At 43.6% G+C, this 46672-nt stretch carries 38 protein-coding genes; 25 read left to right on the top strand and 13 right to left on the bottom strand.

All coding sequences use genetic code 11. The features are described from left to right. Window positions 1-210: hypothetical protein (locus FE392_RS14665; protein ID WP_319930962.1), on the top strand; the 210-nt coding region annotated here is incomplete at its 5' end. A 229-nt stretch (window positions 211-439) separates the two neighbouring features. Here the strand turns inward: FE392_RS14665 and FE392_RS14660 are convergent. The 3 genes from FE392_RS14660 to uvrA all read right to left on the bottom strand — a co-directional run bounded on the left by FE392_RS14660 (window position 440) and on the right by uvrA (window position 4517). Further along, on the bottom strand, window positions 440-1006 hold the full coding sequence (locus FE392_RS14660; RefSeq protein ID WP_319930961.1) for a disulfide bond formation protein B: 567 nt from the start codon (window positions 1004-1006) through the stop codon (window positions 440-442). 12 nt (window positions 1007-1018) lie between these two features. Next, window positions 1019-1171 (bottom strand): DUF5993 family protein, encoded by a 153-nt coding sequence (locus FE392_RS14655; RefSeq protein WP_420855333.1) that lies wholly within the window; start codon window positions 1169-1171, stop codon window positions 1019-1021. A gap of 514 nt (window positions 1172-1685) precedes the next feature. Further along, complete coding sequence (gene uvrA / locus FE392_RS14650; protein WP_319930960.1) at window positions 1686-4517, bottom strand: excinuclease ABC subunit UvrA; 2832 nt, start codon at window positions 4515-4517, stop codon at window positions 1686-1688. Between the two features lie 292 nt (window positions 4518-4809). On the opposite strand from uvrA, the gene FE392_RS14645 reads away from it, so the two are divergent. Next, window positions 4810-5337, top strand: coding sequence for a single-stranded DNA-binding protein (locus FE392_RS14645; RefSeq protein WP_319930959.1), 528 nt, complete (start codon window positions 4810-4812; stop codon window positions 5335-5337). A gap of 341 nt (window positions 5338-5678) precedes the next feature. Here FE392_RS14645 and FE392_RS14640 read toward each other — a convergent pair whose 3' ends face one another. From FE392_RS14640 to FE392_RS14625, 4 genes are all read right to left on the bottom strand, one after another. After that, window positions 5679-6647, bottom strand: a complete 969-nt coding sequence (locus FE392_RS14640) for a hypothetical protein (protein ID WP_319930958.1) — start codon at window positions 6645-6647, stop codon at window positions 5679-5681. Window positions 6648-7027: 380 nt separating this feature from the next. Further along, complete coding sequence (gene glk / locus FE392_RS14635) at window positions 7028-7996, bottom strand: glucokinase (protein WP_319930957.1); 969 nt, start codon at window positions 7994-7996, stop codon at window positions 7028-7030. A gap of 232 nt (window positions 7997-8228) precedes the next feature. Continuing rightward, on the bottom strand, window positions 8229-9506 hold the full coding sequence (locus FE392_RS14630) for a YbiU family protein (RefSeq protein WP_439153493.1): 1278 nt from the start codon (window positions 9504-9506) through the stop codon (window positions 8229-8231). A gap of 130 nt (window positions 9507-9636) precedes the next feature. Beyond that, on the bottom strand, window positions 9637-11205 hold the full coding sequence (locus FE392_RS14625; RefSeq protein ID WP_319930956.1) for an AbgT family transporter: 1569 nt from the start codon (window positions 11203-11205) through the stop codon (window positions 9637-9639). A gap of 626 nt (window positions 11206-11831) precedes the next feature. Between FE392_RS14625 and FE392_RS14620 the strand changes: the two genes are divergently transcribed. Further along, complete coding sequence (locus tag FE392_RS14620; protein ID WP_319930955.1) at window positions 11832-13178, top strand: NCS2 family permease; 1347 nt, start codon at window positions 11832-11834, stop codon at window positions 13176-13178. Window positions 13179-13233: 55 nt separating this feature from the next. On the opposite strand, the gene FE392_RS14615 is transcribed toward FE392_RS14620, so the two are convergent. Beyond that, window positions 13234-15678 carry a penicillin acylase family protein gene (locus tag FE392_RS14615; protein ID WP_319930954.1) on the bottom strand — a complete coding sequence of 815 codons (2445 nt, stop codon included), beginning with the start codon at window positions 15676-15678 and terminating at the stop codon, window positions 13234-13236. Window positions 15679-16163: 485 nt separating this feature from the next. Here FE392_RS14615 and FE392_RS14610 point away from each other — a divergent pair, with 485 nt between their 5' ends. Next, a complete protein-coding gene (locus FE392_RS14610; protein WP_319930953.1) occupies window positions 16164-17813 on the top strand; it encodes a Na+/H+ antiporter in 1650 nt (549 codons plus the stop codon). Window positions 17814-17816: 3 nt separating this feature from the next. Then, window positions 17817-18719 (top strand): carboxylate/amino acid/amine transporter, encoded by a 903-nt coding sequence (locus FE392_RS14605; RefSeq protein WP_319930952.1) that lies wholly within the window; start codon window positions 17817-17819, stop codon window positions 18717-18719. On the opposite strand, the gene metR is transcribed toward FE392_RS14605, so the two are convergent. Further along, on the bottom strand, window positions 18601-19560 hold the full coding sequence (metR, locus tag FE392_RS14600) for an HTH-type transcriptional regulator MetR (protein WP_319930951.1): 960 nt from the start codon (window positions 19558-19560) through the stop codon (window positions 18601-18603). The genes FE392_RS14605 and metR overlap by 119 nt on opposite strands. 108 nt (window positions 19561-19668) lie before the next feature. Between metR and metE the strand changes: the two genes are divergently transcribed. Continuing rightward, on the top strand, window positions 19669-21948 hold the full coding sequence (gene metE, locus FE392_RS14595) for a 5-methyltetrahydropteroyltriglutamate--homocysteine S-methyltransferase (protein ID WP_319930950.1): 2280 nt from the start codon (window positions 19669-19671) through the stop codon (window positions 21946-21948). Between the two features lie 76 nt (window positions 21949-22024). Here metE and FE392_RS14590 read toward each other — a convergent pair whose 3' ends face one another. Next, complete coding sequence (locus FE392_RS14590; protein WP_319930949.1) at window positions 22025-22417, bottom strand: YidB family protein; 393 nt, start codon at window positions 22415-22417, stop codon at window positions 22025-22027. A 710-nt stretch (window positions 22418-23127) separates the two neighbouring features. Here FE392_RS14590 and FE392_RS14585 point away from each other — a divergent pair. From FE392_RS14585 to hemB, 12 genes are all read left to right on the top strand, one after another. Beyond that, the gene (locus FE392_RS14585) at window positions 23128-24504 is read left to right on the top strand and encodes a GntP family permease (RefSeq protein ID WP_319930965.1); all 1377 of its coding nucleotides are present in this window, start codon (window positions 23128-23130) and stop codon (window positions 24502-24504) included. A 269-nt stretch (window positions 24505-24773) separates the two neighbouring features. Continuing rightward, window positions 24774-25529, top strand: a complete 756-nt coding sequence (gene udp / locus FE392_RS14580; RefSeq protein ID WP_319930948.1) for a uridine phosphorylase — start codon at window positions 24774-24776, stop codon at window positions 25527-25529. A gap of 358 nt (window positions 25530-25887) precedes the next feature. Beyond that, window positions 25888-26670: a tyrosine-protein phosphatase gene (locus FE392_RS14575; protein WP_319930947.1), complete on the top strand. Its 783-nt coding sequence runs from the start codon at window positions 25888-25890 to the stop codon at window positions 26668-26670. A 75-nt stretch (window positions 26671-26745) separates the two neighbouring features. Next, on the top strand, window positions 26746-27276 hold the full coding sequence (locus FE392_RS14570; RefSeq protein WP_319930946.1) for a DedA family protein: 531 nt from the start codon (window positions 26746-26748) through the stop codon (window positions 27274-27276). A 160-nt stretch (window positions 27277-27436) separates the two neighbouring features. Then, window positions 27437-28747: a DNA recombination protein RmuC gene (gene rmuC / locus FE392_RS14565; protein WP_319930964.1), complete on the top strand. Its 1311-nt coding sequence runs from the start codon at window positions 27437-27439 to the stop codon at window positions 28745-28747. A gap of 74 nt (window positions 28748-28821) precedes the next feature. Continuing rightward, window positions 28822-29577, top strand: a complete 756-nt coding sequence (gene ubiE, locus FE392_RS14560) for a bifunctional demethylmenaquinone methyltransferase/2-methoxy-6-polyprenyl-1,4-benzoquinol methylase UbiE (RefSeq protein ID WP_319930945.1) — start codon at window positions 28822-28824, stop codon at window positions 29575-29577. Window position 29578: 1 nt separating this feature from the next. Continuing rightward, window positions 29579-30292, top strand: coding sequence for a ubiquinone biosynthesis accessory factor UbiJ (locus FE392_RS14555; protein WP_319930944.1), 714 nt, complete (start codon window positions 29579-29581; stop codon window positions 30290-30292). Continuing rightward, window positions 30279-31913: a ubiquinone biosynthesis regulatory protein kinase UbiB gene (gene ubiB, locus FE392_RS14550; protein ID WP_319930943.1), complete on the top strand. Its 1635-nt coding sequence runs from the start codon at window positions 30279-30281 to the stop codon at window positions 31911-31913. The genes FE392_RS14555 and ubiB overlap by 14 nt, the downstream gene beginning before the upstream one ends. Before the next feature lie 199 nt (window positions 31914-32112). Beyond that, window positions 32113-32382 (top strand): Sec-independent protein translocase subunit TatA, encoded by a 270-nt coding sequence (tatA, locus tag FE392_RS14545; RefSeq protein WP_319930942.1) that lies wholly within the window; start codon window positions 32113-32115, stop codon window positions 32380-32382. 3 nt (window positions 32383-32385) lie between these two features. Beyond that, complete coding sequence (gene tatB, locus FE392_RS14540) at window positions 32386-32928, top strand: Sec-independent protein translocase protein TatB (protein ID WP_319930941.1); 543 nt, start codon at window positions 32386-32388, stop codon at window positions 32926-32928. Between the two features lie 3 nt (window positions 32929-32931). After that, window positions 32932-33720, top strand: coding sequence for a Sec-independent protein translocase subunit TatC (gene tatC, locus FE392_RS14535; RefSeq protein WP_319930940.1), 789 nt, complete (start codon window positions 32932-32934; stop codon window positions 33718-33720). 116 nt (window positions 33721-33836) lie between these two features. Next, window positions 33837-34853: a porphobilinogen synthase gene (gene hemB, locus FE392_RS14530; RefSeq protein WP_319930939.1), complete on the top strand. Its 1017-nt coding sequence runs from the start codon at window positions 33837-33839 to the stop codon at window positions 34851-34853. A 44-nt stretch (window positions 34854-34897) separates the two neighbouring features. On the opposite strand, the gene rfaH is transcribed toward hemB, so the two are convergent. Then, the gene (rfaH, locus tag FE392_RS14525; RefSeq protein WP_319930938.1) at window positions 34898-35386 is read right to left on the bottom strand and encodes a transcription/translation regulatory transformer protein RfaH; all 489 of its coding nucleotides are present in this window, start codon (window positions 35384-35386) and stop codon (window positions 34898-34900) included. A gap of 227 nt (window positions 35387-35613) precedes the next feature. Between rfaH and pepE the strand changes: the two genes are divergently transcribed. From pepE to fre, 3 genes are all read left to right on the top strand, one after another. Beyond that, entirely contained in the window at window positions 35614-36339 is a 726-nt protein-coding gene (gene pepE / locus FE392_RS14520; protein WP_319930937.1) for a dipeptidase PepE, read from the top strand. Window positions 36340-36464: 125 nt separating this feature from the next. Beyond that, window positions 36465-37937 carry a 4-hydroxy-3-polyprenylbenzoate decarboxylase gene (gene ubiD, locus FE392_RS14515; RefSeq protein WP_319930963.1) on the top strand — a complete coding sequence of 491 codons (1473 nt, stop codon included), beginning with the start codon at window positions 36465-36467 and terminating at the stop codon, window positions 37935-37937. Window positions 37938-37947: 10 nt separating this feature from the next. Then, a complete protein-coding gene (fre, locus tag FE392_RS14510; protein ID WP_319930936.1) occupies window positions 37948-38649 on the top strand; it encodes an NAD(P)H-flavin reductase in 702 nt (233 codons plus the stop codon). Window positions 38650-38801: 152 nt separating this feature from the next. Here fre and fadA read toward each other — a convergent pair whose 3' ends face one another. Together fadA and fadB are read right to left on the bottom strand one after the other, a co-directional pair. Continuing rightward, window positions 38802-39965, bottom strand: a complete 1164-nt coding sequence (gene fadA / locus FE392_RS14505; protein WP_319930935.1) for an acetyl-CoA C-acyltransferase FadA — start codon at window positions 39963-39965, stop codon at window positions 38802-38804. An 11-nt stretch (window positions 39966-39976) separates the two neighbouring features. Continuing rightward, window positions 39977-42163 carry a fatty acid oxidation complex subunit alpha FadB gene (gene fadB, locus FE392_RS14500; protein WP_319930934.1) on the bottom strand — a complete coding sequence of 729 codons (2187 nt, stop codon included), beginning with the start codon at window positions 42161-42163 and terminating at the stop codon, window positions 39977-39979. Between the two features lie 271 nt (window positions 42164-42434). On the opposite strand from fadB, the gene pepQ reads away from it, so the two are divergent. The 4 genes from pepQ to hemG are packed head-to-tail and all read left to right on the top strand — an operon-like array spanning window position 42435 to window position 46420. Further along, the gene (pepQ, locus tag FE392_RS14495; RefSeq protein WP_319930933.1) at window positions 42435-43769 is read left to right on the top strand and encodes a Xaa-Pro dipeptidase; all 1335 of its coding nucleotides are present in this window, start codon (window positions 42435-42437) and stop codon (window positions 43767-43769) included. Next, a complete protein-coding gene (locus tag FE392_RS14490; protein WP_319930932.1) occupies window positions 43769-44380 on the top strand; it encodes an IMPACT family protein in 612 nt (203 codons plus the stop codon). The genes pepQ and FE392_RS14490 overlap by 1 nt, the downstream gene beginning before the upstream one ends. 37 nt (window positions 44381-44417) lie before the next feature. Then, a complete protein-coding gene (gene trkH / locus FE392_RS14485) occupies window positions 44418-45869 on the top strand; it encodes a Trk system potassium transporter TrkH (protein WP_319930931.1) in 1452 nt (483 codons plus the stop codon). A 26-nt stretch (window positions 45870-45895) separates the two neighbouring features. Further along, window positions 45896-46420, top strand: a complete 525-nt coding sequence (hemG, locus tag FE392_RS14480) for a menaquinone-dependent protoporphyrinogen IX dehydrogenase (RefSeq protein ID WP_319930930.1) — start codon at window positions 45896-45898, stop codon at window positions 46418-46420. Window positions 46421-46672: the final 252 nt, after the last annotated feature.

The following is a 46672-nucleotide window of genomic DNA, read 5'->3' as shown; positions in this document are numbered from 1 at the left end:
TTGAAAGACGAAGCGTATATAAAATATAGCCAATATTATGTGTTAAAAATAATCATATTTAAAACGATCAGATTTAAAATATATTCTGAAGAATGTGATTATTTGACAGTACCTGAAATCAATATTCCTGAGGTACAGAGGGAATTCGAATTTATACAAAATGAATTAATGAAAAGTAAATTGATGCAAGATGGATTTATGTACTGTTAGAGCGACCAGGCCGGAGAATTATGTTTCTTTTTGATTCGAAGAGAGCTGTTGCTCTGAAGAGTGTCTATGCAAAAGGATGTTGAATTGATACATGCATGGTTGTTAATTGTTATGCCGATTTCTATGGAGATTGATTAAAAGTGGAAGGCTGCTGAATATTCAGCCTTCCTGTCTTTATTCTGATTTCTATGACACCGTCTTCTTTTTATTTTTAAAAGAAGAACAAGCGTTATTTATTCAATAGTTGATAAAACGTTGGGTTGTCATCACATTGGCCGCTACCACATTCCAGAACGGTAGAAACCAGATTGGCTGCAATCAGAAGAGCGAACAGGCCCATGGCAATTTTGCCTAATGCGGGTGGAGTGTATTTCGCTGAGTCAGTATTGCCAGCTTTCAACGGCATAATAATCGCGATGGCGATAACAGTCAGAATAGACAGAATTGCAGCCCAAGTATAAAAATGCAATCCGAAGAAGGTTGAACCATATCCTGTATCTCCCGGCAGGATATGAAGAGAAACCTGACGCATGGCAACAAAGCCGGTCACGATGCAGCCCAGAATGGAAAGGCTGTAATGGGCATTTTTTACACCAAAATAAATATTAAACAAAAAGCCGAAGCCAATCATAATTATTCCTGCACGTTGTAATAAGCACAATGGGCAGGGAAGTTCAAAACGTGCTAATTGGTAATAAAATGCGACGATTAAGATAACACTAATACCAAACAAACCCAGAATATTTAAGGTGGTAGCGAGGTTAGTATTGCGTTGTGCTGACAGTGTATTATTCATTATGGCCTCCGATTAAAAAGAAAGGTTTAAGGCATCAGTGGCATGATATTTAAACCAAAATATCGTGATAATGAACAAAGCAAACCAAAGTGTGTATGTCAGCTTTTTCTTGCCCATAATAACTGTGGCAATGATAACCAAAGCAATTAGGAATGGTAAAAACATATACATATTTAATCTCCGTTATAAACTTAAAGAATATGTTATGTCATTATGGCATTAATGACTGAAAAATGTGATCAGTAATTAATCTTAGTCCAACAATACTATAGTCGAACAATACTATGCTGGTTCAAGATGATTGATTCAGGCTGGGTTAGTTAACTTGAATTGATTACAAAAAAGGCTTTTTGTATGCGTGAAAATGAATGTTGAACAGTGTTTGGTTAACAAATGGTGAAAGCCATCCTGAATAGTTTCCCACAGTTACCTTGCATTGTAAGGGAAACTGTGGGGAGGATATACCCATTGTCTTTCAAGTTGCCTCTTTGTTGGCTGCGTCCATTCACTCCGGTTACCGTTTTTATAAACATACGGTTAATCATGCTCCCGGAACTTACTGAAAAGTCAGCCTTTGGCCGGAAAAAGCCTTTTCTTGACGAATTTGCCATTCCCTTGCTGCCGCGACGCATCTTGAAATCCATAGGGTATAGTAGGTTATTTTAATAACAAAAGTAAATTAATTGCGTTCAAGTATTGGCTTCAAGAAACGGGCTGTGTGCGATTTATCGCATTGAGCGACCTCTTCTGGCGTTCCTGATACCAATATTTCGCCACCACCGCTGCCGCCTTCAGGGCCGAGATCGACAATCCAGTCAGACGTTTTAATCACATCCAAATTATGCTCAATCACCACAATGGTATTACCCTGATCCCGAAGTTGATGCAAAACTGACAGTAGCTGTTGTATATCTGCGAAATGCAGGCCGGTTGTGGGTTCATCAAGAATATACAGAGTCTGGCCTGTACCTCGCTTAGATAATTCTCGTGCCAGTTTTACCCTCTGGGCTTCACCGCCGGAAAGTGTCGTTGCGGATTGCCCAAGACGGATGTAGGAAAGACCAACATCGATCAGTGTTTGTAATTTACGGGCAAGGGCAGGTACGGCATCGAAAAACTCACGGGCTTCTTCGATGGTCATATTCAGCACTTCATTAATATTCTTGCCCTTGTATTTAATTTCCAATGTTTCACGGTTATAACGCTTACCTTTACATTGATCGCAAGGGACATACACATCAGGCAGGAAGTGCATTTCAACTTTGATTACCCCATCGCCCTGACATGCTTCACAGCGCCCGCCTTTGACGTTAAAACTGAAACGCCCCGGAGTGTAACCGCGGGCACGTGATTCAGGCACGCCTGAAAAGAGTTCCCTTACAGGTGTAAACACACCAGTATAAGTGGCAGGGTTCGAACGGGGAGTTCGGCCTATAGGGCTTTGGTCAATATCAATGACTTTGTCAAAGTGCTCCAGCCCTTGAATATCGATATAGGGAGCAGGATTAATATTTGTTGCGCCATTTAACTGACGTTGTGCGATAGGGAATAATGTATCGTTGATCAACGTGGATTTACCTGAGCCGGAAACCCCGGTGATACAAGTAAACAAACCGACAGGTAGCTTTAATGTTACCTTTTTCAGGTTGTTTCCTTTTGCCCCAATCAGTTTCAACATTTTTTCTGGATTGGCTGGTATCCGTTGTTCAGGGATTGCAATTTTGCATTCACCACTCAAAAATTTCCCTGTGAGAGATTTTTCGCTATTCATGATATCGGCGATATCCCCTTCGGCAACAATCTCACCGCCATGTACACCCGCTCCAGGCCCGATATCAATAATGTGGTCAGCAGCACGAATGGCATCTTCATCATGTTCGACCACGATAACGGTATTACCCAAATTGCGCAGATGCAGCAATGTTTCCAGTAAACGTTCATTATCGCGTTGATGAAGGCCAATTGAAGGCTCATCAAGCACATACATTACACCGACAAGACCGGCGCCAATCTGGCTGGCCAGACGGATACGCTGGGCTTCACCACCTGAAAGGGTTTCTGCTGAGCGGGAAAGGGTCAGGTAATTCAAGCCGACATTAACCAGAAATTTCAGGCGATCACCAATCTCTTTCAGGACTTTTTCGGCAATTTTAGCGCGTTGCCCGCTTAGTTTCATATTTTGGAAAAACGCCATAGCATGACCGATACTGAAATCGGAAATTTGCGGCAAGGTCGTATCTTCGATAAACACGTAACGCGCTTCTTTGCGCAAACGGGTTCCTTCACAAGAAATACAGGAGCGATTGCTGATATATTTTGACAATTCTTCCCGTACCGCGGCGGATTCCGTCTCTTTATAGCGGCGTTCCATATTGTTCAGGACGCCTTCAAACGGGTGATTTTTTACCTTTATATCGCCACGATCATTGGTGTATTTGAATTCAATGGATTCTTTGCCTGAGCCGTACAAGACGGCTTTTTTGATGGCTGGGCTTAGCTCATTGAATGGGGTTTCTATATCAAACTTGTAGTGTTCGGCCAGAGATCTCAACATCTGGAAGTAATAGAAATTACGGCGATCCCAGCCACGAATTGCCCCACCGGCAAGGGAAATGTCACCATTCTGGACAACACGTTCCGGATCGAAAAATTGCTGAACGCCCAAACCATCGCAAGTTGGGCAGGCACCAGCGGGATTGTTGAAAGAAAATAGGCGTGGTTCCAGCTCACTCATGCTATAACCACAAATTGAACAGGCAAAATTGGCGGAGAAAACCAACTCTTCCGCCTGAGTATTGTCCATATTGGCAATAACGGCAGTACCGCCAGAAAGCTCTAATGCGGTTTCAAATGATTCAGCCAACCGCTGGGCAATATCGTCGCGCACTTTGAAGCGATCGACAATGACTTCAATAGTATGTTTTTTCTGGAGTTCGAGTTTGGGTGGGTCGGAAAGATCGCACACTTCACCATCAATTCGTGCCCTAATGTAACCTTGTGCAGCAAGGTTATCCAGCAGCTTGGTATGTTCGCCTTTGCGCTCTTTGACCACCGGAGCCAGCAGCATTAATCTGTGGCCTTCTGGCAGTGCCAATACATTATCCACCATCTGGCTGACGGTTTGCGCAGCCAGCGGGATATCGTGTTCAGGGCAACGTGGCTCTCCCACGCGGGCAAATAACAGGCGGAGATAATCGTGGATCTCAGTAATTGTGCCGACGGTAGAGCGCGGGTTATGGGAAGTGGATTTTTGCTCAATGGAAATGGCGGGGGACAGACCTTCAATATGGTCAACATCCGGTTTTTCCATCAATGACAAAAACTGGCGGGCATACGCAGAGAGTGATTCGACATAGCGACGTTGCCCCTCTGCATAAAGTGTATCAAACGCCAGAGATGACTTACCGGAACCGGACAACCCGGTAATGACAATCAGCTTGTCACGGGGAATTACTAAATTGATATTCTTGAGATTATGGGTGCGGGCGCCCCGAACTTCGATGTTATCCATATACCACTTCCCAGATTATTGATAGAGCAAAACTCGTAAACGCGTTATTATTGCACAAACATTGCTGAATGGATATACAGTATTTAATCAGGCATTATGCTGTCATCATCACAATGGTAGATAGTAGTAGAAGAGAAGAGCAGCATAAAGTGCGATAGAAAGTACGATGCACTTCGCAAAGTATAATATAACGGGTCTATGTATAAACTTAGTCCTCGCATGGTAAACTACTTCGCTTATAATTAGAGAAGTTCATTTTTTAGCAAAATTCATTTCATCAGGAGTATTCCCAATGGCCAGCAGAGGCGTAAACAAAGTTATTTTAGTGGGTAATTTGGGGCAGGACCCGGAAGTTCGCTATATGCCGAACGGTGGGGCAGTTGCCAACATTACTCTGGCAACGTCTGAGAGCTGGCGTGATAAGCAAACCGGTGAGATGAGAGAGAAAACCGAGTGGCATCGTGTTGTATTGTTCGGCAAATTGGCTGAAGTTGCGGGTGAATACCTGCGTAAAGGCTCTCAGGTTTATATCGAAGGTGCTTTGCAGACTCGTAAGTGGCAAGATCAGAGCGGCCAAGACCGTTACACCACTGAAATCGTGGTCAATGTTGGCGGCACCATGCAGATGCTGGGTGGTCGTGGCGGTGCAGCAGGGCAAGATGCACCAGCACAAGGCGGCTGGGGCCAACCACAGCAGCCACAAGCATCCCAGCAATTCAGTGGCGGCAGTGCTACTGCTGCACCATCTCGTCCGGCACAGTCTCCTGCGCCACAGAGCAATGAACCTCCAATGGATTTCGATGACGATATTCCGTTTTAAGGTTTGTTTTGATAATTGAATTAAGAATTTATTTTAAGGCCCCGCTTTTTGCGGGGCTTCTTGTTTATATAGGGTTATTTTATAGGGTTATTTTTTATGTGAAGCAGAGTAGCCATATGCGGAGATAAACAAGAGTCACATCCTGTGACAATATGTTTTTTGCATTTTAAAATATACTGTTACAGTTTTCTGTTAACGAAAGGCAAAATGTCTAATGTTAAGAATAAACCAAAACAGCATTGTTGATGGGCGTTAATGTATTGAAGAGTCACGCTACTATAACGGAAATATATTAAAACTATATTTTAATCTTTTTTTATAGGATTAAAAATCCCTAATTATTATACTGTGGTTTTGTTGGTTTGATCTAACAAATTGTTTATTATATTTGAGGAAGGGTCTATATTGAGTATTGCTGTGGCGTTTTTGGAACTTCTGTAACCGATCCCCATTTTTTTTAAATCAATGTATGGTATAATAAGTCTGTCTGAATTTTCTGGAGAAATTAGGGCAATTAATGGATATTTTTTTTTATATTCAACTGTTTTTTTGCCATCATATTTCAAATGTATTGGATGTGTTTCCGGCATATCTATCTCACCAAATAATTGTTCTCTATTTTCTAAATGTCCCTTTAGCCAATTGTGAAATAATCCCCCATTTTTCATTCTTTCTGCTGTATTTACCTTATGTTTTTGGTTTCTATAAGCCTGGCAGCTGCCTATTGCCAAAGTAGCAACGCCTCCGACACTATATGATATAGTTCCCTTAGCATGACCTAGATACTTATTCCACCAGGTGTCAGAAAACTGTTCTTCAATGTACATAATGGTACCAGCTGAGACTATAGAGCCTATTAATCCTCCCACCCATTTAAGTAATGGATAAAATTGCCCGTTACATATGCCATCTGTCTTTTTTTGTGTTACATGATCATAATTTGCAGTGACTCTTCCCCATAAACCATCTAGGTCCTCAGCCCTTTCTGCATTCAACGTGGCTATACAAGAGAGTGCATCAAGTAAATTAGGATGCTGCATTTGTCGAGCTACGAAGTCATGAAACTCATGGCGGCTTATCGTTACAAATGGAATAACACTTTTTTTAGCAACGATATTTTGGTTGGGTATTACAGAATTAAGACTAAACTCCTTGTTTAAATCAATTTTTATAGCGGGATTAGCTACATCAACTGTATTTTTTTTATCCAATGCATTATTTGCATTATTTGCATTATTTGCATTATTTGATTTTTTCACTCTATAGGAACGTTGATTTCCTCTTTTAGGAGTTGTTTTATTCAATTTCATAATATCACCTCGTAATATTCATATGTTAAAAATAACTATGTAAACATTATACAAGGAAATAGATAAATATATTTAAATATACTTATAACGAAATGAATATAAGCAGCTTATTAAATGGATTAAGTATTTAAATCAATGAAGTAATGGGGTTGTTTGTTTATGATATATATCTCCCATGCTAAACATAACTTAAATTTTAACTATTATCTTAATAAGAACAATAGCATGAGCAGATATAGAGATTATACCCGTCGTCTTTCAAGTTGCAGCTTTGTTGGCAGCACTCACTCACCCCAATCACATAGTTAGCTATGTGATTGGGGATTCGCTCCCTTGCCGCCGCGCGCAACTTGAAATTCATAGGGTATAGACGGATCTATTTACCCAATCGCTTTACCCAACAATTGGCGGATATAAGTTCCAGCGCCCAATAGCCCTGTTTTATCATATGTAATTAAATAAACTGGAATATCCTGCAAATAAGATGTGAATCGGCCTTTGTTTTCAAAACCCTGCCGGAATTCTGATTTTTGGAAAAAATCGAGGAAACGAGGAACAATCCCTCCTGCAATATAGACACCGCCAAATGCGCCAATATTCAGTGCCAAATTCCCACCAAAACGCCCTAATGCTTTACAAAAAAGCGCTAATGCTTGTTCGCAAACCGGACAGCTCCCACTTAAGGCTCTATCTGAAATATCACTGGGAGTAATTTCTTCTATTGGCTGACCGTTTAGCTTCATCAAGGAACGATAAATATTGACTAATCCGGGGCCAGAAAGAACACGTTCGGCAGAAACATGGCCGTACTCTGCCCGTAAAACGCTTAGCATATGCTCTTCTTCCGCACTGTCTGGTGCAAAATCTACATGACCACCTTCTCCGGGCAGGCTCAGCCACTGATTACCTGTGTGAATAAGATGCGCGACACCTAAGCCGGTTCCCGCACCATAAACAGCAATTGGTTTCTTGGCCTGAGGTTGTTTCCCGCCAATCTGAATAACATCCTTTTCATCCAAGACCGGAATGGCAAGGGAAACCGCGGTAAAGTCGTTAATGACTTCAAAGCGTTCCCATCCTAAGGATGCTCGCATTTGGCTGATGGAAAAACGCCAACTGTGGTTGGTCATGCTGACAACGTCATCCGTTACAGGGCAGGCAATGGCGATGCTGCCATATTTAACTTCATAACCTTTCTGTTGCAGGTAATGGCGGATAACAATTTCAAGTGATGCATAATGTGCGCAGGGATAGAATTCGACAGCACTCAGTTGCCCAGTATCTACATCACATAATGCCAGACGTGCATTTGTACCACCGATATCACCTACAAGGGCATATGTTGTCATAGTTTATCTCCTTAACTTTACAGAAATTCTATACCCGTCATCTTTCAAGCTGCATCTTGATTGGCTGCAATTCAAGTTCCATCGGGTATATATCCTGATGATCCGGTCAAAAATCGAATTGGGGGGATTTTACACAAGGTTTGGCTTAAAGACCGCATAAAAATGTATCAACACTCTGGTGAGGCATGTTTTGGGAAAAATGCTCTGGCGAAAAATATCGTGAACCCGATTGCTATTCCAAACCCAGACCACGCCGCCCTATGGAATTGAGGTCTGCGACAGTAAAACGGTTATTCCAGTTTTTCTCATAATCTTCACGGGGAAAATCCGCCGGAGATGTGCCACTTTTAAGCGATATTGCTACTTTGTGTGCATAAACTAAATTTCGGTCACACAGAGGAGCCGCAGGAATATACATCACATTTCCCCAGCCTTGCTGGTTTTCTACAGGAGCAACAGAGTGAATGAGATCACAGTGCCACCAGACAGAATCTCCGGCTTGTAGTGATGGAATGCTGCATAATCCGTGAACAAGGTGAGGGTGCCATTTTTCGGGCGCGGGCAGTGCTTGGCCTGGCTCTACACCGCAAAGCTCATCGTCAGGTACATCGTCTAACAAAGGGCGCAGCAGTAAATAAGCCATTGCTTCTGGAACAGGAACAACATGCAAAAGCCCCTGATTGAGCTGCATATCTGAAAGCGCTGTCCAACCTTGAAAGGTACGGAAAATCGAGCACCGGGTGACGTTATCCAGCTCATATTCGTTCATTTCAGGGCGATAGGCCGCATCCCAAGGATCGTATTGTGCAAATCGATTATGAAAGATATTCCTGAACACTTTTTGATAAGTAGGATGGAGCCAACGTTCCAGTGCGCCAGAATCTGCATGGGCTCCCAGCCCTTTGGATGTCGTCCCTGGTGGTCTGTGGCGAATGCGATCGGGATAAATCATACTGACATCAGGTTCAAACCACTGTATCCCCTCCGATTCAAATTTCCACAGGTGATTAAGGAATGTTTGTACATGGGCAATTTCTTGGCTTTGCCGGGCCAGCATTTGTGCCTGAGACCAATAAATGGGATAAATTTCCGGGCGGGATGCTTCAAGGTTGCTGAAATAGCGATCTCCCTCGCCATGATAAATGGCATCAAAATTATTTGCCTCAAGGTAATCAAGCAGGGAACTATCCCATGCCAGTGCGGTATCCCGAGGAAAATTTTGTCTGACAATCAAACATCCACGGCGTTTAATTTTTTGGTGTATTTCTGCTGGCACTCGGTTGTTTATTAGGTCATGTAACGAGATTTCAGGCCAGGCGCTGCCGGTGTTTTTTTCATCTTGCCGGGCATCAGAAAGTTCGTATTCTATTTTGTCACAGACCTGCCTGAATAGGCTTTCGACATCACCAATTTGCTGGCGCATGGCTTTTTTCATCAGGCGAATTTTTTGGCGATAATCATCGGGAAAAGCAGAGGATGTAAAAGAGGCTGGGATAAAAGATGTCTTCATGGCAGATCCTATTTTTCAGGTTGCCCGGCAGTTATATAGCTATAGTCGCCCATAAACTGCAAGTTGCAGCCGATAAGGCTGCAACTTGGAAGGCATAAGCTTAAAAACATTGTTTTAGCTTGTAGGGCAGTTAATTCGCCGGACTGTAATAAATAGGTGAACCAGGCCCGACAGGTAAGCCTAGAATAAATACCCAAATGTAGAAAAACAGTGACCAACCCACCATAAATATCAGGGAATAAGGCAACATCATGGAAACGAGTGTTCCGATCCCTGCATCTTTTTTATATTTCACGACAATAGCCACGATGAGGCCGAAATAACTCATCATTGGCGTAATGAGGTTGGTAACTGAATCCCCGATACGATAGGCCGCCTGAATAGTTTCCGGGGCATAGCCTGCCAGCATTAGCATAGGGACAAAAATGGGGGCGGTAACAGCCCATTGCGCAGAGGCTGAACCAATCATCAGGTTGATGAATGCGCAAATAATAATAAAGAAGATAAATAGCAGGCCACCATTTAAGTTGATGGTATTGAGGAAATTGGCCCCTTTTACCGCGATAATCTGACCGATATTTGTCCAACCAAAGAAAGCGACAAATTGGGAGGCAAAGAAAATAATAACCAGATACAGACCTAGCGTACTCATGGCTTGTGCCATTGCGTCCACCACATCTTTGCTGGTTTTCATTGTCTTGGCGACAAACCCATATACCATGCCGGGAATGGCAAAAAAGAGGAAAATAAAGACAACAACGGATTTCAGGAAGGGAGAATTACTGACTAGCCCTGTTTCCTGATTTCTTAAAATACCGTTTTCGGGCACAACACTTAATGATACAAGCGCAGTTAATACAAGTAATGTCAGTGATGCGGCCACGAGCCCTTTTTTCTCCAGAGCCGTGACTTCTGCTGAATGTATGAGTGCATTTTCATTTTCATCCAATTCGCTTTTATAGGGGCCAAGCTGGGGCTCAACAATTTTTTCAGTCACATAATAGCCAAGGATAGAAATCAGGAAGGTACTGGCAAACATGAAATACCAGTTAGATTCAGCGCCAACGATATAGTTAGGATCAATAATCCGGGCCGCTTGTTGCGTGATACCTGCAAGCAGTGGATCGATCGTACCCAATAGCAAGTTGGCGGAATATCCCCCTGAAACTCCAGCAAATGCGGCTGCCAGCCCGGCCAGTGGATGACGGCCAAGGGAATGGAAAATAATTGCGGCTAATGGAATTAACACTACATAGCCCAGTTCTGCTGCCATATTGGACATAATACCGGCAAATACAATGGCTAATGTAGTGAGTTTGCGCGGGGCCTTCATTACGACTAAACGCATCAGGGCGGAAAGCAGGCCAGCACGTTCTGCAATGCCGACACCCAGAAAAGCAACCAGCACCGTACCCAGTGGGGCAAAGCTTGTAAAGTTAGTGACCAGATTGGATAAAATCCTGCGTATGCCATCTGCATCCAGCAAACTTACGATATGAATCAAGCCATCCGCCGCCCGGCCTTTTGCATTTTCTGGGCGAGGATCAATGACTGAAATATTAAAATATTGCCCGATTGCTGAGGCCGCCAATAAAATAGCAATAAGGATGACAAAAAGAATAACTGGATGGGGTAAAGCATTTCCTAACCATTCCACCGTTCGTAAAAAGCGACTACGATTTTGTTTTTTAGTTAACATGTATATTTCCTTGTTAGACATAAAAATTGAAGCCAATGATGTCCTTACTTTTGGTTAAAGTGATTTTTAAAATACGATCCTGAGTTATGCTGTTTATTGATAGATTGTTATTGTCCCAATAACAATCTATATGATGGTCTTATGGTTTATTTAAGAGTTAAAGACTGAAAATAGTGATTTTGCAGTATAATAATTTGATTTTTTGCCTATTTTGATACTTTTCTCGCCTTTTTTTTATTAAACCTGAATGCATAACTACTTAAATTTAATTGTTATTATTTTTTATTATTCTCTTTTCTTTATGTATTCACGTATTGTGCGGGAAGGGCATAAATAACGATGTTTGATTGCGATTAAATAAATCTAATTTCTCATAAGAAAACGCATCATAAAATTTGCGATTATCGCTTGATTCTTATCCCAGATTCACCGGATAATCACCCACTTCAAAATTTTCTCGCCATTCCGTCTAAAAAGCCAAACGATTGCGCACGTGGATGACTGAACCAATAAGTACAGCATCAACTTTTTGTTAACTTGCTACGTAATCGTTTTCGTCAGGAAGAGTGGTGGAAAATCGTGGTAGATTTCAAAGCGGAACACTCAACAAAAAGCAGGGGAAAAACATGTCTGGCATGCAGGCTCCAACTCAAGGCAAACTCGATAAGTATTTTAAGATTACTGAGCGCGGATCGACGGTACGCCAGGAAATTCTCGCTGGGTTAACCACATTTCTGGCGATGGTTTATTCCGTTATTGTGGTGCCGGGTATGCTTGGGCAGGCCGGATTTCCTCATACTGCGGTGTTTATTTCTGTCTGTCTGGTCACGGGGCTCGGTTCGTTACTGATGGGATTGTGGGTGAACTTGCCGATGGCCATTGGTTGCGCTCTTTCATTGTGTACATTTACCGCCTTCAGTCTGGTATTGGGGCAACAAGTCAGTATTCCTGTCGCACTTGGCGCGGTTTTCCTGATGGGATGTATATTTACATTGATTTCAGTGACAGGCGTGCGGGCATGGATTTTACGCAATATTCCCATGGATATAGCACACGGGGCCGGTATTGGTATTGGGTTGTTTCTATTGTTGATTGCCGCCAATGGTGTCGGGCTGGTAATTAAAAATCCACACGAAGGTTTGCCCGTTGCGTTTGGTTCGTTGACTTCCTTCCCTGTTATTATGACGTTATTGGGGCTGGCGGGGATCATTGGGCTTGAACGCAGAAAAGTACCCGGCGGCATTGTGCTGGTCATTATCGCGATTTCAGTTATTGGTTTGATTTTTGATCCGGCTGTGAAGTATCAAGGATTTTTCAAAGTACCGACTGTGGGAGAAGACGGTTTATCCCTGATGTTCAGCATGGATATTATGGGCGCTTTGCAGCCAGCCGTGTTACCGAGCCTGCTGGCATTGGTCATGACGGCAATATTTGATGCAACGGGAACCATTCAGGCAGTGGCAAGTCAGGCCAATTTATTGGATAAAAGAGGGCAAATTATCAATGGTGGCAAGGCGCTGACTGCGGATTCCGCCTGTAGCATTTTCGCAGGGGCTATCGGTTCCTCTCCGGCAGGTGTTTACATTGAATCTGCCGCCGGAACGGCAGTCGGGGGGAAAACCGGTTTAACGGCTTCTGTGGTGGGTATTTTGTTCCTGCTGATTTTATTCCTGTCCCCGCTTTCCTATTTAGTGCCTGCCTATGCAACGGCACCAGCCTTGATGTATGTGGGGCTATTGATGTTGAGCAATGTGCGCAAGCTGAACTTTAATGATTTTGTCAGTGCGATGGCTGGCTTATTGTGCGCAGTGTTTATTGTGCTGACATGCAATATTGTTACCGGAATTATGCTGGGCTTCAGCGCATTGGTTGCGGGCCGTATTTTTTCTGGTGAATGGCGTAAATTGAATCTCGGTACGGTTATTCTTGCCATCATATTAGTTGTATTTTATGCGGGAAATTGGGCTATCTGATTAAAAGGGGTTTTTAATAAACCCCTTTGTCGTTTTTATGAATAAATACCAGATACTAATCTGTCAGAATCAAAGATTGATAGTTTGGATCTGCGGCAATCTCAGATTCCTTGAATGGCAAATGTAGCCATTTCTTTGCACTATACATCCAAGTGGAATCGCTATAATGCGGCGAAGCAGGATCGTCTGACAATGAAGTTAACAATGAGGTATAAGCCTCGACATCATTATTCGGGAAACTAATCAGTTGCGTATAACTATTGCCATAGTCGTGTTTACTTCTCACATTAGTGCTTGTCAGATCGATAGATTCTACACAAGCAATCGTGAAATAGCCGACATTGCTGCAACCACCATATAACGGAACATGCTTATCACCACGTACCAAAGAAACATAATCTCCCCGTTGTGCATCCAAAGGTAATCCTTGGTGTGCTAAACCCAGTACAGTGGCGCCGAGTGCTTGTCGGAGTGTTTCTTTATCAGCATGTAATTTGCGTGGGGTATTTAAGGGATCATTTTTGTCAAAGGGAATGGCGAACAAAACAGATTCCGGCAAAACTTGTAGCCGATTCCAAATACCATCCCAAATATGGGCTCCCCGTGCGGAGAGATTACCACTATTATCCCAATCTCTTAATATACGGCAGGCTTCGGTAACATCAACACGCTGAGGCGAAGGGAAGATTGTTCCATTTAGTGGATCACGCTGTACATTAACCTGCGGTGAATAGCAGGCTTGCTCCAAAAATTCTGATTTAAACAACTCAGCAGTCAGAGCACGGCTGTTCAAGACCATGTCCTGAATGATTTCATTATTGATAGATTTCCCCGGATACTGATCGTGGCCTTGCAAACGTTCTTGTATCATGATGTGACCCAGACGAGTACGCATACTGATAGGTTTACTGCCATCAGAACCAAATGCTAAAGGATAATCCACCAAGGGGGATTGAGGGTTAGAGAGCCAGTAGCTGTCATTCATATTGGCAACATAATCGGTGCGCAGCAAATTGGGCATTCGGGATGGGCCTACCGCGCCAGCCTGAACGGAATCGGGGTCATTTTGCCAATCACACTCACTGCGTGAACCGTCAAAAAACGGGATGTCCGGCGTTAATTTGGCAGCCAGGACTTGGCGGGATTGCGTGGTACAATTTTTTGTTTGCTCAAGGGAAATGTTAGGAACAGGCCCCATATCTGCATACCAAGCTTTATTGCTGCCACGACCAACTGCGATAGTATTCACCCAAGGCATGGCCGACTCTTGTTTTTGAATAGCGATAAATTCTTCAAGAGAACGGGCTTGATCAAACCGTAGCCAGCTTCTAAACAAGCGAAAATTTTCTTGGTTGATATCGCGGACTGCAAATGCTTTTTTCGTATCCCACTGTAATGGCGAAAGATTTACCAAAGGGCCATATTCCGATTTATACAACGTACGGGTTACGGGAACCAAAGAACCAGAGTCTTGCTTAACTTGGACAGTAATCGTATTGGCTTCCATTTTGACTTTCTTGCCATCCCGGAGGTAACTCAATGGATCATCGGGCGCCAAACTCAGTTCGTAAAAACCCATGCGGGATGCTGTCGAAACGGTGTGGCTCCAGGCGATATTGTCGTTAAAACCAATTTGAATGATGGGAATACCTAAGAACGAGACACCACTGACATTGATTTCACCGGGAATGGTAAATTGCGCTTGGTAGAACCGGTCTGGGCCGAACCAATACCAATGAGGGTTGCCAACCAACAAAGGAGAATCTGAATGGGTGGTTTGTGTACCAAATCCATAGGCATTACTGCCGACCCCTCTGTCTTCCAGATTGTTTAAGTGGAATGAAGCGATTGACGCAGATGATCCTGAAACATTCGTTGTTGATAAGACGCCGGGGGGTTGGGCGTGAGCAATATTGGGGAGCATTAAATTATATCCCTTCGTGAATACGGCAGCATACATGCGTCGGTAAACATCCAGCTCATCAATCGGCTGAACCCACTCCTGATTGCGGCAGGCTTGGTGAGCTTCAGCATGAAGCGGCAATTCTCGAAGGTATTTGTTATAGCCTGTGGTAAAACCTGAAACGAGCTGTTTGATTTCTTTCGGTTGAGCTTGGATCATGCGATTTAGCATATCTTCAGAAAGAATATGCCGATGATAAAAATCAGAATCCAGATTCTGCGCTTTCCCTGTTATTCCGTCATAAGCCAGAATGGCTTGCCCGCCAAAGTGCAGAGAGCGTTCGCCACGGTAAGTCAGGAAAGAATCCGCCATGGTACAAAGGTTGTCTTGTACCTGGACATAACCATAGCCATAACCCAATCCAAACCAATTTTCAGCTTTGATATGTGGAATGCCGAAACCAGTACGGCGTATTTCTGCATAGGTGTTGGTTTTATTGATGGGAGCAGTGCTAAAACAAGCCGCTAATAGTGTCGAGCTGACAATTAGGATAAATATTTTGAGATAAGATGTTATTTTTATTCTTCCAAATATCATGCTTTATTTTCCTCTATAATTATACGCGTTCAGTCAATAAGTGCTCTTTGGGGCCATAATGCTTTCAGTTATATTTGATTTTAATGCCTCACTTTTTTGACGGCATTGCCCTATCTTCTTGGTTAGTGAAGTGTTTCGCTCTATTTTTTATGCGAAATGGTAGAATGAAAAATAATCACCCTTATGTGATTTTTATTAATCAATTGAAAGAAAAAGAATTTTTCTTGAATGGAATTGATGGGTAGGGCATTTAGCAAAGCATCTCTTAATAGGCGGATGCATTGCAAAATGTGCTAATTTTTCAACATTTCCCTGCTGATAAGTATAAAATAGATAAATGGGTTGCTGTTCCTTGATTCTCAATGTGATTGTTTTTTGATTTTCTGTAATAACTGTAATAATTGTGGTTATTAGCGCTGTTATTAAAGCTAAAAAAGAGTCACAATCTTTTCACCGACGGATTTTTGGCAATTTGTAAGGGTAACATGGAAATATTCTTTACTATCTTGATCTTGATTTTGGTGGTGTCAGTTTCTGGTGTTCTTACTAAGGTGATCCCGTTCCGTGTCCCCTTGCCGATAGTGCAAATAGCAATGGGAGCGTTGCTGGCCTGGCCTCATTTTGGTTTACACGTTACTTTCGATCCTGAATTATTCCTCGTTTTACTTATCCCTCCTTTGTTGTTTGTTGATGGTTGGAAAACACCGACCAGAGAATTTTTTCAGCATGGGCGTGAAATTTTCATTCTCGTTTTAGTCTTAGTATTGGTGACGGTTGTCGGTATTGGTTATTTTATATACTGGCTGTTGCCGAGTATTCCACTCATTGCGGCTTTTGCACTGGCGGCAGTGTTATCTCCAACCGATGCGGTTGCATTGTCATCAATTGTTGGAAAAGGACGCATCCCTAAAAATATGATGAGCGTACTGGAAGGTGAAGCGTTGATGAACGATGCTTCTGGTCTGGTGGCGCTGAAATTTGCCGTGGCAATTGCCATGGGAACGATGGTCTTTACTGTCACGGGTGCAACCGTTGAATTTTTCAAAGTTGCAATTGGTGGTTTGTTATCGGGTATTGCCGTTACTTGGTTGTACAGTAAATCATTGCGACTGATGAGCCGTTGGAGCGGGGACGATCCGGCGACTCAGATTGTGTTCATGATGCTATTGCCATTCGCTTCTTACATGATTGCAGAACATATCGGGGTGTCCGGTATTTTGGCCGCGGTGGCTGCGGGCATGACCATCAGTAAAGCGGGGGTTATCCGTAACGCACCGTTGGATATGCGCCTGCGTGCCGATAACGTCTGGGGAATGCTGGCTTTCGTTTTCAATGGCCTGGTATTCATTATGCTGGGGCTGCAATTGCCGGATATCTGGAAAACGTCAGTGACGCAGGCTGAATTGGATCCGGAAGTTGAAACTTGGATGCTGTTCGCGGCTGTCGGTATTATTTACGGGGCGTTGGTACTGCTGCGGTTCCTCTGGTTGTGGCTGATGAAAAATATCAGCAAAGTGTTCATGAAGAAAAGGCCACTGGAATTTACGTCCTATACAACCCGTGAATTATGTCTGGCTTCGTTTGCTGGTGTTCGCGGAGCAATTACACTGGCGGGTGCGCTTTCTGTACCACTATTCTTGCCGGGTGGTGAAGTATTCCCGGCGCGTTATCAGTTGATTTTTATCTCAGCAGGCGTAATTTTACTCTCTCTGTTTGTTGGTGTTATTGCCCTTCCGCTGTTGCTGCGCGGCATGAAAGTCGGTGATAAGTTGGGCGATCAGAATGAGATCAGAATGGCAAAATCAGCAATGGCAGAAGTTGCGATTGTCAGTATGAATAAGATGGAAGAGCGCTTATCCGCCAGCACAGAAGAAAAGCTGGATGCTGAGGTCATTAGCGAAATCGCTTCCCGTGTTACCGGATATTTGCGGCGCCGTACTGCGGGCTCAGATGAAATTGAACATAACCTGATGGTTGAGGATTTGGAGCGCCGTTTCCGTTTGACGGCATTAAGGGCGGAGCGAGGGGAGTTGTATCACTTGCGTGCGACCCGTAAAATCAGCAATGAAACGTTGCAAACTTTGTTGCACGAGCTTGATTTGCTTGAAGCACTTTTGGCGGGTAAAAATCAATAAATTATGTGGCTGTTAACTATCACAACTTTTTTGTGGGCCGCTTCTTTCAGCCTGATCGGTGTTTACCTTGCCGGTCAGGTTGATAGCTGGTTCTCTGTTCTTGTCAGGGTTGCTCTGGCTGCTTTGGTATTTTTGCCGTTCCTGCGCTGGCGCGGTTTATCATTGAAGGTCATCCTGCTGTATATGGCTGTCGGTGCCTGCCAGCTTGGTGTGATGTATTTGTTTGTATTTCACGCTTACCACTATCTGACTGTGGCCGAATTTTTGCTGTTTACCATTATGACGCCGCTCTATGTCACTTTGATTTATGATTTGATGGGGCGTCAGCGTTTGCGTTGGGGCTACGCGCTTAGCTCTTTTCTGGCGGTGGCAGGGGCTGCAATTATTCGTTACGACCGGTTGAGTGAATCTTTTTGGATTGGCTTGATATTGGTGCAATTGGCAAATATTTTCTTTGCAATAGGCCAAGTCGGTTACAAGCGTTTAATGGAAATCCACCCAATCCCGCAACGTATAGCGTTCTCATGGTTTTATCTGGGGGCCTGCATTATCGCCCTTATCGGTTGGTTACTGTTTGGTGATCCGCAAAAAATGCCGACAACTCAAATACAGTGGGGAGTCCTGATTTGGTTAGGCGTAGGGGCTTCAGGCATTGGTTATTTTATGTGGAACTATGGCGCAACCCAAGTGGATACCGGAACACTGGCAATTATGAATAATATGCTGGTTCCGGCGGGGTTGTTGGTCAATTTTGCGATTTGGCAACAGCATCCTGCCTGGCTGAGCTTTAGCATTGGAAGCAGCCTGATTGTTGCATCACTTTGGGTGCACCACCGTTGGATATTGACGAAACCCGCTTCACAAACGGCAAGCTATCCACAGCGTGCTGGCGGGCAGAACAAATAAACGCATCGATGGCAGGTTGGCGCTGTTCTCCTTCTCGGCAAGCGGCGTACAATCTGCTCCACAACCCCTCTCCTAACGTTTGAGTTACCACCAATCCTTGCCTTTCGAATGTTTCAACTGCCCAATGCGGTAACGCTGCGATCCCCAGTCGGGCAGCCACCATTTGAATCAACAGCAGAGTATTATCGACAGTTTTCAATGTCGGGCTCACATTCGCAGGCTGGAGAAAACGCCGCCAAATATCAAAACGTTGCTTTTGCACGGGGTAAATCAGCAATGTTTCAGCAGCCAGATCTTGTGGGCGAATATCACGCTGATTTGCCAATGGGTGATCCGGCGCAATGACCAGCTTCACTTCGTAATCAAACAAGGGCGTATAGTGAAGATTGCTGTCTGAAATAATGTCTGATGTCAGCACAATATCCAGTTCCCGCTGTTGTAGCTCTGGTTGAGGATCAAACGTCACGCCAGATTTAAAATCCACGTTAACCTGAGGCCACCTATCACGGAAATTTTTAAGGGCAGGGGTTAACCATTGGATACAGCTATGGCATTCGATGGCAATACGTAAATTCGTCTCTTCAGGCTCATTGCATTCACGCAGCGAGGCGGTAATCAGAGGTAATACTTGATTCGCCAGCTTTAATAATATTTCACCTTGAGAAGTTAACCGCAGGGGCTGACTTTTACGAATAAATAATTTAAATCCCAGTCTATGTTCCAACTCACTGAATTGGTGGGAAAGGGCTGATTGCGTCTGATGCAGGTAATTTGCTGCCGCTGCCAATGAACCGCAATGGTTCAATGCTTGTAGTGTTTTTAAATGTTTTATTTCGATCATGAAAAACCTTCAAGATGATTATGAATAATTTGCGCTTGTGGTTTATACACTACATGCAGATTATAGAAGTGTAAACATCTAGACGGCTAAAATTTCACGGGTGACGACATGACTGTTTTGAATCATACATTGGGTTTTCCACGTATTGGCTTGAAAAGAGAGCTAAAAAAGGCGCAAGAAAATTATTGGGCAGGCAAAATTTCTCAACAGGAATTGCTGGAAACAGGCCGTGAATTACGTGCCCGCCACTGGCAACAGCAAAAAGAAGCGGGCGTTGATTTAGTCCCCGTTGGTGATTTTGCATGGTATGACCAAGTACTGACCACAAGTTTGCTATTGGGCAACGTTCCACCACGCCATCAAAATGAAAATGGCAATATCGATCTGGATACCTTATTTCGCATTGCCCGTGGCAGAGCGCCAACCGGCACACCCGCCGCTGCTTCGGAAATGACCAAATGGTTCAACACAAATTATCACTATATTGTGCCTGAATTTCAGGAAGGGCAGGTGTTTAAACTGAGTTGGACTCAGTTGCTGGATGAAGTGGATGAAGCGTTGGCATTGGGGCACAAAATAAAGCCAGTACTTTTGGGGCCAGTGACATATTTATGGCTTGGTAAAGTGAAAGGCAAGATTTTTGATCGCTTGTCATTATTGGCAGACATTCTTCCGGTTTATCAGCAAATACTGGCTGAATTGGCAAAGCGGGGCATTGAATGGGTACAGATAGATGAACCCGCCTTGGTGCTGGAATTGCCAAAAGAGTGGCTTGCGGCTTTCTCAACAGCTTATCAGGCACTTGAAGGGCAGGCGAAATTATTGCTGACAACCTATTTCGATAGCATCGGCCATAATATTGAAACAATCAAATCATTGCCGGTACAGGGCTTGCATGTTGATTTGGTCGCAGGGCAGGACTCTCTCGATAGCTTGAATAAATCACTGCCAGAAAATTGGCTGCTCTCATTGGGGGTCATTAATGGCCGTAACGTCTGGCGGGCGGATTTAAGTGAGAAATACCAACTTATCGCGCCACTGGCAAATAAGAGAAAAATATGGGTCGGAACTTCCTGTTCACTACTGCATAGCCCGATTGATCTGAATGATGAAAGTGGGCTGGATGAAGAAGTGAAAAGCTGGTTTGCTTTCGCTTTGCAGAAGTGCTCAGAACTTTCTCTGCTATCACAAGCATTGAATGCGGAAGAAGGCAGCAAACAGGCAGAACTTGATGCTTATAGTACTCCAATTCGTGCCCGCCGTAGCTCCAGCAGGGTTAATAACTCGGCAGTGGCAGAACGAATTGCCGCCATTAAGCCAGAAGACAGTGAGCGTAATCAGAAATATCCTGAACGAGCCAAACTTCAGCGCCAACGTTATAACTTGCCATTGTGGCCGACAACAACGATTGGCTCATTCCCGCAAACAACCGAAATCCGTGGCTTACGCCTCGATTTCAAAAAAGGGCGTGTAGACAGTACGCATTACCGCACCAATATCAGTGAGCATATTAAGCAGGCTATTCAGGAACAAGAACATTTAGGGCTGGATGTCCTGGTGCATGGTGAAGCTGAACGCAATGACATGGTGGAATATTTTGGTGAGCATTTTGATGGCTATGTTTTCACTCAAAATGGCTGGGTGCAAAGCTACGGCTCCCGTTGCGTGAAACCGCCTGTCATTATTGGTGATATCAGCCGCCCAGAAGCGATCACTGTTAATTGGGCAACATATGCACAATCTCTGACGGAAAAACCAGTAAAAGGAATGTTGACGGGGCCTGTAACCATTCTTTGTTGGTCATTCCCAAGGGAAGATGTCAGCCGCGAAACCATTGCGAAACAAATTGCACTGGCCTTGCGTGATGAAGTTGACGATTTGCAAAAAGCAGGCATTGGCATCATTCAAATTGATGAACCTGCGTTGCGTGAAGGGTTGCCACTGCGCAGAGAAGAATGGCAGGCATATCTGGATTGGGCTGTGGACGCATTCAAACTCAGCGCGGCAATAGCGGATGACGATACACAAATTCACACCCATATGTGTTATTGCGAGTTCAATGACATCATGCCGTCCATTGCCGCACTGGATGCAGATGTGATCACCATTGAAACATCTCGCTCGGATATGGAATTACTGGATTCATTTGAAAACTTTTCATATCCGAATGAGATTGGGCCGGGAGTATATGATATCCACTCACCAAACGTGCCGAGTGTTGAATGGATTGAAGCGTTACTGCTCAAAGCGGCAGATCGCATTCCTGTTGAACGTTTGTGGGTAAACCCGGATTGTGGTCTGAAAACACGTGGCTGGGTTGAAACCAGACAATCACTGGCGAACATGGTTGAAGCAGCAAAACGCCTGCGTTCATCAGTGAATAACTAACGCAAAATCTGATAAGAAAGAGTGCCCGTCACAACCATAAAATGTGGCGGGCAACCTATATTTTTCACGAACTTTATTATTTACCCAGCAGCTTATTTTTCAGCAAATCCATACCAACGGATTTTAAATCCAGGTTTTCTGGAACTTCACCATTTGGCGTGACTTTATCAACTAAATTAGGCAAATGCTGGGAAATTAAGGATGAGACTTCATTGGGGTCAATGCCGATTTTTTCTGCTAGCTGTTGGACAGTAGAAGAGCCGAAAATAGAAGAGATCTGATCTGCATGAATTGGTAAATTTTCACCAGAACCAATCCACGAATGGATCGTTCCATCTAGACCTTGTTGGGAAAACTTTTCTACTAATCCACTTATTCCTCCCTGACCTTCAACCCAATCCATCAGGTGCTGGAGCTGCTGATTTTTTCCTCCGCTCAGCAAATTGGTGATTTGATCAAAAAAGCCCATCGTAACGTCCCCCTCTTGTTGAGGTTTTATCGGCCTGACCAGATAAAACACTTATTTAGGTATATTTACAGGAATAAAGTAGTAGAGATGCTATGGAATAAATATGAATGACAGATTTAATTATTACAGTAGCACAATATTTTAAATGTGCCTTATTTTGGATAATGAGTGGATTTTTAGGTTAAGTAATTTTTCTTATGTCATCACACTAATGTGTGAAATGCTTTTCTCGCCATTGAGATTGAAAATTTATTTAATTCAAATAATTAAGTTTATTTATTCCCATGATATATAAATCCCGAATGTGATATTCATCGTTTTTTTGTGAAGTTATCTATGTGAAGATCAAAAAGGTAACAAATAGTCAGATCTTTCCTAAACATATTCATTCTCTTGAACTTATTATTCCCTTCTCTCATTCATCTGATTACGATTTTATCGTTTTGCACGATTGCAAATCTGAATGACGTTGTATGTGGGTGATAATTGCGATTATTAGAGCAATAATTCTTTTTTAAACAATACATTGAACGCTCAGTTTAAAAATAAAGAGTAAATTCTTATTTGCAAAAATAGTTTCAAGAAGTTATGAAAGGAAACTTCGGCGAAAATTGTCATCATTAATGGTTTGCTTTTTAACCATCAGTTAATCATTCAACGATGCTGTTCGTGCATTTATCGCTTAATACAGATTGAAATAGGGTTTTATGATGGAGTCTTACATTCCAATAATTGGATTGGGCGTGGCGGTATTTACGCTGATTTTTCTGGTCTTACGTACTCGTGTTCATGTACTGGTTGCCATGCTAATTGCTGCGATAATTGCTGGAACCTCTGGAGGATTAACACTGAGCAACACCGTTGAGGTTATCTCCAAGGGGTTTGGTTCGACATTGGGCAGTATTGGCATCGTGATTGGACTGGGGAGCATGATGGGGCGAATACTGGAGGTTTCCGGTGCAACTGAAAAAATCGCCTATAGCTTGATAAAGTGGTTGGGTAAAAGGCGTGAAGAATGGGCTTTGGCGATTACCGGTTATATTGTCAGTATTCCCATATTTGTGAATTCCGCTTTTGTGATCCTCTATCCTTTGGTAAAGGCATTGGCAAAGAAAGGCAAGCGTAGTGTATTGACGCTGGGAGTATCGCTGGCAGGAGGATTGGTAGTGACTCACCATATTGTTCCTCCAACTCCGGGGCCGCTGGGCGTTGCCGGAATATTCGGAGTCAATATAGGTTCAATGATGCTGGTGGGAATGGTATTGGCTATTCCATGTGTTATCGGTATGACCCTTTATGCAAAATGGTTGGAAGCTAAATATCCTGAATATCAACTCATTGATGCGGAAGAAAACTTACAGCAAATTCATCAGCGTTATATGGAAGAAAAAGCCAACAAGCCATTGCCGAACCTGTTTATTTCTTTTCTGCCGATTGTTGTGCCGATTGCGCTTATCTTCACCAATGTTATCAATGGAATGTTGCTGAAAACCGAAGAGTTTGCAGGACAGGAAAATAATTTCTATTTTCAGAGCTTTAATTTCCTTGGTTCACCAATTATTGCTTTAGCAATCAGCGTATTGCTGGCGGTGTATACCTTAATGCCGAAAGTAAGCAAGCAGGAAGTGACTGAACATTTGGAAGAGGGGTTAAAAACCGTCGGTATTATCCTGCTGGTGTCAGGAGCCGGAGGAGCGTTGGGGGCAGTGTTAAACGAAAGTGGGACAGGAATGATTCTGGCCCAGTATATTGCGGGCCTACCGATAACATCGGTGTTAATCCCTTTTATCATCGCGACATTAATACGGATTATCCAAGGATCCGGTACAGTGGCGATGATTACCGCAGCTTCTATTTCCGCGCCCATTATTAAACAAATACCGGATATTAATATGCTGTTAGCGGCTCAGGCTGCGGTGATGGGAACTTTGTTTTTCAGCTACTTCAATGATTGTTTTTTCTGGGTAGTTAACCGAATGATGGGAATTAAAAATGTAAAGCAACAGATTATCGTTTGGTCAATTCCGACGACAATTGCGTGGGGCATAGGGCTTTGTGGCATATTGCTGCTCAACTTTATTATGTAAGTTACCCTTAACCGCATAAATGATGAAAAAGCGCTCTGGAAAGGGGCGCTTTTTCGATTTTGGTCTTTGTGACAGCTATTGGCATATTTTTTTTGTTTTAATTTTATACTTATCGCATTGCCCTTACATATATTTGTGATTTGAATCACAATTATATGTAAGTGTTTCTTTATTGGATTGATTAAGAGTGATTTTGATCACTTAAAAGTGTCAGAGTATTCACTAAATTTAAGTATATATTTTGAATCATGTCCGTTGAGGAGTCCGATATGTCTGATGTATTTCATTTAGGTATCACAAAAAGTGACCTGCAAGGAGCAACTTTAGCGATTGTGCCTGGTGATCCTAACCGTGTTGCAAAAATTGCGCGATTGATGGATAACCCTGTGCATCTGGCTTCCCACCGTGAATTTACAACATGGCGTGCCGAGATTGACGGGAAAGCGGTCATCGTTTGTTCCACAGGTATTGGTGGCCCCTCAACGTCGATTGCCGTAGAAGAACTGGCACAACTGGGAATTCGTACTTTCCTGCGAATTGGTACAACGGGAGCAATCCAACCACACATTAATGTGGGAGATGTACTGGTTACCACTGCTGCAGTTCGCTTGGATGGTGCCAGTCTGCACTTTGCCCCAATGGAATTCCCGGCAGTTGCTGATTTTGAATGTACAAACGCGCTATACGAAGCGGCGAAAGCATCCGGTTCAACCACGCATGTGGGCGTGACGGCGTCTTCTGATACTTTCTACCCAGGGCAAGAACGTTACGATACTTATTCCGGGCGTGTTGTCCGTCGTTTCCAGGGTTCTATGAAAGAGTGGCAGGAAATGGGCGTGTTGAACTTCGAAATGGAATCAGCGACATTGCTGACTATGTGTTCAAGCCAAGGACTGCGCAGTGGTATGGTGGCCGGCGTTATCGTGAACCGTACCCAACAAGAAATTCCGGATGCTGAATTGCTGAAAAAAACTGAAAGTAATGTATTGGGCATTGTTGTTGAGGCTGCCCGCCGCCTGCTGTAATGCTTTTTATACACAATGGATTTCAAGCTGCATCGCAGGCAACAAAGAGGCAGTTTGAAAGATTATATACAAGGGTCAGAAATATCTGGCCCTGCTGTTGGTTTATGATATCTCCTCTTCCTTTCATTCTAAAATCTGATAATGTCATAACGTTATGTGCTAATACTTATTTGTAATAACAACTTTTTATATAATAGTAAGTCGCAATGGCAACGAATTAGCACACACAACTATCAACTGAGTTTGATAATATCTATTTGTTTTCATTAACTAATATACTGATAAATCAAATTTTATTGCCAATAAAATCAGCAAGTTGAAAGGCAAACGTATATTTTAATCGCAACAAGAGTGACTAATGACCACAACACTTCTATCTCATCCTTCACTACTTCCTTTGAATGGAGGTATTAATTTCCGTGACTTAGGCAATAAGAAATTAAGCAACGGAGCCAAAATTAAGTCAGGGTTACTGTTTCGTTCCGGAGCGTTGGACAAGCTGACACAAGATGATCAATCGTTCTTGGCGGAACAAAATCTTTTCCAGATCATCGATTATCGTGATAGTTGTGAAATCATGGATAAGCCCGATCAGATCTGGCTCGGAGCGCATTATCATCATGCGCCGGCGAATCCACTTTCCAAGGAAGTCAGTGCTAATTTGGATCAATTAGACAAGGAAATCTTGGAACAATTTGATGCCAAAGTGTTTATGGCACGCCTGTATGAATTATTGCCAATCAAGAATGATGCGTATAAAACATTAGCCAGCTTGTTGTTGCAGCCAGAGAAAGGCGGAATTGTACAACATTGTGCGGTGGGTAAAGACAGGACGGGAGTTGGCTCAGCACTGGTTTTGCTGGCATTGGGCGCTGATTTGGACATGGTGATGGAAGACTATTTACTGACCAATGTCACGTTGGCACCATATCGAGATTACTTGCTGAATGAATATGCCAAAACTATGAGTGATAGTGTGGTTGAAAAATTTGCTTATGTTTATTCAGTCCGGGAAGAATTCCTGTTGACCGCCTTGAACAGCATTAACCAGCATTATGGCTGTGTGGATATTTGGCTGGAAAAAGATATCGGGCTTGATATTGCGGCGCGTGAAAAACTACAGGCATATTTTCTTGAATAAGAATATTCAGTTAGCTTTGATTCATCTCTCTGGTGCTAATTTATAGCAAACACCGACAATACAGGAAATACTAATTTGAGCCTGCATGAAATCAACGAACTGGTGACCAATTTCGTAAAAAACCATGAAGTCTGGGCGATCCCTATTATTTTCTTACTGGCTTTTGGTGAATCACTGGCTTTTATCTCCCTATTATTGCCTGCGACAATTATTTTATTGGGATTGGGGGCATTGATTGGTGAAAGTGGGCTGAATTTCTGGCCAATATGGATAGCTGCCGCCGCAGGCGCTTTCTTTGGTGATTGGTTATCTTACTGGTTTGGTTTTCACTACAAAGAAAATGTCGGCAAGATGTGGCCTCTTTCCCGTCATCCCCAAACTTTGGTTCGCGGCCATCAGTTTTTCGAACGTTGGGGGATCTGGGGAGTTTTCATTGGGCGCTTTTTTGGCCCGCTGAGAGCTGCCGTGCCGCTGGTGGCGGGCATTTGTGCCATGCCAAAACGTCATTTTCAGCTCGCCAATGCTACCTCAGCGCTAATCTGGGCATTCGGCATTCTAGCACCCGGGGCGTTTGGCCTGCGTTGGTTGGCAGAATGGATCGGGTAATTGCGAGCGGCTTTGCAAACTGAAATAAACACATTAAATACTCTGGACATCTATACAGCATCTATTTAACTTACATTAAGTCTGATGAATCAAAAAAGTTAACGAGGGTGTGTTGGTGGATATCCAGTGGTTATATATGCTGATTGGCAGTTTAAGTGGAATGCTGGGCGGGGGGATCTTCGTCTGGCTTTTTATTCATCAGAGGGTGCAACAAAAAGAGCAGGAATTGCGGGAGTTGCACAGTCAGCTGGCTGTCAGCCATGAAAAATTGGAACAAACGCACTATTGGCGCAATGAATGTGAGCAATTAAACCAAGAATTGCTGGCCCAGCGTGAGATCAATGGCATACAGGAAGTCGAACTGCGGGAGCTGAGTACCCGGCTTGAAGAAAGTCGATTGGCAGCAGAGGAAAAACAGCGTTTATTGGTTAACAGCGAGCAGCGCCTGAATACACAATTTGAAAATCTTGCCAACCGTATTTTCGAGCAAAACCTACGTCGTACCGACGAATATAGCCGCCAGAGTCTCAACCATCTCCTGATGCCATTTCGTGAACAATTGGAAGGGTTCCGTCGTCAAGTGCAAGATAGCTTTGGGCAGGAAGCTCGTGAGCGTCATACCCTCACCCATGAAATTCGTAATCTGCAACAACTTAATGCGCAAATGGCAAAAGAGGCACTCAATCTGACAAAAGCCCTGAAAGGCGATAATAAAATGCAGGGAAATTGGGGGGAGATGGTATTGGCCCGTGTGTTGGAGGCATCAGGCTTGCGGGAAGGGCATGAATTCCAGACACAGGTGAATATTAAAACGGAAAACAATGAGCGTTTCCAGCCCGATGTAGTTGTGCATTTGCCACAAGGAAAAGATGTCATTATTGATGCCAAAATGTCATTGGTTGCTTATGAACGTTATTTCAACAGTAATGATGAACATCAACAAATGCAGGCATTGCAGGAGCACATCAATTCGATTAAAGGACATATTCGAGGGCTGAGCCGGAAAGATTATCAGCAATTGCCCGGCCTGAGGTCGTTGGATTACGTATTAATGTTTATTCCTGTAGAGCCGGCTTATCTGGTGGCACTCAGCCAAGCGCCGGAATTGCTGGATGAAGCTCTGAAACACAATATTATGCTTGTGAGCCCTTCAACGTTGCTGGTGGCTGTGCGCACTATCAATAATCTCTGGCGTTATGAATATCAAAGTCAAAATGCAAGTCTGATTGCAGAGAAAGCTGCCAGAATGTATGACAAAATGCGATTGTTTGTAGATGATATGCAAGGGTTGGGGCAAAGCCTCAATAAAGCACAGGCGAGTTATCATTTTGCAATGAAAAAATTGGTTGAAGGGCGAGGCAACCTGATTAGTCAGGCTGAGGATTTCCGCGATTTGGGAGTAGATGTAAAGCGCCCCATTGATTCGCAATTAGTTGATAAATCTTTCCAATCATTGCAGGTTAATAAGTGAAGTCTGGATAGGGTTTTACTATAAAGACTGGTACACTTGTTATTAAATTTTTGAATAAAAAGCGGACAAGTAACATGGCAGATCAATCAAAAGAAACCACTGATTTTGGTTTCCGCACCGTATCCAAAGAGTCAAAAAAAGACATGGTGGCAGAAGTATTCCACTCTGTCGCTGCAAAATATGACCTGATGAATGATCTGATGTCATTCGGCATTCATCGTATCTGGAAACGTTTTACTATTGAGGCAAGTGGTGTCCGTCGTGGTCACAAAGTGCTTGATCTGGCTGGTGGAACGGGTGACTTGACCGCAAAATTTTCCCGTATTGTCGGTGAGAACGGCCAAGTTGTTCTGGCTGACATTAACGATTCCATGCTGAAAGTCGGACGCGAAAAATTACGTGATATTGGCATCGTGGGCAATGTCAGCTATGTTCAGGCCAATGCAGAAGAATTACCTTTTCCTGATAACTATTTTGACTGCATTACCATTTCTTTTGGCCTGCGTAATGTCACGGATAAAGAAAAAGCCTTGCGTTCTATGTGCCGGGTACTTAAACCGGGTGGGCGCTTGTTGGTGTTGGAATTCTCTAAACCGGTATTGGCACCATTGAGCAAAGTTTATGACGCTTATTCGTTCCATATACTTCCTCGCATTGGTCAGGCCGTTGTCAAAGATGCGGACAGTTACCGTTATTTGACCGAATCCATTCGTATGCATCCAGATCAAGAAACGTTAAAAAGCATGATGGAAGCAGCAGGCTTTGATCAGGTTTCTTACAGCAATATGACTGGGGGAATTGTTGCATTGCATAAAGGATTCAAATTCTGAAATGGAAACGTCTTTATCCAACCAGCCTTTATCCAGCCATCCTTTATCTAATCATGGTGTGGAGCCAGCGGTATCAGATTCAGTGACATTAAATCACAAGGTATTGTTTCCGATTTTGGCGGCTTTTCTGGAAACGACCCTGAATCATTTGCTGTATCGTGAACCCGTATTAAAATCGGCCCGCTTAAGATTGGCGGGCAAAACACTCTCCATCGAATTAAAAGAAATTAAAACGCCGCTCGTGTTGTTTTTCAGTGAGAAACAAGTAGACGTCTTAAGTCAATATTCAGAGCCAGCAAATTGCTCAATGAAAACCACACTGCCCGCACTGCTTAAGTTACGGGATCGTCAATGTCTTTCAACCTTGATCAATAGTGGTGAAATCGTCATTGAAGGGGATATGCAGGTCATTCAGCAATGGTCAGCCTTGCTGGATATGTCGGAATGGGACCCTGCTTATTATCTTTCTCCTTATGTCGGTGATATTGCTGCAGAAAGCATCAGTCGGGTGATAAAGAAAGGCATTAAGTTTGCCAGCAATACCATCGCAAAGAAGAAAAATGACTTCTTTGAGTCATTGACTGAAGAATGGAAAATGGCTCCTGGGGCGTTGGAAGGGGCGCATTTCAGTGAAGAAGTTGATGCCATTGCCAATGATGTCAATCAAATAGAAAAACGTCTGGCAGCACTGGAGGGGAAATATGACTCCCAGTGAAATAAAGCGGCTTTATTTTATCATCCGAGTTTTTCTTTCTTATGGGCTGGATGAACTGATTCCGAACATCCGTTTAACATGGCCATTGCGTTTTGGGCGCTATTTTCTGTTCTGGATGCCCAACCGTCATAAGGATAAACCTCTTGGTGAACGCTTGCGTCTGGCGTTGCAAGAACTTGGCCCAGTTTGGATCAAGTTTGGCCAAATGCTTTCCACACGTCGAGATCTGTTCCCGCCTGCGATAGCTGATCAACTCTCCATGTTGCAAGACCGGGTTGTGTCCTTTGATGGTGAAGTGGCCCGGAAATCAATTGAAACGGCATTGGAAGGGCCACTGGAAACGTGGTTTGAGGATTTTGATATACAGCCTCTGGCTTCAGCATCTATTGCTCAGGTACATACAGCCCGCTTGAAGGAAAATGGCAAAGAAGTTGTTCTGAAAGTCATTCGTCCAGATATCTTGCCCGTTATCAAGGCTGATGTACGGTTAATGTATCGCCTGGCAAATTTGGTGCCTTTGCTGCCGGATGGTCGCCGCCTTCGCCCGCGCGAAGTTGTGCATGAGTATGAGAAAACTTTGCTTGATGAGCTGAATTTATTGCGGGAAACCGCAAATGCCATCCAATTGCGCCGAAATTTTGAAAGCAGCCCGATGCTTTATGTACCGGAAGTTTATCCCAGTTATTGTCGGGAAAATGTATTGGTCATGGAGCGCATTTATGGTATTCCTGTGTCTGATATTTCAGCTTTGGAAGCACAGAATACCAATATGAAACTGTTGGCTGAGCGTGGTGTTCAGGTATTCTTCACCCAAGTTTTCCGTGATAGTTTTTTCCATGCAGATATGCACCCCGGCAATATTTTCGTCAGTTATGAAAAACCGGAAGACCCCACCTATATCGGCATTGATTACGGTATTGTTGGTTCTTTGAATAAAGACGACAAACGGTATTTGGCTGAAAATTTCATAGCGTTTTTCAATCGTGATTACCGTCGGGTCGCTGAATTACATGTTGATTCTGGCTGGGTGCCTGCTGATACCAACGTGGAAGATTTCGAATTTGCTATTCGTACGGTTTGTGAACCTATTTTCGAAAAACCGCTGGCAGAGATTTCATTTGGGCATGTTTTGCTGAATCTTTTTAATACCGCCCGTCGTTTTAATATGACGGTTCAACCTCAATTAGTTCTGCTGCAAAAAACGTTATTGTATGTGGAAGGGTTGGGTCGTCAGCTTTATCCGCAACTTGATTTGTGGAAAACAGCAAAACCGTTTTTGGAAGATTGGTTGCATGATCAGGTTGGATTACCCGCCATTGTACGTGCTTTCAAAGAAAAAGCGCCTTATTGGGCTGAGAAATTGCCGGAGCTTCCTGAACTGGTATATGGCACACTTCAACAGCACCGACGGTTGCAAGCCAGCATTGACCAAATATCACAACAATTCAAAGATCAGCAGATTCGGCAACGTAAGTCCCTCTATTTACTCGGGATTGGAGCAACGTTGTTTATCTGTGGCAGCTTGTTTTTTATCATAGGGCAAAATCCTCTGTCATATGGCTTAATGGGCGGTGGAGTTGTATCGTGGATATTGGGTTGGCGTAATTTATGTAAACGCTGATGGAAAGTGAATGGAAGTGCTTGAACGTAATTGCAGTTGATATTAACCACATTTAAATGTGGTTAACGAACCGTTGTTACAAATAAGTGGAAGTCCGTTCTATTGTGGTGTTGGGAATGATTGCATTATTTTCGAACATTCAGTTAGTGGCTTATAATGGAATCATGAGTGATATTTTGACGAATAGAGGTAGGTCAGTATGGGTGGTATAAGTATTTGGCAATTACTCATTATTGCTGTCATTGTTGTATTGCTGTTTGGTACAAATAAACTGCGTACCTTGGGTTCAGATTTAGGCGCATCAATCAAAGGCTTCAAAAAGGCAATGAACGATGATGAAAAAGTGGAAAAATCAGATCTGGCGGAAAAAAATAGCCACGATGCTGATTTTGAAACCCAAAATATTGCCGAAAAACCCACAGTTGAGCAGTCTGAAAAGCCAGAGAGCAAAAACAAAGAGCAGGTATAAACCGTGTTTGACATTGGTTTTAGTGAACTGTTGTTGGTAATGGTTATTGGCTTAGTTGTTCTCGGGCCGGAACGTTTGCCTATTGCGGTAAAAACGGTAGCTGGATGGATACGGGTGTTACGCTCGATGGCCGCTAATGTCCAAAATGAACTTGCTCAGGAATTGAAGTTGCAAGAGCTGCAGGACAGCCTAAAAAAAATGGAAGAAAAGGCGGATATACAATCATTGTCTCCAGAGTTGAAAGCATCGATGGAAGAGCTGAGAGAAGCGGCTGAGTCGTTGAAAAACACATATCAGCTGAAACCTGATGAAATGGAAGAACTGGAAGAAGATGAAGCTCATTTTCAGTCGGTTGTTTCCCAGCCGTCAGTAACACATCTGCATTCAGAACAGGGTGTGTCTGAAAAATCAGCTTCAAATCAAGTATCCTCCAATCGGTCAACTTCAGGTGAATCAACTCAAAACCAATCTGCTCAAGTACAGGCAGCCCCGAAGCAAGGGCAGAAAAAACCGCAATCTCCTGAACAAGCAAATGGCGAACACTAAAACATGTCTGTGGATAACACCCAACCTCTAATCAGTCATCTGATTGAGCTGCGTAAGCGGATCTTAAATAGCTTAATTACTGTATTGGTGGTTTTTTTGGCATTGGTCTATTTTTCCAATGACATTTACCGACTTATTGCTGCACCTTTGATGGAACAATTGCCAAAAGGTGCAAATATGATTGCAACAGACGTCGCCTCTCCCTTCTTTACACCGATAAAACTGACCATCATGGTGTCTATCTTTGCATCAGTACCCATGATTCTCTATCAGGTGTGGGCATTTATTGCACCAGCGCTGTATAAGCATGAGCGCCGCTTGATTATGCCTTTGCTGTTTTCCAGCAGCATATTGTTTTATCTGGGGATGGCATTTGCGTATTTTGTGGTTTTTCCCATCGCATTTGGCTTCTTTGTCAATACTGTGCCTGAAGGCGTTGTAATTTCGACTGATATCAGCAATTACCTGAGCTTTGTCATGGCGCTATTTATGGCTTTTGGTGTTTCATTCGAAGTACCTATCGCCATTATTTTGTTGTGCTGGAGTGGGGCGGTCAGCCCAGAATCCCTGAAAAGAAAACGCCCGTATATTTTAGTCGGGGCATTTGTGGTCGGAATGCTGCTAACGCCGCCTGATGTATTTTCACAAACTTTGCTGGCTATTCCCATGTATCTGTTATTTGAGTTGGGGATTTTGCTGGCTCAGGTCTATGTTGGAAAATCAGGTAAACGTAAATCGAGCGATCAGGGCGGTGAATCAAATCGTGATACTGATGACAGTTTTGATAAATGATCTGTTCTAAATTGTTCAAGCTAATTATAACAAGTTGATATTATTGGTTTAACCAAAACAAAATGATGGCTATTTAACCCAGTGCTTGTCACTGGGTTTTACATAAGGAGAGCAGTATGAGCTATGTATTTCCGGGGACAGTTCCCGGCCGTCGTATGCGCCGTGTGCGCCGCCATGATTTTTCCCGCCGTTTATTTATGGAAAATCAACTGACTGTTAATGATCTTATCTATCCAGTATTTGTGATGGAAGGTACGAATCAGCGTCAGGAAGTCCCTTCAATGCCGGGAGTGTATCGTCTGACAATCGATCTTTTGCTGAAAGAAGCTGAAGAGATTGCCCGACTGGGTATTCCTGTTTTGTCTCTGTTTCCGGTTATTGAAGCAGAAAAAAAATCCTTGGATGCAAAGGAAGCCTATAACCCTGATGGGTTGATTCAACGTTCTGTGCGTGCGCTGAAAGATGCTGTGCCTGAATTGGGGCTTTTGACTGATGTAGCCCTCGATCCTTTTACTGTCCACGGGCAGGATGGGATTATTGATGAGGATGGTTATGTCATCAACGACATCACTAGAGATATTTTGGTCAAGCAAGCATTATCCCATGCTGAAGCGGGAGCTGAGATTATTGCTCCAAGTGATATGATGGATGGCCGTATAGGGGCTATTCGTGAGCAGCTCGAAAAAGACGGTCACATCAATACTCAAATTATGTCTTACGCGGCTAAATATGCCTCTTGCTACTATGGCCCATTCAGGGATGCAATCGGCTCCAGTGGTAATCTGAAAGGCGGCAATAAGATGACCTATCAAATGGACCCTGCAAACAGTGATGAAGCATTGCAGGAAGTTGCACAGGATTTGCAAGAAGGTGCCGATAGCGTCATGGTGAAACCAGGTATGCCATATTTGGATGTGATCCGCAGAGTAAAAGATACTTTCGGGGTGCCGACATTTGCCTATCAGGTTTCTGGTGAATACGCCATGCACATGGCAGCGATTCAAAATGGTTGGTTGAAAGAGCAACCAGCGATTATGGAATCGCTTTTATGTTTCAAACGGGCTGGGGCAGATGGTGTACTGACTTATTTTGCCAAGCGCGTAGCTCAGTGGTTGAAAGAGCAGCAATACTGATTGTACTGATTTAGGGGGAACGGGCAATATTGCCCGTTCCTCGATTAAACTTTGATGAACTGCTTATTATCCAATATCTTAGAAACTTCTTTATTAAGAATATTCAGTAAAATAATGGAACGGGTTTCACCGTCAGGTTCGTTGTAAATTGCTCTAATTCCTTCAAAAATTCCCTCAGTAATCAAAACAGTATCACCAGCAACCGGGGTTTCCGGTGCGACATATTCTTGTTCGGTAAGAGACATCAACTCATCAATTATAGTTTGCGGAACAATCGCAGGATAAGTACTGAACCGAATAAAATAATTTACACCACGCGTTGAATTAACTGTGGTTGTGTGAATAACTTCAGGATCAAAATTTACAAAAAGATAATTGGGAAACAGTGGTTCAGTAACGGTGGTTCTCTTACCCCGAATAACTTTTTCAATTTTGGCTGTAGGTGTCAGACAAATCACATCTTGTCTTTCCAAGTTCTCTATTGCCCGAGATATTTGTCCGCGTTTACAGTAAAGAAGATACCAATTTCCCATAATATTCCAACTCCATTATCTAGAATGTTTAGCATAGCAAAACCAGTACGGACGGGTCATCAATAAAGCTAAAAAGTTATGTGAAGTTATGAATTATGTTTTTATAACCAGTGATATTTATTTTAAGTAACCACATACGTATTACTTTATGATGAAAATAGAGAAAAAGCATATAAATCATGTTCGCAATTATAATTTTATCTAATAATTTATAAAGGAAAAGTCAGATGGAAATATTTTTGCTGAGTAACGGTAAACTTCCCGATGATGAACAGTTATTGGGATATGCCAAAGAGCGGCTGAAAGTCATGTTTACCGAACGTAATATTCGTTCTGCGGTATTCGTCGGCTATGCTGTTATTCGTGCTTCCCACAGCGAACGGGCAAAGATGCTGGAAGCAGCATTGGGTATCAAGGTGATTTGCATAGAAGATTTTGATTCTCCTGTTCAGGCAATCGAACAGGCTGAATGCATATTAGTCAGTGGTGGCAATACTTGGTTGTTGAATCAGCAGTTGCATGAAAAAGGGCTCATTATTCCTATCCAGCGTGCTGTCCGTGAACGCCATGTGCCTTATATCGGTTGGAGTGCAGGAAGTAATGTGGCAACGCCAAGCATCAGGACAACTAATGATATGCCTGTCAGTAATGCTGTTGTTATGCCGGCTTTAGGATTGTTTCCTGTCCAGATTAATCCTCATTATATTGATAGCCATATTAGTGGGCTTATGGGGGAAACTCGTGATGAGAGAATTGCAGAATTTTGTGCTATTAATCCAGATGAAATTGTTATCGGGCTACGTGAAGGAAGTGGTTTTCATATTAAAGAGAATGAATTGCATTATTTTAGCAGTAGAAATGAAGGATTTAAGCTCTTCCAGCACAATAAAATCTTCCCTGAGCAATTCAATACACAAGTATTGGACAGTTGGGTGCCATTCCACTGTAACTGAGGAACTTAATCCACAAGATTACACTAATTCCATTGATTTTTAGTGGGTTATCAGTTTACCTTGTAACCCTCATGGGAGGACTTATAATGTCCTTCCTTCCTTAAATATCGGCACAAATGAATAATATGAAATACCGCGATCTAAGAGACTTTCTTTCCTTATTAGAAGAATCAGGTGAATTAAAACGAATTCGCATGGAAGTGGATCCTTATTTGGAGATGACGGAGATCGCGGATCGTACTCTTCGTGCCGGTGGCCCAGCTTTATTGTTTGAAAATCCTAAAGGTTATTCGATGCCTGTGCTGTGCAACTTATTTGGTACGCCCAAGCGAGTTGCCATGGGAATGGGGCAAGATGATGTCAAGGCCCTACATGATGTTGGTAAATTATTGGCCTTCCTTAAAGAGCCTGAACCGCCCAAAGGGTTCCGTGATTTGGTCGATAAATTGCCTAAATTCAAACAAGTGTTGAATATGCCGACCAAACGCCTTAACTCCGCACCTTGTCAGGAAAATATTTGGTCAGGGGAAGAGGTGGATCTGACTCGCATTCCTGTTATGCATTGTTGGCCAGAAGACGCAGCGCCACTTATCACGTGGGGGCTGACGGTAACTAAGGGGCCTAACAAAGAGCGGCAGAATTTGGGGATCTATCGCCAGCAGGTATTGGGGAAAAATAAACTGATTATGCGCTGGCTATCCCATCGCGGCGGCGCGCTGGATTTTCAGGAGTGGTGTCAGGCGCATCCGGGGGAGCGTTTTCCCGTTGCTGTTGCGTTGGGGGCTGATCCTGCCACGATACTGGGTGCCGTAACTCCTATCCCTGATACTTTGTCTGAATATGCTTTTGCTGGATTATTGCGTGGGCATAAAACCGAAGTTGTCAAATGTGTTTCCAATGATCTGGAAGTGCCTGCAAGTGCTGAAATCATCCTTGAAGGATACATTGAACCCGGTGAAATGGCACCGGAAGGGCCTTATGGTGATCACACTGGCTATTACAATGAAGTGGATATGTTCCCGGTATTTACGGTAACCCACATAACTCAGCGCAAAGATGCTATTTATCATTCCACTTATACTGGCCGTCCGCCAGATGAACCCGCCGTATTAGGTGTTGCATTAAATGAAGTGCTGGTGCCAATACTGCAAAAACAGTTTCCTGAAATCGTGGATTTTTATTTACCGCCAGAAGGTTGTTCCTATCGGCTCGCAGTCGTTACCATCAAAAAACAGTATGCAGGCCATGCCAAACGAGTAATGATGGGAGTCTGGTCATATTTGCGACAATTTATGTACACAAAATTTGTGATCGTTTGTGATGATGATATCAATGCACGAGATTGGAATGATGTCATCTGGGCGATAACAACGCGGATGGATCCACAAAGAGATACTGTCTTAATGGATAATACACCAATTGACTATCTTGATTTTGCATCTCCCATTTCTGGGTTAGGCTCGAAAATGGGGCTGGATGCAACGAATAAATGGCCAGGAGAGACACAAAGGGAATGGGGGCGTCCGATCGTGATGAGCGATGAAATTCGGAGCCGTGTGGATGAAATTTGGGATCAATTAGATATTTTCAAGCGATAAGAGGGAACGCATGACAACATTAAGCTGTAAAGTAACATCGGTTGACTCCATTACAGATACAGTTTATCGGGTTCGTTTATTACCTGATTCGCCTTTTTCTTTCCGTGCAGGGCAATATTTGATGGTGGTAATGGATGAAAGAGACAAACGTCCTTTTTCTATGGCATCGCCCCCATCAGAAAAACAGATAATTGAGTTGCATATTGGGGCTTCTGAACTCAATCTCTATGCAATGGCGGTTATGGACAGGATCCTGGCTAAACGAGCCATTGATATTGATATTCCGCATGGTCAGGCATGGTATCGTGAAGAGAGTGAAAATCCGATGCTATTGATTGCAGGAGGAACCGGTTTTTCTTATACCCGCTCTATCCTGCTGGCAGCACTAGAAAAAAATCCTAACCGTGAAATTTCAATTTATTGGGGTGGGCGCGAGCTGCAACACCTTTATGACTTGGGTGAATTACAGGCCCTGAGTGAAATTCATCCCAATTTAACGGTGGTTCCTGTTGTCGAGCAGATTGATGAACACTGGCGGGGCAGAAGCGGAACAGTTTTGAGTGCGGTTTTAGAAGATTTTGGTTCTTTGGCAAACCATGATATCTACATTGCCGGTCGCTTTGAAATGGCTAAGATTGCGCGTGAACGGTTTTGCAGCGAGCGTGATGCCTCTGTTGAGCGTATGTACGGAGATGCGTTTGAATTTATCTAAGTTATTTTTCCCGTAAAAAATAATAAAAAAACCCGCCCCTGACAGGCGGGAAACTACGGCAACAACTTATTAGAGTGATGCAATAGACAAGACAGACAAGGGAAAATACATATAAATTTCAATCGTCAGTACTTTACAAACACACCAGGTAATTACACTCTCTCGATGATCGTGGCTATGCCTTGACCTAAACCGATACACATGGTCGCCAATCCGAACTGCACATCTTTGCTTTCCATCAGATTCAGCAAAGTGGTTGTGATCCGCGTGCCAGAGCAACCTAATGGATGACCGAGAGCAATCGCTCCACCGTTCAGGTTGATTCTGTCATCCATGTTATCCAGCAGGTTCAGCCCTTTCATACAAGCTAATGATTGTGCGGCAAATGCTTCGTTCAGTTCGATCAGCCCGATGTCGGAAAGGCTTAAACCTGCCTTTTTCAGTGCCATTTTTGTTGCAGGCACAGGGCCATAACCCATGATGGAAGGATCACAGCCAACAACAGCCGTTGAACGGATACGGGCACGAGCTTTCAACCCAAGCTCTTTGGCTTTGCTTTCGCTCATGATAAGCATGGCCGACGCACCATCAGAAAGTGCTGATGAGTTACCCGCAGTAACACTTCCGGTAACAGGATCAAAAACTGGGCGCAGAGCGGCGAGATCTTTGAGGTTAGTTTCAGAACGGATAACTTCATCGTAATCGACAAATTTCATATTGCCGTCAGCATCATGACCATAGATTGCCGCAATTTCGTTGGCAAAAGCTTTGGATTCAGTCGCCTGTGTCGCGCGTTGATGAGAGCGCAAAGCAAATTCATCTTGCATTTCACGGCTGATGCCATACATTTTAGCCAGCATTTCTGCGGTCAAACCCATTACGCCTGCTGCTTTTGCAACATTGAGACTTAATTTCGGGTGAAAATCGACACCATGATTCATTGGCACATGCCCCATGTGCTCAACACCACCAACCATCGCGATGTTGGCATCACCGGTCATGATCATGCGAGCCCCATCATGCAAAGACTGCATTGAAGAACCGCACAAACGGTTTACGGTAACAGCCGGAACTGAATGTGGGATGCCTGCCAGCAATGCGGCATTGCGGGCGATGTTGAATCCTTGTTCCAGAGTTTGCTGCACGCATCCCCAAGAGATATCGTCGATATGCTCAGGCTGAAGGGCAGGATTGCGCTTGAGTAACGATTTCATCAGATGTGCGGAGAGATCTTCGGCACGGACCTGACGGAATACACCACCTTTTGAGCGCCCCATCGGGGTACGGATACCATCAATAATAACTACGTTTTCCATGTTTTCAGACCTCACGCTTTTTCACCTGGATTGACAGCAAGTTCTGCCGGGGCAGGGTAGTAACTTTCATTGCTTTCGGATTTTGCTTTCAGGCCCGCTGGGACATGGTAAAGCGCACCCAAATGAGCATAATTTTCAGCCATCTTCACGTAAGCGGCAGTTCCCATGGTATCCAGATAACGGAAGACACCACCGTGGAATGGAGGGAATCCCAAACCGTAAACCAGGGCCATGTCTGCTTCTGCCGGGCTGGCAATGATACCTTCTTCCAGACAACGAACGACTTCGTTGATCATTGGGATCATGGTACGGGCAATGATTTCTTCACCAGAGAACGTGTGTTTTGGTTTGCTGATGCCAGCCAGTAACTGGTCGGCTGCTTCATCTTGCTCTTTCTTCGGCTTGCCTTTTTTATCTTGAGTGTATTTATAGAAGCCAACGCCATTTTTCTGACCATAGCGCTGATTTTCGAATAACACATCAATGGCATCACGGTAATCGCGGCTCATGCGCTCAGGGAAGCCTTGTGCCATAACAGCCTGTGCGTGATGAGCGGTATCAATGCCAACCACATCGATAAGATAAGCAGGGCCCATCGGCCAACCGAATTCTTTTTCCATGATTTTGTCGATTTGACGGAAATCACCGCCATCGCGCAGAAGCATGCCGAAACCGGCCAAATAAGGGAATAACACGCGGTTTACGAAGAAACCTGGGCAATCATTAACGACAATCGGTGTTTTACCCATTTTGCTGGCATAAGCCACAACAGTGGAAATAGTCTGTTCTGACGTTTTTTCTCCACGAATGATCTCAACCAGTGGCATGCGGTGTACTGGGTTGAAGAAATGCATTCCACAGAAATTTTCTGGCCGTTTCAACGATTTTGCTAATTCAGAAATAGGGATCGTGGAGGTATTCGAAGCCAAAATGCAGTCATCACTGATATGTGACTCTGTTTCTGCCAGGACTGCGGCTTTGATTTTTGGATTTTCAACGACGGCTTCAACTACTATCTGAGTTTGTTCGATACCCGCATAATTGAGAGTTGGCTTAATTGAAGACAGGATTTGAGCCATCTTCATGGCATTCAAACGCCCACGCTCAAGTTGTTTATTCAACAACTTGGCGGCTTCATTCATACCTAAATCCAGCGCTTTTTGGTTGATGTCTTTCATCAAGACTGGAATACCTTTGCGCGCGGATTGATAGGCAATGCCACCGCCCATGATACCGGCTCCCAAAACAGCAGCTTGCTCAGGTGTTGTCACGGTTTTCTGGTGTTTTTTCGCCAGTCCTTTGACATATTGATCATTCAGGAAAATGCCAACCAAAGCACGGGCAACAGAGGTCTGTGCCAAAGAGACAAAACTGGCAGACTCTAATTTCAGTGCTTCGTCACGACCTAATGTCGCCGCTTTCTCGATTGTTTTAACCGCTGTAATTGGTGCTGGATAATGAGGGCCTGCCACTTTCATTACCATGCCTTTTGCCACGTTGAAACTCATGGTACGTTCTATCTCATTGAGATTCAGAGGCATTAGTTTCGGCTGGCGGACAGCTTTCCAATCCAGATCGCCTTTAATGGCTTGTTCCAGAATGGAAACAGCAGAATCAATCAGTTTTTCAGCCGGAACGACAGCGTTGATCAGACCATTTTTCAGCGCTTCTTCAGCACTGATATCTTTTCCTGCGGTAATGATTTCGAGGGCATTATCGCAACCAATGACACGAGGCAGGCGAACAGAACCGCCGAAGCCCGGCATAATGCCTAATTTAGTTTCTGGTAACCCGATACGAAGGTCTGGGGATGCGATACGAAAATCGGTGGAAAGTACAACTTCACAGCCACCACCCAGAGCATAACCATTGATGGCAGAGATAGTCGGAACAGGAAGATCTTCAATACGGTTAAAAATATTGTTGGCAAGATTCAACAGATTGTGAAGTTTCTCTTCAGGCGCATTGAATAATGATAAAAATTCAGTGATATCTGCCCCAACGATAAAGGCCTGTTTCTCGGAACGCAGCAACAGCCCTTTGAGTTCAGTTTGTTGCTCAAGTGTGGCAACAGCCTTATCCAGTGAAACAACAGTTTTTGTATCTAATTTATTAATTGCAGCTGGCGCATTGAAGATCAGTTCTGCAATGCCATCTTTCAGCCATTTAACTTGAATAGTGTCACTTAGGTAGAGCATGTCATTCTCCTCAATGAGTGCATACCATCTGGTATGACCAGATGAGGTGATTGTGATTAGTGTGTTAATTGAATGCAAACTGATGATTAATTTTTTGTAGGGCGGATCACAGGTAAGATTTAAGACAGTCGATAACATTTCTTGCCAGTGATTTGAAAAATATGAATATTACCGCTGATTTTGGGGTTATGGTTTTTTAGGTGATAGCTCCCAATACAATGAATTGTGATAATATTTAATCTCCTGCCAGAAAATCAAAAGGCTAATTAAGATGGAAAAGTTGGCATCTCTGTATCACGAACACATTAAAACATTACAAAAACGTGCCAGTGAAATATTGGCAAGAACTCAGCGTGACGCCCTGCTTATTCACTCTGGTGAAGCATTACAAATTTTTCTTGATGACAGATCTTATCCTTTTAAAGTCAATGCTCACTTTAAGGCTTGGGTTCCTGTAACCAAAGTTCCTAACTGTTGGCTATGGATTGATGGCATCAACAAACCCAAATTGTGGTTTTATTCCCCTGTCGATTATTGGCATAGCGTGGAGTCTTTGCCCACGAATTACTGGACTGAAGATGTAGAGCTGATTCATTTGGCAAAAGCAGAAGACATCAATGCTCAATTAGGCGGGTTGCCAAAACAGAATGTGATTTACATTGGTGAACAAGTTAAACGTGCTGAATCGCTTGGAATTGCTGAACATAATATTAACCCGAAAGCGATTCTGGATTACCTGAATTACCACCGTTCGTATAAAACAGATTATGAACTGGCTTGCATGCGCGAAGCACAGAAAACTGCCGTTAATGGTCATTTGGCCGCTTATGATGCATTTTTATCGGGGGTAAGCGAATTCGAAATTAACATGTTTTATCTGATGGCTACCGGGCACCGTGACACCGATGTTCCTTATGATAATATCGTTGCCTTGAATGAAAATGCGTCAGTTTTACACTACACCAAATTACAGCAGAAAGCGCCTTCTGAAATCCGCAGCTTCTTGTTAGATGCGGGGGCGGAATATAATGGCTATGCGGCCGATATCACGAGAACCTATGCTGCAAAATCCAATAACGATTTTGCTTCCTTGATTAAAGATCTGAATGAAGAGCAGCAGGCGATTATCGGAACGATTAAAACGGGTGCCCGATATACCGACTATCATATTAATATGCACCATCGCATAGCTAAGCTTCTGAAAAAGCATGACATCATTCATGGCATCAGCGAAGACAGTATGGTTGAAAAAGGGCTGACATTCCCATTTTTCCCACACGGGCTTGGCCATCCACTTGGCTTACAAGTGCATGACTCAGCTGGTTTTATGCAAAATGATAGCGGGGAACATTTAGCCGCTCCGGAAATGCATCCTTATCTACGTTGCACCCGGATTCTGGAGCCAAGAATGGTTTTAACCATTGAACCAGGAATTTATTTTATTGAAACACTCTTGGCCCCGTGGCGTGGAAATGAATATCGTCAGCACTTCAACTGGAAAAAAATAGACATGTTGAAGCCTTATGGCGGCATTCGCATTGAAGACAACATCGTTATTCACGATGGAAAAATTGAAAACATGACCAGAGACTTACATTTGCCGTAATGAAGCCTTATCTAATACCTGCGGCTTCAGTCAGCTTTACTGAAGAAATAAAAAAAAGTCGTTTTATCACCCTGCTGGAGCATACCAGCGGGGTTGATGAGGCAAAGTTATTTATCCAAGGCATCAAGGAGCAATATCCTGATGCTCGGCATCATTGCTGGGCTTTTGTGGCAGGCGCGCCGGATGATTCCCAGCAATTGGGTTTTTCGGATGACGGAGAACCGACTGGAACCGCGGGCAAGCCCATGATTGCCCAATTAATAGGAAGCGGTTTGGGTGAAATTACTGCGGTGTCTGTCCGCTATTTTGGCGGAATAAAGCTCGGAACAGGTGGTTTGGTCAAAGCGTATGGCAATGGTGTACAGCAAGCATTGAAATTATTAGAAACTGAATATAAGGTGCCACAAAAATTATTTCAGCTACAGTGTGAATATTCTCATATTTCGATGGTGGAGCAGTTACTGCAACAATTTGCTGGGCAAGTGATTGCCAGTGAATACGCCGAAAATGTCACGTTGCAAGTTTCATTGCCGGCAACTCTAGCTGGCGAGATAGGTGATAAGTTACGAGATTTAAGCCGCGGTGCTCTATTTTTATCACCTAAATCTTAACCCTTTTGTTATACCGGATTTCTAAGGAACCAGCCGAATGCATTTTCGCGCCATAACCCGTATTGTTGGGCTACTTGTTATTCTTTTCTCTGTCACAATGATTATCCCGGGTTTGGTGGCATTGATTTACCGCGATGGGGCAGGCAAGGCATTCAGCCAGACATTTATCTTTGCCCTTATTATTGGCTTGATATTGTGGGTGCCCAATCGGGAGCAAAAACGGGATCTCAAGCCAAAAGAGGGCTTCTTAATCGTTGTTCTATTTTGGACTGTATTGGGGAGTGTTGGTGCACTACCGTTTATTTTTTCTGAAAAGCCTAACCTTTCCATTACTGATGCCTTTTTCGAATCATTCTCCGGTCTGACAACCACAGGGGCGACAACACTTGTTGGTCTTGACTCTCTCCCAAAAGCCATCCTTTTTTACCGGCAAATGTTGCAATGGTTAGGAGGCATGGGAATTATCGTGCTGGCTGTGGCGATTTTGCCTTTACTCGGTGTTGGGGGAATGCAGCTTTATCGTGCGGAAATGCCGGGGCCACTGAAAGACAATAAAATGCGTCCCCGAATTGCAGAAACAGCAAAAACACTTTGGCTAATCTATGTGTTGCTGACTATTGCCTGTGCGATAGCGCTGTGGGCAGCGGGAATGTCAGTATTTGATGCCATTTCCCATAGCTTTTCCACTATCGCCATTGGCGGGTTTTCGACCCATGACGCCAGCGTTGGCTTTTTCAATAGTCCGACCATTAACACGATCATTGCTATTTTCTTGCTGATATCAGGCTGTAATTTTGGCCTGCATTTTGCCGTTCTTTCTGGCAGAAGCTTGAAAGTATACTGGCGTGATCCAGAATTTCGCATGTTTATCACGATCCAGTTGGCATTATTGGTGGTCTGCATGTTGATATTGTGGCAACACTCAGTTTATGAGTCAGAAATAGAAGCATTCAATCACGCCTTCTTCCAAGTTGTCTCCATGGCAACGACTGCCGGATTCACAACAGACAGCTTTTCTCACTGGCCGCTGTTTTTACCCTTTTTACTGTTATGTTCTGCCTTTATTGGCGGGTGTGCTGGTTCAACAGGGGGAGGATTGAAAGTTATTCGCATCCTGATGCTCTTTTTACAAGGCTCCCGCGAATTGAAACGATTGGTGCACCCGAATGCGGTATATACCATCAAATTAGGGCAACGGGCATTGCCGGACAGAATCATTGAGGCAGTATGGGGATTCTTTTCTGCCTATGCATTGGTCTTTGTCATTAGTATGTTGCTATTAATTGCAACGGGCATTGATGAGTTTTCTGCTTTTTCTGCTACAGCGGCAACACTGAATAACCTAGGCCCGGGGCTGGGAGCTGTAGCTGACAATTTTACGACCATGAATCCGATGGCGAAATGGATATTGGTCGTCACCATGCTATTCGGGCGCTTGGAAGTATTCACACTGTTAGTTTTGTTCACACCGACCTTTTGGCGTGAATAGTGGCTTAGCTTAATAAAGGTGTAACTATGAGTTATCTATTGCTCTATTCCACTCAGGATGGACAAACCAAAAAAATCATCATGCGTATTGCAGAAAACATCCGGCGTGCAGGTATTGCTTGTGACTTGAGGGATCTTGCTACAGTAAAACAGGTCAATTTGGCCCCTTATCAAAAGGTCATGATCGGTGCATCAATACGTTATGGGCACTTCAATTCTATATTGAACAAGTTTGTTATTCGCCATCAAGAACAATTGAATCAAATGCCGACAGCTTTCTTCGGTGTCAATCTGACAGCAAGAAAACCAGAAAAAAGAACGCCGGAAACAAACGCCTATGTGCGCAAATTCTTAATGAAAAGCCCGTGGAAACCCGATTTGCCTGAGGTTTTTGCCGGTGCGCTGCTTTATCCTCGCTATAGTTGGTTGGATCGCATCATGATTCAGTTCATCATGCGAATGACTGGCGGGGAAACAGATACAAAAAAAGAAATTGAATATACAGATTGGGAGCAGGTAGATAGATTTTCTGAGGCGTTTTTAAAAATCTGACGTCGAGTCTTAAAAAAAGAGTGAATATGGTGCAATAAAGTGACTTAAAAAACGTCTTTTTGTTGGTTGTTGCACCATTTTGAAGAAAAAAACCACGAACAGAAAAAAAATAGAAAAAAACTATTGTCACTTCCGTAAAACTCCCTATAATGCGCCACCACTGACCGACGCTGAGCGAACACAAGCCGCTGAGGGCAGTGAGAGAAAAGCGAAAATAAACGCTTGACTCTGGAGGCGAAAAGCGTAAGATAC

This window comes from Xenorhabdus santafensis, assembly GCF_033949405.1.
Taxonomy (GTDB): domain Bacteria; phylum Pseudomonadota; class Gammaproteobacteria; order Enterobacterales; family Enterobacteriaceae; genus Xenorhabdus; species Xenorhabdus santafensis.
The sequence above is the reverse complement of the archived record's forward strand: the minus strand, read 5'-3'. Positions and strand labels throughout refer to the sequence as shown.

Excerpts from the sequence above, each read along its gene's own strand:
- FE392_RS14555 (WP_319930944.1), top strand. The coding sequence starts at position 29,579 with ATGGAAACGTCTTTATCCAACCAGCCTTTATCCAGCCATCCTTTATCT.
- rmuC (WP_319930964.1), top strand. The coding sequence starts at position 27,437 with ATGCTGGGCGGGGGGATCTTCGTCTGGCTTTTTATTCATCAGAGGGTG.
- fadA (WP_319930935.1), bottom strand. The coding sequence starts at position 39,965 with ATGGAAAACGTAGTTATTATTGATGGTATCCGTACCCCGATGGGGCGC.
- ubiB (WP_319930943.1), top strand. The coding sequence starts at position 30,279 with ATGACTCCCAGTGAAATAAAGCGGCTTTATTTTATCATCCGAGTTTTT.
- metE (WP_319930950.1), top strand. The coding sequence starts at position 19,669 with ATGACTGTTTTGAATCATACATTGGGTTTTCCACGTATTGGCTTGAAA.
- tatA (WP_319930942.1), top strand. The coding sequence starts at position 32,113 with ATGGGTGGTATAAGTATTTGGCAATTACTCATTATTGCTGTCATTGTT.
- pepE (WP_319930937.1), top strand. The coding sequence starts at position 35,614 with ATGGAAATATTTTTGCTGAGTAACGGTAAACTTCCCGATGATGAACAG.
- FE392_RS14590 (WP_319930949.1), bottom strand. The coding sequence starts at position 22,417 with ATGGGCTTTTTTGATCAAATCACCAATTTGCTGAGCGGAGGAAAAAAT.
- rfaH (WP_319930938.1), bottom strand. The coding sequence starts at position 35,386 with ATGGGAAATTGGTATCTTCTTTACTGTAAACGCGGACAAATATCTCGG.
- FE392_RS14640 (WP_319930958.1), bottom strand. The coding sequence starts at position 6,647 with ATGAAATTGAATAAAACAACTCCTAAAAGAGGAAATCAACGTTCCTAT.
- FE392_RS14660 (WP_319930961.1), bottom strand. The coding sequence starts at position 1,006 with ATGAATAATACACTGTCAGCACAACGCAATACTAACCTCGCTACCACC.
- FE392_RS14630 (WP_439153493.1), bottom strand. The coding sequence starts at position 9,506 with ATGAAGACATCTTTTATCCCAGCCTCTTTTACATCCTCTGCTTTTCCC.
- pepQ (WP_319930933.1), top strand. The coding sequence starts at position 42,435 with ATGGAAAAGTTGGCATCTCTGTATCACGAACACATTAAAACATTACAA.
- FE392_RS14575 (WP_319930947.1), top strand. The coding sequence starts at position 25,888 with ATGACCACAACACTTCTATCTCATCCTTCACTACTTCCTTTGAATGGA.
- tatC (WP_319930940.1), top strand. The coding sequence starts at position 32,932 with ATGTCTGTGGATAACACCCAACCTCTAATCAGTCATCTGATTGAGCTG.
- FE392_RS14610 (WP_319930953.1), top strand. The coding sequence starts at position 16,164 with ATGGAAATATTCTTTACTATCTTGATCTTGATTTTGGTGGTGTCAGTT.
- FE392_RS14615 (WP_319930954.1), bottom strand. The coding sequence starts at position 15,678 with ATGATATTTGGAAGAATAAAAATAACATCTTATCTCAAAATATTTATC.
- ubiE (WP_319930945.1), top strand. The coding sequence starts at position 28,822 with ATGGCAGATCAATCAAAAGAAACCACTGATTTTGGTTTCCGCACCGTA.
- FE392_RS14605 (WP_319930952.1), top strand. The coding sequence starts at position 17,817 with ATGTGGCTGTTAACTATCACAACTTTTTTGTGGGCCGCTTCTTTCAGC.
- FE392_RS14655 (WP_420855333.1), bottom strand. The coding sequence starts at position 1,171 with ATGTTTTTACCATTCCTAATTGCTTTGGTTATCATTGCCACAGTTATT.
- hemG (WP_319930930.1), top strand. The coding sequence starts at position 45,896 with ATGAGTTATCTATTGCTCTATTCCACTCAGGATGGACAAACCAAAAAA.
- trkH (WP_319930931.1), top strand. The coding sequence starts at position 44,418 with ATGCATTTTCGCGCCATAACCCGTATTGTTGGGCTACTTGTTATTCTT.
- hemB (WP_319930939.1), top strand. The coding sequence starts at position 33,837 with ATGAGCTATGTATTTCCGGGGACAGTTCCCGGCCGTCGTATGCGCCGT.
- udp (WP_319930948.1), top strand. The coding sequence starts at position 24,774 with ATGTCTGATGTATTTCATTTAGGTATCACAAAAAGTGACCTGCAAGGA.
- ubiD (WP_319930963.1), top strand. The coding sequence starts at position 36,465 with ATGAAATACCGCGATCTAAGAGACTTTCTTTCCTTATTAGAAGAATCA.
- FE392_RS14490 (WP_319930932.1), top strand. The coding sequence starts at position 43,769 with ATGAAGCCTTATCTAATACCTGCGGCTTCAGTCAGCTTTACTGAAGAA.
- FE392_RS14620 (WP_319930955.1), top strand. The coding sequence starts at position 11,832 with ATGTCTGGCATGCAGGCTCCAACTCAAGGCAAACTCGATAAGTATTTT.
- uvrA (WP_319930960.1), bottom strand. The coding sequence starts at position 4,517 with ATGGATAACATCGAAGTTCGGGGCGCCCGCACCCATAATCTCAAGAAT.
- metR (WP_319930951.1), bottom strand. The coding sequence starts at position 19,560 with ATGATCGAAATAAAACATTTAAAAACACTACAAGCATTGAACCATTGC.
- FE392_RS14585 (WP_319930965.1), top strand. The coding sequence starts at position 23,128 with ATGGAGTCTTACATTCCAATAATTGGATTGGGCGTGGCGGTATTTACG.
- fadB (WP_319930934.1), bottom strand. The coding sequence starts at position 42,163 with ATGCTCTACCTAAGTGACACTATTCAAGTTAAATGGCTGAAAGATGGC.
- glk (WP_319930957.1), bottom strand. The coding sequence starts at position 7,996 with ATGACAACATATGCCCTTGTAGGTGATATCGGTGGTACAAATGCACGT.
- fre (WP_319930936.1), top strand. The coding sequence starts at position 37,948 with ATGACAACATTAAGCTGTAAAGTAACATCGGTTGACTCCATTACAGAT.
- FE392_RS14645 (WP_319930959.1), top strand. The coding sequence starts at position 4,810 with ATGGCCAGCAGAGGCGTAAACAAAGTTATTTTAGTGGGTAATTTGGGG.
- FE392_RS14625 (WP_319930956.1), bottom strand. The coding sequence starts at position 11,205 with ATGTTAACTAAAAAACAAAATCGTAGTCGCTTTTTACGAACGGTGGAA.